Genomic DNA, 55,219 nt, shown 5'->3' on the forward strand with positions numbered 1-55,219 from the left:
AATGCCCTCGGCACCGCCGAGATCGTCCGCGTGGCCTGAACCGGAAGGGGCAAGGGGAAGTCATGCCTCAAGCCACCTTTATGCAACAACGCCGATTCAATGCATGGTTTGCAAATTCGATACCTGAAACGGAAGAGAGATTTCAGTCTTCTGTGTCCAATTTTCAACGCGCAGCCTTGCTCATACCTGAAGGTAAAATCGAGGAGGAAGCCGCTTTAGTTTTCGCGGTGACTTCACTGGAGATTCTGCGTGCGAGTATGAAGGAGTTGAGAGTTGCTTCATGGAGCTTAGGAGAAAATCTAGGAACGCTTTCTGAGGGAGGAGCAAGGTTTGTTTCAAACGGCAGAATACTTGGCGCATTGTTGAAAGACTTCAGTGACTTTCTTGATCGCGCGGATGCCTCAATTGATGAGGTGCTCAAGTCTGCCAAACGATAAAAAGCGTAGGGTGGGTGCCAACCCACCACACTACCACCTGACGCCCCCCCCGCCCCCCCCGCCTTTTCCGCTATCTTCCGCCCATGCCCGACCTCACCCGCTTCCTCACCGCCCAATCCACCACCTTCCCCATGGCGCTGGCCGAGCTTCGGGCGGGCCAGAAGCGCAGCCACTGGATGTGGTTCATCTTCCCGCAACTGGCCGCCCAGCACCCGTAGGGTGGGTGCCAACTCCACCACGCCCCACATTGCCCAACCCAAGCCGCGCCCTAGGATTCCGGGGAAACCGGAAAGGGGGACCCCATGTCGATCGTCACGCTGATCGTTCTCTATCTCGTCACCGCGCTGGTCTTTCTCGCCGCCGATGCGGTGATGCTGACCAAATTCATGCGCCCGCTGTTCGAACGCTATATCGGCGACTGGCTGCTCGACGACCCGCGCCTCGGGGCGGCGGCGGCCTTCTACCTCGCCTATGTCGCGGGGGTGGTCTACCTGGTCTCGCGCCCCGCGCTGATCGCGGGCGACGCCACCCAGGCGCTGGTGCAGGGGGCGATCCTCGGCGCGCTGGCCTATGGCACCTATGAATTCACCAACTGGGCCACGCTCAGGAACTGGTCGGTGGTGCAGGTGATGGTCGACACCACCTGGGGCGCGGTGCTGACCGGCGTCTCGGCCTGGGCCGGGGTCATGGTGGCGCGGGTGTTTGCCTGAAGATTGGGCGAAATGGCAGCGGGCGGCCCGTTAACCCGGGCCGCCGCGCGAAAAAAGTCCGATGGAAGTCCGATAAACGGCCTCAGATCAGCCGCAACTCGCCGGCCGACCGGCGCCCGTCGCGCCCCTCGATCATTTCATAGGCCACCTTCTGGTTGTCGGCCAGCCCGGTCAGCCCGGCGCGTTCCACCGCCGAGATGTGGACGAACACGTCCTTGCCGCCGTCATCGGGCGCGATGAACCCGAAGCCCTTGGTAGTATTGAACCATTTCACGGTGCCGGTGGGCATCGTCGCTCTCCCGTTCGGTCCGCGCCCGCGGAATTGCGGCGCCGGTGGTCACAGCCAGGTCTTCCAGTCTACCGGCTGCCCCACGCAGAGGAGCGGTCGTCCAGGTCGTCTGCCGTCACGGTTCCAGAGGATGGCGGACGAATCGGTTAAAGATCAAGCCAAGAGTGCTGCGGCGATTCGCACCGCCCCTACTCTGCACAAAACAAGGGCAAAACGATCGCCCGCGCGCCGCAAGGGCACGCGGTCCGGCTTGGCAAGCGCGCAAGGGGCGCCTAGATCGAAACGACGCGGACAAGGAGGTCGGACATGCGCAACGCCGCCCTGATGCTGGGGCTGATCGCGGGTCTGCTGGCCCTGGTCGTCGGTTTTTTCGGCTATGGCTATACCGTGTTCATCGAGACCTTCGGCGAGGTCGGCGATCTGGCACGGCAGGTCGAGAACCCCGACAAGACGCGCATCCTGTCGCTGGTCGCGCCGATCCTTGCGATCGCGGGCGGCGCGATGGCGCGGTCGCGGAACGTTCTGGGCGGGGCGCTGATGCTCTTGTCCTGCGCGGGGATGTACTGGGGATTCGGATTCAACGTGTTCACCATGTTCCCGATCGCGATGTGCGGGCTGGGTGGCATCCTCGCCCTGGCCGCGCGTCAGCCGGACGCTGCCTGAGCGCGGCGTTTCAGCCAGCCGTCGACCGACATGGGCCCGCCGCCAAGAACCGCGGGGATCGACAGCAGTGCGATCCAGATCAGCCGCTGGTCAAGGATCGGTGCATCCGGGCTCCGGTCGAACCAGGCGCCGAGCGCGGCAGGGTCGGCCAGCGCGCCATGCCCGACAAGGTCGGTGGCGGTCTGCACGATCACGAAGCCGATCATGCCCAGCGCCGCAAGCCGCGTGACAAGGCCGACCACGACAAGCGCGGGCAACAGCAGCTCGGTCCACGTGCCGGCCATGACGATCCCGTGCTGCCATGGGGCAAGCTGGCTGGCATCGAACCCGGCGGCCGCCATTGCGCGGGGGAAGATCTGGGCATAGGCGCCCAGCGCCGGGCTGAACAGGCCCAATGGCCCGTCGCCGATCTTGGTCATTGCCGAGCCCCAAAAATAAACAAGCAGCGTTGCAGCAAAAGTGAAACGCGCAAGGGTGGTCAGAACGGTACGTCCGAACGCTGCCTCAAGCCGGTCTGCCGCCCGGTCACCAAGTCGCAACAGATAATTCATGATAATTCCTCGGTGCTGATGCCGCAGATCGCCCGGGTTTCGAGCAGGATCTGTAAAAGGATCGAAATATTCGATTCGTGAAAGTTCGGTGGCGCACCGGCAAGCACGTCGCCCAGGCGACCGCCGCTTGATAGGGCCAGGAGAACGGCGTGACTCCCGGCCGGAAGACGGCGCAGGACCGGGTCGAAGCCCGGCCGCGCGACCAGCACCTCCTCAGGCTCCGGTTGCGGGTTGGGGCCGCCGTTATGGGCCATCCAGATGCCGTGAACCGGCCAGTCCGAGCGGATCAGGCGTACCGCGGGCGCAAGGCGCAGCCGTGCCCGGGCCAGCGCCTCGGGCGGCAGTGCAGCCAGAGCCTCGGGCGCGATGGGGGCGGCATCGGCGGCGTGATAGCTCTCGCGCAGGGCCAGTTCCAGCCGGGCGATGTCGGGCAGGTAGGGCAACCCGTCAACCGGCGGAAATCCTTTCAGGAAGCCCGGCAATTCGGCGCCGTAGAGCATGAGCAGCGGCGTGAGCGGCGGATGGCGGCGGACGAATTCCCCGGCCATGGCCTTGAAAAACGGCGCCCCCACCAGCGCCCGGACCACTGGGAATCCGGTCTCCAGCGCTTCGATCAGGCTGGCCACGACATTGTTGCGGTAGACGTCAAAGCGCCGCGCGGCCGGCGGGCCGCCCTTGCCCAAAAGGCCCGGGGGATACGCGCGATCCGGGTCCAGCAGGGCAGCGGCGAACTCATCCTGCCGGGTCATCATGCGGCCGCGCCTGTCATCACTGCCCCAGCGCGCGCGGCCTCGGCGGCAAGCAATGGCCAGTCGGGCACGTCGGTGTCCCATTCGATCAGCGTCGGCACCGGCCCGGCCAGCGACAGCGCGTGCCGAAACAGCGCCCAGACCGGGTCGGCGACCTCGGCACCGTGGCTGTCGATCAGCAGGGGAGTCCCGTGATCGTCGGCCTGCGTGTCGTGGCCCGCCAGATGGATCTCGGCCACTGCCGCCATTGGAAAGGCGTCGAGATACGCGGCCGCGTCTGCGCCGCGATTGGTGCAGGCCACGTGAACGTTGTTGACGTCGAGCAGCAGCAAGCAGCCCGTCAGGCGCACCAGTTCGGCCAGGAACTCGGTCTCGGGCATCTCGGTTTCGGCGAAGTCCAGGTATGTTGCCGGATTCTCCAGGAGCATGCGCCGGCCAAGCGTGTCCTGCACCTGGTCGATATGTGCCGCGACACGGGAAAGGGTCCGCGCCGTATAGGGCAGGGGCAACAGGTCGTTCAGATAGGCCCCTTCATGCGTCGACCAGGCCAGATGCTCCGAAAAACTGGCCGGGTCCAGCCAGCCCAAAAGGTGTTTCAGACGCGCAAGATGATCGGCATCCAGCGGCCCCTCGCCGCCGATCGACAGCCCCACGCCGTGCACCGATATGGGAAAACGCTCGGCCAGCGCGCACACTTGGGCAAGCGGCCGCCCGCCTGCGCCCATGTAGTTCTCGGCGTGGATTTCCAGCCAGGCCACGGGGCCGGGATCGGCCATGATCGCCGCAAAATGCTGCGTCTTGAAGCCGACGCCGGGACGGGGCGGCAGAGCGAAGCGCGTGGTATCCAGCATCGGTGTCCTCCCAGGAAGTTCCCGGCTCGGGCGCGGGTGGCCCGGGCCGGGAGGCCATGGCTCAGGCCGGCAGGTCGCGGTCGAGCGGTTCCAGCGAGCCCATGCGATCACCGGGCAATTCCATGCTCTCGCAGGTGCCTGCGGGCACCAGTTTCCAGGCGCTGCCCTGGTAGTCGACCTTCGACGTCCCGGCGCAGGTCGTCCCGGGGCCCGCGGCGCAATCGTTCTCGCCCGCCAGCGAGACACCGTAGCATTTCTCGTTTTCCTGGGCCTGGGCCGGGGTGGCGGTGTGCGCCGCCAACGCGGCGGCCATGGCTCCAGCCAGCACGAAGGCCGTTTTGGTGTCGGACATGAATGAACTCTCCCTTGAATGGTTCCCTGTGTCGCATATCGCGACACGTCCAGATGAGCCCGGCCGATCATTCAAGATCCATTCACAGGACGGTGCAGCACGCGCCCGTGAGCAAGCGTCAGATCATTGAAATATTTATGAAAAATGCAGGAAAGCGAAAAGGCGCCGGTTTTCGGCGCCTTTTCAATGGGCTGGGCCCTGGGTTCAGCGCAGGTCGGGCGGGCGCGCCGCGTCCGTCAACTCCGACACGATCTGATCCAATGTTACAGTCTCGGTCCGCGTCTCGCCCAGCCGCCGCACCGTGACCGTGCGCTGCTCTACCTCGCGCGCGCCGATGGCAAGGATCACCGGCACCTTGCCGACCGAGTGCTCGCGCACCTTGTAATTGATCTTCTCGTTGCGGATGTCGGCCTCGGCTCGCACGCCCGCCGCCGTCAGCGCCGCCACGACCTCGCGCACGAAATCGTCGGCATCCGACACGATCGACGCCACCACCACCTGACGCGGCGCCAGCCAGAACGGCAGTTTCCCGGCGAAGTTCTCGATCAGGATGCCGATGAACCGCTCGAAGCTGCCGAGAATCGCGCGGTGCAGCATCACGGGGCGGTGCTTGGCGCCATCCTCGCCGATGTAGTTCGCGTCCAGCCGCTCGGGCAGCACGAAATCCACCTGCAAGGTGCCGCATTGCCAGTCGCGTCCGATCGCGTCGGTCAGCACGAATTCCAGCTTGGGCCCGTAGAACGCACCCTCGCCGGGGTTCAGTTCATAGGCATAGCCCGCCGCCTCGGTCGCGGATTTCAGCGCCGCCTCGGCCTTGTCCCAGACCGCGTCGCTGCCCGCGCGCATCTCGGGGCGGTCCGAGAATTTCACGCGGAACTTCTCGAACCCGAGATCGGCATAGATCGCGCTCAGCATCGCGATGAAGCGGCGCGTCTCCTCCTCGATCTGGGCCTCGCGGCAGAAGATATGCGCGTCGTCCTGGGTGAACCCGCGCACCCGCATGATGCCGTGCAGCGCGCCCGAGGGTTCATAGCGGTTGCACGACCCGAATTCCGCCATCCTGAGCGGCAGATCGCGGTATGACTTGAGCCCCTGGTTGAAGATCTGCACATGGCCGGGGCAGTTCATCGGTTTCAGCGCATTGATCGTCTTTTCGCGGGCGTGTTCCTCGTCCACCTCGACGATGAACATGTGTTCCTGGTACTTTTCCCAGTGGCCAGAGGCTTCCCACAGGCGGCGGTCGACCACCTGCGGCGTGTTCACCTCGACATAGCCAGCGGCGGTCTGGCGGCGGCGCATGTAGTCCTGCAGGGTCGTGTAGATGCGCCAGCCGTTGGGGTGCCAGAACACCTGTCCCGGCGCCTCTTCCTGCATGTGAAACAGCGCCATCTCGCGGCCCAGCCGCCGGTGGTCACGCTTTTCCGCCTCTTCGAGGAACTGCAGATAGTCCTTGAGCGCCTCGCGGTTGCGAAAGGCCACGCCGTAAATGCGTTGCAGCATCGGCCGGGTGCTGTCGCCCCGCCAGTAGGCGCCCGCAACCTTCATCAGCTTGAAGGCATCGGCGGGCACTTGCCCCGTGTGTTGCAGGTGCGGGCCGCGGCAGAGGTCCTGCCAGTGGCCGTGCCAGTACATCCGGATCGGCTGGCCCTCGGGGATCATGCCCACGAGTTCCACCTTGTAGGGCTCGTTGTTGGCCTCGTAATACTTCACCGCCCGGTCGCGGTCCCAGATTTCCGTGGTGACGGGATCGCGGCGGTTGATGATCTCCTTCATCTTGGCCTCGATCTGGCCGAGATCCTCGGGCGTGAAGGGGGCGGCGCGGTCGAAGTCGTAGTACCAGCCGTTCTCGATCACCGGGCCGATCGTCACCTTTACGTCGGGCCAGATCTCCTGCACCGCGCGGGCCATGATGTGGGCCAGGTCGTGGCGGATCAGTTCCAGCGCGGGGGCGTCGTCCTGCATCGTGTTGATGGCGATGGAGGCGTCCTCAAGGATAGGCCATTGCAGGTCGAAATGGCGGCCGTTCACCTGGGCCGAGATCGCCTTTTTCGCCAGGGAGTTGGAGATCGAAGCCGCGACCTCGGCGGGTGTCGTCCCGGCGGGGACGGCGCGCTGGTTGCCATCGGGGAAGGTAAGCGTGATCTGGCCCATTGCGGCCTCCTCGTCGGTTTGGCGCCCACGGAACGCCCGGTTGCGGGTTATGTCGGCCGAGTCTCTGGACCCAACGGAGGGCGGAGTCAAGGTTCGCGGCGCCGCGCCGGGGCAGGCGCACGGTGGCGAGGGACGATTCAGGAGCTGTCTTTCTCGGACATGAGATATGCGGAAAAGGGGCCTGAGGCGGGCATTCCCGCATCAGGATTTCCCTTTTCCGATAATCCCGGCCTCAGCCCAGTTCGCCCAGCCTGGCCAGTGCGGCGCGCAGCTTGGCGGCTTCGTCGCGCTTGGCTTCGGCAAGGTCGCGGGTTTCCTCGACCACCTCTTCGGGGGCGCTGTCGATGAATTTCGGGTTGTTCAGCCGCCCCATCAGCCCGGCCATTTCCTTGTCGAGCTTGGCAAGGCCTTTCTCCAGGCGGGACTTTTCGGCGGCGACGTCGACGATGCCGGCGAGCGGCAGGGCGAGGTGGGCGCCCTCGATGGCGATGGTCACGCAGCCCTTGGGCAAGTCCTTGACTTCACTCAGGCTTTCGACGCGGGCGAGCTTGCGGATCAGCGCCTCGTTACGGTCCCACGCGGTGCGGGCGGCGGGGTCCATCTGGGTGGCGAGCATCGGGACCTGGGCGCCGGCGGGCACGCCCATCTGGGCGCGGGCGGAGCGGATTTCCTCGATCAGATCAATGACCCAGTTCATCTCGCGGTCGGCGTCGGGGTCGATCATCTCGGCCCCGTAGGTGGGCCAGTCGGCGTGGACCAGCATTTTTTCTCGGGTGCCGGTCATGCCCCAGAGGTCTTCGGTGATGAAGGGCATGATCGGGTGCAGAAGGATCAGGCACTGGTCCAGGACCCAGGCCATCGTGGCGCGGGTTTCCCTTTGGTCTTCGGCACTTCCGTCCAGCAGGAGGGGTTTGGAGAACTCCACGTACCAGTCGCAGACCTTGCCCCAGACAAAGGCGTAAAGGGCGTTGGCGGCGTCGTTGAAGCGGTAGTTTTCCAGTGCCTCGTCAACGGCTTGGCGCACTTTTGCGGTCTCGCCGATGATCCAGCGGTTCACCGTCTGAACTGCATCGGAATTCGATCGGATTTCCATCGGACTTTCGTCGGAAAAGACGCCGTTCATCTCGGCGAAGCGGGCGGCGTTCCAGAGCTTGGTGCCGAAGTTGCGGTAGCCCGCGATGCGGCTGGTCGACAGCTTCAGATCGCGCCCCATCGCGGCCATCGCGGTGAGGGTGAAGCGCACCGCGTCGGCGCCGAATTCGTCGATCAGTTCCAGCGGGTCGAGGACGTTGCCCAGCGACTTCGACATCTTCTTGCCCTTCTCGTCGCGGACGAGGGCGTGGACATAGACGGTGTGGAACGGGATCCGGTCGACCACGGCCAGCTGCATCATCATCATCCGGGCGACCCAGAAGAAGATGATGTCGAAGCCGGTGATCAGGACATCGGTGGGGAAATACTTGCGCAGTTCCGGCGTGTCCTCGGGCCAGCCCAGCGTGCCGATGGGCCAGAGCCCGGACGAGAACCAGGTGTCGAGGACGTCGGGGTCGCGAGAAAGAGTGACGTGATTCAATTCGGGCTGACTGTCGCCCCAAGCAGTAGAGCCCGCGATTGGCATAGGCTCGTGGCGAAAGCCTTCGAGGGTATCCTCGATGTGATGAACACCAACCTCGACCGTTCGACCTGTCTTTTCTCGGTAATACTCTGCTGCAAGCTGAACCGCTTCGCTCTCGGAAGCAGCGCAGAATTGCTTGCCGAGTAGATCGGTGACTTGGCCATGTTCATCTAGTTCCGGTCCGAACCACACCGGAATCTGGTGCCCCCACCAGAGCTGGCGGCTGATGCACCAGGGCTCGATGTTTTCCAGCCAGTGGAAATAGACCTTTTCGTGCTGCTCGGGCAGGATCTTCGTCCGCCCGTCGCGGACGGCCTCCAGCGCGGGGCCGACGATCTTGGCGGTGTCCACGAACCATTGATCGGTCAGGTAGGGCTCGATGGCGACCTTCGACCGGTCGCCGTGGGGGACCATGTGGCGGTCGGGGTCGATGCCGTCGAGCCAGCCTTCTTCTTGGGCCGTTTCAATGATCCAATCGCGGGCGTCTTGCCTCGGCATACGTCCTTCGTCATCAGGGTCGATTGCCGCGATCAATCGCGCGACACCGTCCGGGTCACAATCCTCCGCGAAATCGTGGTTATCACGAAGCCAGATGCGGGCGCGTGTATCCATGACGTTGATTGGCTTCTTGCCCGTCTTACCCCCTTCGATCCATTCCTCGTGAGTCTGCGCAATCCCATTGCGACGGCCTACCTCCCAGTCGTTGAAATCGTGGGCGGGCGTGATCTTGACCGCGCCGGTGCCCTTGGCCGGGTCGGCATAGTCGTCGGCCACGATGGGGATGGACCGGCCGCACAGCGGCAGGCGGACGGTCTTGCCGATCAGGTGCCTGTAGCGGGGATCGTCGGGATGCACGGCCACGCCGGTGTCGCCCAGCATCGTCTCGGGGCGGGTCGTGGCGACGACGAGGTAATCGCGGGTCTCGTAGGCGGTGGGGGTGCCGTCCTCGTCGAACTCGACGGGGTGCTGGTAGGTTTCACCGTTTTCCAGCGGGTAGCGCAGGCGCCACATCGCGCCATCGACCTCGACCTGCTCGACCTCGAGATCGGAAATCGCGGTTTCGAAATGCGGGTCCCAGTTCACCAGCCGTTTGCCGCGGTAGATGTAGCCCTTGTTGTACATGTCCACGAAGACCTTGATGACGGCATCGTGGAAATTGCCTTCCTCGCCCGCGGGCGCGCCGGGGGCGCCCGACATGGTGAAGGCGTTGCGCGACCAGTCGCAGGAGGCCCCCAGCCGCTTGAGCTGGTTGATGATGGTGCCGCCCGACTGCTGCTTCCATTCCCAGACCTTGGCGACGAAATCTTCGCGCCGCTCGAAGTCACGGCGGGTGATGCCCTGTTTCGCCAGTTCCCGTTCCACGACCATCTGGGTCGCGATGCCCGCATGGTCCTGCCCCGGCTGCCAGAGCGTGTCGAAGCCCCGCATCCGGTGCCAGCGGACAAGGATATCCTGCAACGTGTTGTTGAAGGCGTGGCCCATGTGCAGGCTGCCGGTGACGTTGGGCGGCGGGATCATGATGCAGAAGGTCTCGGGCCGGGACGCGTTGGCGCCCGCCGCGAAGCAGCCGGCCTTTTCCCAGGCGGCGTAGAGCCGGGCCTCGGCCTCGGCGGCGTTGAAGGTCTTTTCCATCGGCATCGGGCGTCCTCGGCATCCTGGGCTTCGGGCCCGTGATTAGCGAATGGCGGGGACAAGGCCAAGCCCCGGCGGGGGTGGACAGGGGGCGCGCGGCCGCTATCGTCGGGCCGGACAGGACAGGGAGACGCGCGATGGACACCAAATTCGGGGCGAGCCAGACGGTGCGCCGCATCGAGGATGTACGGTTCCTGACCGGGCAGGGGCGCTATGTCGACGATATCGCGCCCAGGGGCGCGCTGGTCGCCCATGTGCTGCGCAGCCCGGTGGCGCATGCGCGGATCACGGCGCTGGACGTGGGCGCGGCGCGGGCCGCGGCGGGGGTGCACCTGGTGCTGACCGCCGAGGATCTGCTGGTGGCAGGGGTGACGCTGGACATGCGCGCCACCGTGGTGACCAACCGCGACGGGTCGAAGGGCGCGGAGCCGGGGCGGCCGCTGCTGGCGCGCGGCAAGGTGCGCTTCGTGGGCGAGGCGGTGGCGATGGTGGTGGCCGAAACGCTGGACCAGGCGCGCGACGCGGCCGAACGGATCGTGTTCGAGTTCGAGGAACTGGAGCCACACCTGGCGTTGGCGACGGGCGGGCCGGCCGTCCATGACGAGGTGGCCGGGAACCTGGCCTATGACTGGGCGATGGGGGATGCCGCGGCGGTCGAGGCGGCCTTTGCTGCGGCGGCGCATGTCGTGTCGGTCGAGGTGCCGGACAACCGGGTGATCGTCAACTCGATGGAGCCGCGCGGCGCCTGGGCGGAATGGGCGGACGGGCGGCTGCATCTCTGCGTCAACGGGCAGGGGGTCTGGGGGCAGAAGGACAAGCTGGCCGAGATGCTGCACCTGGCGCCCGGCGACGTGCGGGTGACGAACCCGGACGTGGGCGGCGGCTTCGGGATGAAGGGGATGACCTATCCCGAATACTACGTCATTGCCCATGCCGCACGCGAGCTGGGCCGGCCCGTGCGCTGGATGTCGGAACGGACCGAGGCGATGCTGAGCGACAATGCGGGCCGCGATCTGGTCTCGACGGTGGAACTGGCGTTTGACGCGGATCACCGGATCACCGGCTACCGGGTGACGAGTGTGTCGAACCTCGGGGCCTACAATTCCGAATTCGCCCAGCCGATCCAGTCGCTGCTGTTCGCCAAGGTGCTGACCGGGGCCTATGACATCCCGGCGGCGCTGTTGCAGGTGAAGGGGGTCTATACCAACACCACGCAGGTCGATGCCTATCGCGGCGCCGGGCGGCCCGAGGCGATCTATGCGCTGGAGCGCGCGATGGACCATGCGGCGCGGGTGCTGGGGGTGGACCCGTGGGAGCTGCGGCGTCGGAACTTCATCGCGCGCGATGCCTTCCCCTACCGGACGCCCACGGGCGAATTGTATGACGTGGGCGATTTCGGCCGGGTGCTGGCGCGGGTCCACGGGGCGGCCGACGTGGCGGGCTTTGCTGCGCGCAAGGCCGAGAGCGAGGCCGCGGGGCGGCTGCGGGGGCTGGGCCTGTGCTATTACATCGAGTCGATCCTGGGCGACCCGACCGAGGGGGCCGAGGTCGAGTTCTGCGCCGATGGCAGCGTGAACCTTTACGTGGGCACCCAGTCGAACGGGCAGGGGCACGAGACGGTCTATGCCCAGTTCCTGGCCGACCGGACGGGGATTGCGGTCGAGCGGATCCGCGTCGTCCAGGGCGACAGCGACCGCATCGCCAAGGGTGGCGGCACGGGGGGCTCGCGCTCGGTCACGACCCAGTGCAACGCGACCGTCGCCACCGTCGAGAAGATGGTCGGGGCCTTCGCGCCCTTCCTGGCCGAGCAGATGGGGGTTGAGGCGGCGCGGGTTGCCTTCGATGGCCACAGCTTCCGCGCGGCAGGGTCGAACCTGACGCCCACGCTGGTCGAAGCGGCCGAGATGGCGCGCGCTGCCGGCCGCACGGACCTGTTGAAGCACCGGGCGGAGTATACCCTGCCGGGCCGGTCCTATCCGAACGGCGCCCATGTGGCCGAGGTCGAGATCGACCCCGAGACCGGCAAGACCAAGGTGGTCAAATACACCGTCACCGACGATTTCGGCAACCTGATGAACCCCCGGCTGGCCGAAGGTCAGGTCCATGGCGGCGTGGCGCAGGGGCTGGGCCAGGCGATCTGCGAACATGTGGGCTATGACGAGTACGGCCAGTTGCTGAGCGCGAGTTTCATGGACTACGCGATGCCGCGGGCTGACGACATGCCGTTCATTACCTTCACGACCGCGCCCGTGCCCTCGACCGCGAACCCGCTGGGCATGAAGGGTTGCGGCGAGGCGGGGACGGTCGGCGCGATGGCCGCTGTGGCGAACGCGGTGCAGGGCGCGCTGTGGGATCGCGGCGTGCGCCGCGCCGACATGCCGTTCACGCCGCTTCGTGTCTGGGAGATGCTGCGCGGGGCCGGCTGAGCGCCGCGCCCCCCTTGGCATGGCGCGCGCCCCCGTGTATGGCGGCGCCAACCCAAGGAGACGCCCATGCAAGGCAGCGCCAATCTCAACATCATGATCAAGGCCGCGCGCAAGGCCGGGCGCAGTCTGGTCAAGGATTTCCGCGAGGTCGAGAACCTGCAGGTCTCGATGAAGGGGGCAGGCGATTTCGTCAGCCGCGCGGATACCGCCGCCGAGAAGATCCTCAAGGACGAGTTGCGCGGCGCGCGGCCGACCTATGGCTGGATCGGCGAGGAGACCGGCGAGGAAGCGGGCGAGGATCCGACCCGGCGCTGGATCGTCGATCCGCTGGACGGGACCACGAACTTCCTGCACGGGCTGCCGCACTGGGCGGTGTCCATCGCGCTGGAGCACAAGGGCGAGATCGTCGCGGGCGTGATCTTCGACGCGGCCAAGGACGAGATGTTCGTCGCCGAGAAGGGGGCGGGCGCCTGGATGAACGAACGCCGGCTGCGTGTATCGGGGCGCGCGCGCATGATCGAGGCGATCTTTGCCACCGGCGTGCCCTTTGCCGCGAAGAAGACGCTGCCTGCCACGTTGCAGGATCTGGCCCGGCTGATGCCGCATTGCGCGGGGGTACGCCGCTGGGGCTCGGCCGCGCTGGACCTGGCCTATGTGGCCACGGGCCGGTACGACGGCTATTGGGAGCGCGAGTTGAACGTCTGGGATATCGCCGCCGGGCTGCTGCTGGTGCGCGAGGCCGGCGGGCTGGTCGGCGCCGTCCGCCCGGGGCATGATCCGCTGGTGCATGGCGATGTTCTGGTGGCCAACGAGGCCCTGTTCGATCCCTTCGCGAAACTCATCAGGAACACCTGACGGCCCGCAAGGCGCCCTTGTTCCGCCTACTTCTTTAACCAAAACGGACCAAGGCCCGTGAGAAGAGGGGAACGAAGCATGTGTTCGATGACAATGATGGCGGCCGATTCCGGCCTCGCGGCGCGGGTGCGCGCCTTTCTGTCCTGTGAGGATGGCGTCGTGACGGTCGACTGGGTGGTCCTGACGGCGGCCGCCGTGGGCCTGTGCATGGGGATGTTCGCCTCGGTCAACACCGGCGTCTACGCCGTGGGCGACGGGGTCGGTCAGCGCCTGTCGGAAGCCGAGATCGTGGACCTGGGCGTGGTCAACGACTGATCCGGGGCGCGCGCGGCGCCCCTGCCTCAGCGCCTGCGGCCGGCGCGCGGGATCGGGGTGCGGCGATAGGGCGCCTCGGGATGCGGCGGGTGGCCATGGGTGCGCGCCCAGAAGGCCGGGCCGCCCCGCCCCAGCCAGAGCGGCAGGATCAGCGCCAGCCCCGCGACGAAGCCGCCCGCATGCGCCCAGTAGGCGACCCCGCCCTGATCCGTGGGCGTCGCGGCACCGGCGAAAAGCTGCAGCCCGAACCACAGCCCCAGCATCAGCCAGGCAGGCACCGGCAGGATCCGGATGATGACCACCAGGAAGATCAGGATATCCACCCGCGCCCTGGGAAACAGCAGCAGGTAGCCGCCCATCACCGCCGCGATCGCGCCAGACGCGCCCACCATCGGCACCAGCGAGAGCGGATCCATCGCGTATTGCGCCAGTCCCGCCGCCAGCCCGCCCGCGAGGTAGAAGCCGAGAAAGCCGAGATGGCCCAGTTCCTCTTCGAGGTTGTCGCCGAAGATCCACAGGAACAGCATGTTGCCGCCCAGGTGCATCAGCCCGCCATGCAGGAACATCGAGGTGGCCAGCCCGTGCAGGTGAACCCCTTCGTGGATCGCCGCGGGGATCAGCGCCCAGCGCAGGAAGAAGTGATTCAGCGCCGCAGGGTCCTGGAAAAGCGGCCAGTAGGACAGGAACACGATCACGTTGGCCGCGATCAGCGCGTAGACGACATAGGGCGTCCGGGTCGACGGGTTGTGATCGCGCAGCGGGAACATCGCCCGCAGGCTAGCCGGTCGCGCCCGCCGGTCAAGCGGAACCGACCTCGGCCAGAAGCGCCGCGTTCCCGCCCGAGGCGGTGGTGTCGATGCACAGGTGCCGTTCATGGCGGGCATGGGCGGTATCGGGCAGGCCGGTGACCAGCGGCACCAGCGGACCGCCGCGCCGCGCCAGCGCCTGCGCGATGGCCCGTCCGGTGGCGCTGTCGCCCCACCAGAGCACGCCTGCGAACCCGTCCAGCGTTTCCAGCATGTCCGGTGCCACCGTCCCGGTCACCGCCACCGCTGCGCCGCCCAGCGCGCGCACCGCGTCGGTCTGCGCCTGGGCGGCGGCGCGCCCGGGCCCGAGGCACAGCAGCGGCGGGCGGGGATGGGTGGACAGCCGGTTCGACTCGCCGGTGGGGCCGGGCAGGGCGCGGCTGTCCGGGCCGTGCCCCGGCGCCGCCTCGCGCAGTGCGCGGGCCAGGGTTTCGGCGGTGACCGTCCCCTCTGGCACACCGGCGATCTTGGGCGCGGGCCGGGCGGTGAAGCGGGGCAGGTAGTTCGCTCCGCCCGCCTTGGGGCCGGTGCCCGAAAGCCCCTCGCCGCCGAAGGGTTGGCAGCCCACCACCGCGCCGATCTGGTTGCGGTTGACGTAAGCGTTGCCGACCGCCAGCCGCTCGGCGATGTGCTGCACGCGGTCGTCGATGCGCGAATGAAGCCCGAAGGTCAGGCCATAGCCGCGCGCGTTGATCGCGTCGATCACCCGGTCCAGGTGTTCGGCCCGGAAGGTCGCGACATGCAGGACGGGGCCGAAGATCTCGCGCTCCAGCGCCGCGATGCCGTCGACGCGGATCAGCGCGGGGGACAGGAAATGGCCGGTTGCCGGGGCAGGCGCCTGCCATAACAGGCGGCCGTCGGTGCGGGCCTGCGCGACATGGGCGGTGAAGTCCCGCAGCGCGGCGGCCTCGATCAGCGGGCCGATATCGGTGGACAGATCCCAGGGATCGCCAAGGCGCAACTCGGCCATGGCGCCGGTCAGCATCTTCAGGAAGCCCTCGGCGATATCCTCCTGCACATAGAGGCAGCGCAGCGCCGAGCAACGTTGCCCGGCGGACTGGAACGCCGAGGTGACCACGTCACGCACCGCCTGTTCGGGCAGGGCGGTCGAGTCCACCACCATCGCGTTCAGCCCGCCGGTTTCCGCGATCAGCGGCGTACCGGGGGCCATGTGGTCGGCCATGGCGCGCGCGATGATCCGGGCGGTTTCGGTCGCGCCGGTGAAGGCCACGCCGTTGACGCGGGGATCGGCGGTCAGCCGCGCGCCCACCGTCGCGCCGTCGCCGGGCAGCAGTTGCAGCGCGTCGCGCGGCACGCCCGCCTCATGCAGCAGGCGTGTGGCATAGTGGGCGATCAGCGGGGTCTGTTCGGCGGGTTTGGCCAGCACGGCATTGCCCGCGGCCAGCGCGGCCGTGACCTGGCCGGTGAAGATCGCCAGAGGGAAGTTCCACGGCGAGATGCAGGCGAAGACGCCGCGCGGGGGGGTGTCGAGGGTTTCGGCCTGCGCCGCGTAATAGCGCAGGAAATCGACCGCCTCGCGCAATTCGCCCACCGCATCGGGCAGGGTCTTGCCCGCCTCGCGCGCGACGATGGCGAAGATCGCGCCGAAATGGTCCTCATACAGATCGGCGGCGCGGCGCAGGATGGCCGCGCGCGCGGCGGCGGGGGCGTCCCAGGGGCGGGCGGCGGCGAGCGCGGTGTCCACATCGCCTGTAGAGGCCGGGCGGACATGGCCCACGATATCCGCCGGATCGGCCGGGTTCAGGACGGCCTGCGCCGTTTCGGGCGCGGCTGTCCCGGCGATCAGGGGGGCTGCCTCGAACCGGGCGGCGCGGTGGGGCGCGCGGGCGGCCTCGATCGCGGCCAGATCGGGGGCGTGGGCCAGATCCCAGCCGCGCGAATTGCGCCGTTCGGGGGCGAACAGCGCAGGCGCGCGCCGGATCGCGGGGTGTTCGGGGGCGTCGAGATACGCCTCGATCTCGGCCAGCGGGTCGGCGGCGACGGTTTCGGGGGGCACGTCCTCGTCCACGATCCGGTTCACGAAGGAACTGTTCGCGCCGTTTTCCAGCAGCCGCCGCACCAGATAGGCCAGCAGGTCGCGATGCGCGCCCACCGGCGCATAGATGCGGCAGCGCGCGCCGTCATGCCGGGCCATCACCAGATCGTGCAGCGTCTCGCCCATGCCATGCAGGCGCTGGAATTCAAAGGCGGTCCGGTCCGCCCCCATGTCGAGGATCGCGGCGACGGTGTGGGCATTGTGCGTGGCGAATTGCGGATAGATCCGATCCGTCATGCCCAGCATCTTGCGGGCGTTGGCGATATAGCTGACATCGGTCGCGGCCTTGCGGGTGAAGACCGGGAAGCCGTCCACGCCGATCACCTGCGCGCGCTTGATCTCGGTATCCCAATAGGCTCCCTTGACCAGCCGCACCATCAGGCGGCGGTCATGCCGGTCTGCCAGCGCATGAAGCCAGTCCAGCACCAGCCCCGCGCGCGGGCCATAGGCCTGCACCACCACGCCGAACCCGTGCCATCCGGCAAGGCGCGGGTCGGCCAGCACCGCCTCGATGACGTCAAGCGACAGCGCCAGCCGGTCGGCCTCTTCGGCGTCGATGTTCAGGCCCATCCCGGCCTCGCGCGCCATCAGCGCCAGATGCAGCAGGCGCGGTGCCAGTTCCGCCATCGCCCGGTCGCGCTGGGCGACCTCGTAGCGGGGGTGCAGCGCCGAGAGCTTGATCGAGATGCCGGGATTGTCGCGGATATCGTCCGCGGTGGCGGCGCCGGCGATCCGGGCGATGGCCTGTGCATAGGCGTCCAGATAGCGGCTTGCGTCGTCTTCGGTGCGCGCAGCCTCGCCCAGCATGTCGTAGGAATAGGTGTAGCCCTTCGCCTCCATCCCGGCGGCGCGGTCCATGGCGGCCCCGATGGTTTCGCCAAGGACGAACTGGCGGCCCATCTCGCGCATGGCGCGGGCGACGGCGGTGCGGATCACCGGCTCGCCCAGTCGCCGGAGGGCGCCTTTCAGCGTGGCGGCAAGGCCGGGCTGGGGGTCGTCGAGTACCCGGCCGGTGAGCATCAAGGCCCAGGTGGAGGCATTGACCAGCGGCGAGGCGGATTTTCCAAGGTGGCGGCCCCAGTCGGAGGGGGCGATCTTGTCCTCGATCAGCGCGTCCATCGTCTCGGCATCGGGCACGCGCAACAGCGCCTCGGCCAGGCACATCAGCGCGACGCCCTCTTCGGTCGAGAGGCCGTATTCGGCCAGGAACACCTCCATCAATCCGGGGCGATCATGGGCGCGGATGTCGCGGACCAGCGCGGCGGCTGCGGCGGAAATGCGGGTGCGGGCGGCGGCATCCAGCCCGGTTCCGGCCAGCAGGCGTTTCAGCACCGGGCCTTCGGGCGCATAGGTTGCGGCCTCGATCCCGGTGCGGAGGGTGGTGGTCCTGTCGGTCATGGCGTTTCCCCTGAACTGGGGCCAGTATACCGTCGAATGATGCGCCTGTTCGGCCAGTTTCAGGCTTATAGACAGGTGAAGCGACTGAATTGATGGGGCCAGATATGCCGGACGACCTTTCCGCCCTCGACCGCCAGGACCGCGCGATTCTGCGCGTGCTGTCCGCCGAGGGGCGCCTGCCCGTGGCCGAGCTTGCCCGCCGGATTGGGCTGTCTAAGACGCCGACCCAGGCGCGGATGCGGCGGCTGGAGGAGGCGGGCATCATCACCGGCTATCGCGCCATGCTGAACCCGATCCGGCTGGGGCTGGCCCATGTCGCCTTTGTCGAGGTGCGGCTGTCCGACACCCGCGAGGCGGCGCTGCGCCAGTTCAACGCCGCCGTGCGCGCGATCCCCGAGATCGAGGAATGTCACATGATCGCGGGCGGCTTCGACTACCTGCTGAAGGTGCGCACCGCCGACATGGTGCAGTACCGCGAGGTGATGGCGGAACGGCTGTCGGGCCTGCCGCATGTGGCCAATACATCGACCTATGTCGCGATGGAGGCGGTGAAGGATGCGGGGTTTGCCCAGCCCGGCTAAGGGTTTCGCCCGATCCCCCGCCGCGTGCTAGACTCCGTCGCGAGACAACCTCCGGGGGGAGAGATATGCGATTCGTCCTGAGCCTGCTGGCCTGCGTCGCGCTGCCTGTGGCGGCGTTGGCCCAGGAAATGCGCGCCATCACCGGCAGCCTGATCTACCGCGAGCGGATCGCGCTGTCGCCCGAAGCAGAGATGCTGCTGGAACTGCGCGACGCGGGCGGCGCGGTGGTCGTCAGCGAGGCACTCCCGACCGAGGGCGCGCAGGTGCCGCTGCCCTTTGCGGTGCAGGCGCCCGCGGGTCCCGCGTTCAGCTTGCGCGCGGCGCTGCGGCTGGATGGCCAGATCCGCTGGCTGAGCGATACGGTCGCTATCGAGGCGGGCGAGGGGCCGGTGCAGGCGGGAGAGGTGATGCTGAAGGGGTTCCGGCCGATGGGGTTCGCCACCACGCTGAGTTGCGGCGAACTGACGGCGGAACTGGGTTTTGTCGGGCAGGGCGCGCGGCTGCGCATCGGCGGGCAGTATGTCAAGCTGGTGCCGGAAGTGACGGCCTCGGGGGCGAAATTCGTGGCCGAGGGTGACCCGGAGACCTGGGTCTGGACCAAGGGTGATGCCGCCACGCTGCGCCTGCATGGGGCGGAGTTTCCGGAATGTCGCGCGGCGCTGCCGGGGGGCAGCTACCGCGCCCGCGGCAACGAACCCGGCTGGACGCTGGAGATCGCGGGCGGGCAGATGCGCTATGCGGGCGATTACGGCGCGACCGGGATCGCGGCCCCCCTGCCCGAGCCCGGGATCGTGGACGACGCGCGCCGCTACGCGCCCGAGGGGGCGGACCTGGTGCTGACGCTTGCCCCGGCCCTGTGCCGCGACACGATGACCGGGATGCCCTATCCCGATACGGCCAGCGTCGAAACCGGCGGGCAACGCCTGACCGGCTGTGGCGGCGATCCGCTGGACCTGCTGGCCGCCCATCCCTGGCGGATCGAGGATATCGGGGGCGGCGGAATCATCGATTCCTCGAATGTCACTATCGCCTTTGGCCGCGACGGGCGGGTGTCGGGGAGCGGCGGCTGCAACCGCTTCATGGGCGGCGCCGAACTGACCGGCGAGGGGCTGCGCATCGGCCCGGTCGGGGCGACGCTGATGGCCTGTCCCGAGGCGTTGATGATGCAGGAACGCCGGGTCTTCGAGGTGCTTGACCGGGTGGACCGGTTCGATGTCTCCGAGGACGGCGCGCTGCTGCTGATCGGCGGGGACGCGGTGCTGGCCACCGCGCGGCGCTGAGGCTTTTCCTTGGCGCGGCGGGCGGCTATGGTCCGGCCGGGTCACGTGCGGACGTGGCGAAATCGGTAGACGCAGCAGACTTTGATTGGAGTGCCCGCGGGGAAACGCGCGGTGCAGAACCGCTCAAATTCGGGGAACGCTAACGGGCGCGCGCGCCCTAAGCCAATCCCGAGCCAAGCCCCCTTGGGGGAAGGTGTAGAGACTGGACGGGCGGCGCCTACAGCCCTTGCGGGCCACGGCGAAGGGACAGTCCAGACCACGAACGCCGCCCGAAGAGGATGGGCGGCGGCGGTGAAAGCCGAAGTGGTACGAAAATCTGCTTCTCGCACGAGAGTACGGGTTCGAGTCCCGTCGTCCGCACCACCCCCCCTGCGGGGGGCGTGCTCAGGCGCGTTCGGCCATCGCCGCGGCGAAGCGTTCGAACAGGTAATAGCTGTCCTGCGGCCCCGGACTTGCCTCGGGGTGATACTGCACGCTGAAGGCGGGACGGTCGGCCATGCGGATCCCGCAGTTCGACCCGTCGAACAGCGAGACATGGGTTTCCACCACGCCCTTGGGCAGGGTCTGGCTGTCCACGGTGAAGCCGTGGTTCATGGACGTGATCTCGACCTTGCCGGTTTCCAGGTCCTTGACCGGGTGGTTCGCGCCGTGATGGCCGTGGTTCATCTTGATCGTCCTGGCGCCCAAGGCGAGGGCCAGCATCTGGTGGCCGAGGCAGATGCCGAACAGCGGCACGCCCTTGTCCAGCACCTTCTGGATCATCGGCACCGCATATTCGCCGGTCGCCGCCGGATCGCCGGGCCCGTTCGACAGGAACACGCCATCTGGGTTCAGCGCCAGCACGTCCTCGGCGGTGGCGGTGGCGGGCAGCACGGTGACATCGCAGCCCGCCGAGGCGAGGCAGCGCAGGATGTTGCGTTTCGCGCCATAGTCGATCGCGACCACCCGGTGGCCCGGCCCCTCGCGCCGTGCATAGCCTTCGGGCCAGGCCCAGCGCATCTCGTCCCAGCGGTAGGACTGGGCGCAGGTCACGTCCTTTGCCAGGTCAAGGCCCACAAGTCCCGACCAGCCGCGCGCCCTTGCCACCAGTTTTTCGATGTCGAACCGGCCTTCGGGATCATGGGCCAGCGCCACATGCGGGGCGCCCTGCTGGCGGATTGCGCGGGTCAGGCGGCGGGTGTCGACGCCGCCCATCCCGATCCGGCCACGCCGGGCCAGCCACCCGGTCAGCCGTTCCGTCGCGCGCCAGTTCGAGGGCTCGGTCGGGTCCCATTTCACCACCATGCCCGCGGCGACCGGCGCGGCGGTCTCGTCATCCTCGGCGTTGACGCCGACATTGCCAACATGGGGGAAGGTGAAGGTGACCACCTGCCCGGCATAGGAGGGGTCGGTCATGATCTCCTGATAGCCGGTCATCGCGGTGTTGAAGCACAGTTCCGCCACCGTCTCGCCGGTCGCGCCAAAGCCCTGACCGTAGAACACGGTGCCGTCTGCAAGCGTCAGGCAGGCGGTCGGGCGGGGGGTGGCGGCGGGCATCGCGGTCTCCTCGGGTGCGGAATCTGGCGGACACTAGGCTTGGGGGGGCAAAGAATCAAGGGTTGCGGCAAAATGTGAATTCACTTGATTTCAATGGGTTATCACGCGGCGGCGCGGCTTGCCTCGCCCCATGGGCGGCCCTATCTTGGCCAACTTGACGCAAATGCGACAAAAGGTGACCCGAATGGACCTCAGAACCCGCATTTCCTCGGGCCTCAAGACCGCGATGAAGAACCAGGAAGCCCAGCGGCTGTCCACGCTGCGCCTGATCAACGCCGCGATCAAGGACAAGGACATCGCGCTGCGCGGCGAGGGCGTCGAAGAGGGGGTCGGTGATGCCGAGGTGCTGGCGATTCTCGGCCGGATGACCAGGCAGCGCCAGGAAAGCGCGCGGGCCTACGAAGAGGGCGGGCGGCTGGACCTTGCCGAGGCCGAGCGCGCCGAGATCGCCGTGATCGAGGAATTCCTGCCACGCCCGCTGACCGAGGCCGAGGTGGCCAGGGCGGTCGACGAGGCGATCCAGACCACCGGGGCCGAGACGATCCGCGACATGGGCCGGGTGATGGGCGTGCTCAAGGCCGATTACGCAGGCCGCATGGATTTCGGCGCGGTGGGCCCGATGGTGAAGGAGCGGCTGGCCTGACCTGCGCAAGCCGGACGGGACGCCTGCGGCATCCTGTCCTGCGTCCGGACGTGGGCTTTGCGGGCGGGCGGCCTTGCCCCCGGGGTGCGGGGCCCCATCTAGGGGTAATCGAATGGTAAGGGACAGCGCGTAATGGGGTCCGATGAAGGCGGCGGCTTTCATTGGGGCGGACGGGGCGCTATTCCCGGTGGCGGGACCGAGACAGGAACGTGACGATGCTGATGAAATACCTCAAGAGCGTGAAACCCCAGGACTGGCCCGCGGTCATCCTGCGCGGCGCGGCATTGATCCTGATCGTGAGCTACCTGATCGCGTTCTTCTTCATCTACTCGCACTACATCTTCCTGCTTACGGCGCTGGTGATGGGTCTGCTGCTGGCGCGCGAGATGTATGAGGATCTGGCCCAGCGGTTCTTCAAGCTGAAGGCCGAGGAATATGAAAAGGACCTGATGGGCCTGCACGAGCATCCCCACCCGGAAGAGAACCGCTCGCTGCTGATCGAGGGGCGCGCCTCGATGAAGGACATCACCGACCGCAACACGCGGCACTGACGGGCGGTCCCGCCGCCGGCCTCAGCCGAAGATCCGGCCGAAGCTGCGCTTCAGCGCGACGTCCACATCCGCCATCGTCACCGGCAGGCCCAGATCCACCAGGCTGGTGACCCCGTGCTCGCGGATGCCGCAGGGCACGATGCCGTCGTAATGCGAAAGGTCCGGCTCGACATTGATCGACAGCCCGTGAAAGCTGACCCAGCGCCGCAGCCGGACGCCAATCGCCGCGATCTTGTCCTCGCGCGGCGCGCCCGATGGGCCGGGCGGCAGGTCGGGGCGCATCACCCAGACGCCGACGCGGCCCGCGCGGCGTTCGCCATGCACGTTGAACTCGGCCAGCGTCGCAATCACCCAATCCTCGAGCAGGGTCACGAAGCGGCGCACGTCGCGGCCCCGCGCGCCGACATCAAGCATGACATAGACCACCCGCTGGCCCGGCCCGTGATAGGTGTATTGCCCGCCCCGCAGCGTCGGAAACACCGGAAACCGGCCGGGATCGGTCAGGTCCTCGACCCGCGCCGAGGTGCCTGCGGTGTACAGCGGGGGATGCTCGACCAGCCAGATCGCCTCGGCCGCGCGGCCCGCCGCGATCGCCTCGGCCCGCGCCTCCATAGCGGCGCAGGTCTCGGGATAGGGCGCAAAATCCTCGAAAATGCGCCATTCCGGCCCCATGGTCGTCCTTTCCTGCCTTGACAGGTTTCGCGGGTGACCGCGACACTGTGGTGATCCGGGTGCGTCCGGGCGCGCGTGTGTGGATTGGCGCCGCAGAACTTTTCGGGAGACATGTCATCATGAAGAAGAATTTTGCAATGGCCTGCCTGGCCGCGAGCGTCGCGATCACCCCGGCCACCCGCGCGGCGGCCGATGGCGACGCCGTCGTCGGCGGCATCATCGGCGGGCTGATCGGCGGCGCGATCATGAACGAGGCGGCCAAGAACCGCCAGCGGCAGCAGGTGCGCCGGACCTATTCCGGCCCCTCGGCCGCCACGCGCGCGCAGAACCGCGAGGTACAGACCTCGCTGAACTATTTCGGTTTCCCGGCCGGCACGCCGGATGGCGTCCTGGGCCGCAATTCGCGCAACGCGATCTCGCAATACCAGGCATTCATGGGCTATGCGCCCAGCGGCAACCTCAGCCCGTACGAGCGCGACTTTCTGGTGACGTCCTATCACCGCGCGATCTCGGGCGGGGCGGTGACGTCGCAGATGGTGGCAGCGAACCCGATGGGGACGCGGGGCCTGCTCAAGACCTATCAGCAACAGCTTGCCGGCGGCGGCATGGCCGCGCCGGTCGCGCCGATGCAACCCGGGACAACCGTGGTAATCAACCCGCAGCCGGCGATGCCGCAGGCGCCGGCGACGACCACCGTGGTCGCGCCCAGCGCGGCCGGGGTCGCGGCCACCGCGATGGCCGGGGCAGCCGGGGGCGCCGCCGCGGCCGGGGCCAAGCCCGCGCTGCCGAACTTCCTTGGCCAGGGCGGCGGGCAGTCGCTGGCATCCCATTGCAACAAGGTCAGCCTGCTGACCAACACCAATGGCGGTTTTACCACGGCGGCCACGATGACCGATGCGGGCTTTGCCCTGGAAGAGCAGTTCTGCCTGGCGCGGACCTATGCGATCGCCGAGGGCGAGGAACTGGCCGCGCGGATCACCGGCGTCACCTCTGACGTGATCGCCGAGCAATGCGCGGGCTTTGGTCCGGCGCTGAAGGATCAGATCGCGTCGCTGTCGTTCAAGCCGAAGGACCAGGTTCTCGACGATGTGCGCGATTTCGTGATGAGTTCGGGGATGCCGCCCGCCCAGCTTGCGGGCACCGCCCGGGTCTGCCTGTCGGTCGGTTACCGGACCGACAACATGGACGTGGCGATCGCCTCGGGGCTGCTGCTGGTCGCGATGGGCGAGGATGTCTATGCCGAGCTGATGGGCCATCACCTCTCGCAGGGCTTCGGTACCGCCAGGCGCGCCGATCTTGCGCTGGACTGGTACGAAGCCTCGCTTGATGCGGCCGAACGGGGCGCCACCTCGGTCTTTGCCCCGGGCCAGCCCGAGCGGTCGGAACTGATCCGCAAGGCCGCCTATCGCGTCGGCGGCAAGGCGGACGGCGCCGCGCTGCCTGCGGACCCCGCACGGCCGCAACCCGCGGCTCTGCCGACCTTTTCGATCGCGAACTGATCCCTGGACGCGGGGGGCGGCGCCGGCCGCCGCCCCCCGCGTCGCTGCCCGTGAAAATGGCGCGAAAATCCCCCTTCACATTGGCGGGCCGACTCGCTATGAACCCGCGCACTACCAGACACGTGCGGTCGTGGCGGAATTGGTAGACGCGCAGCGTTGAGGTCGCTGTGGGGTAACTCCCGTGGAAGTTCGAGTCTTCTCGACCGCACCATCTCTCTCTTCGAACAGATGAGCGACGCCGCCCGGCAGGCCCTGCCGGACGCCTGTCGTTGCCGCGCCCAGCTGTTCGCCAGGTGCCGCGCGCGCGGGCACAGCGCCGTGCAACTGCCCGAAACCCGTGCGTCCCGGCGTGCTGGCCGTCCGGTCGGGCGGTCGCCTCTGGCCAATCCCGCCGTCGCGGTGCACCTGTCCGCCATGGCCCCGGCCGCGCGCAGAACGGTCGCAACCGGGTGGGGAAGGGTCGCAAGGATACGGGCCGGAGCCGGGGAATTCCGGCAACCGTGTCGGGATTGAAAAGGAAAAACAGGGGCTTTTGACCGTTTCCAAGTTCGCCGTTGCACTCCGGCGACCACGTGATACCGTTCCGGAAAACGGACAGACGTTCCGTCAGAACCAGCGCGCGGCAACAGCGTGCGGCACAACAGGGGGTTACGGTTGACCGCTGCAACGGACAACGCGTTCGTGGTCTTTGACCGCGTCCAGAAAAGCTATGATGGCGAAACGCTCGTCGTCAAAGATCTCAATCTCGACATCGGCAGGGGCGAGTTCCTGACGATGCTCGGCCCCTCGGGATCGGGCAAGACCACCTGCCTGATGATGCTGGCGGGCTTCGAGACCGCGACCCATGGCGACATCCTGCTGGGCGGCAAGCCGATCAACAACATCCCGCCGCACAAGCGCGGGATCGGCATGGTGTTCCAGAACTACGCGTTGTTCCCGCACATGACCGTTGCCGAGAACCTGGCCTTCCCGCTGGAGGTGCGCAAGATCGGCAAGTCCGAGCGCGAGGAAAAGGTGCAGCGCGCATTGGACATGGTTCAGATGGGCGCGTTTGGCGGGCGCCGCCCGGCGCAGCTTTCGGGCGGCCAGCAGCAGCGCATCGCCCTGGCCCGCGCACTGGTGTTCGAGCCGGAACTGGTGCTGATGGACGAACCGCTTGGTGCGCTTGACAAGCAGCTGCGCGAGCACATGCAGTTCGAGATCACCCGGCTGGCGCACAATCTCGGGATCACGACGGTCTATGTCACCCATGACCAGACCGAGGCGCTGACCATGTCCGACCGGGTCGCGGTGTTCAACGACGGCCGCATCCAGCAATTGGCCGCGCCCGACGAGTTGTACGAACAGCCGCAGAACAGTTTCGTCGCGCAGTTCATCGGCGAGAACAACACGCTGATGGGCACCGTCAAGGAGATCAAGGACGGCGTCGCGCTGGTGGTGCTGGACGATGGCGAGGTGATCGACGCCAAGCCGGTGAACGTCTCGAACCCGGGCGACCGCACGCTTGTCTCGATCCGGCCGGAACGGGTCGAGATCAACAAGGACCGGCTGTCGCCGGATGCCCATCTGGTGCATGCCGAGGTTCTGGAATTCATCTATATGGGCGACATCTACCGCACCCGGCTGCGCGTGGCGGGCAACGAGGATTTCGTCATCAAGACCCGCAACGCCCCCGACCAGCGCCGGCTGAAGCCCGGCGAGCATATCGAGATCGGCTGGCTGCCGCAGGATTGCCGGGCGCTGGACGCGCCCTGACGCCACCGGGCCTCGCCGCGCCCGGGGCGTCGGGGCCTTTGTCCAAGAACCCGGGTCCAATCAACTGGGAGTGACTGACGATGACGATGAAACAGCTTCTTTCCGCCACCGCGCTTGCCGCGCTGCCGGCTGGCGCCCTGTTCGCGCAGGATCTGCCGCCCTGCGAGAACTGCGCCGACAGCATCACGGCCGTGTCCTGGGGCGGCGCCTACCAGACCAGCCAGATCAAGGCCTATGCCGAACCCTATACCGCGCTGACCGGCACCACCTTCACCTGGGACGAAAGCTCGAACGAGGCGGTCGCCAAACTGCGCGCCCAGAGCGAGGCGGGCAACATCACCTGGGATCTGGTCGACGTCGAAGGCCCCGACAGCCAGCGGCTTTGCGACGAGGGCCTGGCGATGGAGGTCGACCATGACGAGATCCTGGCCGCGGGTGACGACGGCTCCGCGCCCACCGACGATTTCTCCGATTCGGTCATCAACGACTGCTTCATCCCGCAGATCGTGTTCTCGACCACCTTCGGCTACCGCACCGACGTGTCGGCGTGGAACGGCAACGAGCCCGACAACCTCTGCGCGCTGTTCGACCTCGAGACCTTCCCCGGCAAGCGCAGCCTGGAAAAGCGGCCGAAGAAGAACATCGAATGGGCGCTGCTGTGCGACGGCGTGGCCAAGGACGAGCTTTACGACGTGCTCAGCACGCCCGAAGGGCTGGAACGCGCGCTGGCCAAGCTGGACACCATCAAGAGCGAGACGATCTGGTGGTCGGCCGGCGCCGAGACGCCGCAGCGCCTGGCCGATGGCGAGGTGGTCATGGGCTCGACCTATAACGGCCGCCTGTTCAGCCTGATCGTGGAACAGAACCAGCCGGTCAAGATGCTGTGGGACTGGCAGGTGTTCGATTTCGACGGCTGGGTGATCCCCGCCGACCTGCCCGAGGACCGGCTGAACCGCGTGCTGCATTTCCTGCATTTCGCCACCGACACCCAGCGCCTGGCCGACCAGGCCAAGTATATCAGCTATGGCCCGGCCCGCGCCTCGTCGCAGCCGCTGGTCTCGACCCATGCCGATCTGGGCATCGAGATGGCTCCGCACATGCCGACCAACCCCGAGAACCAGAAGAACTATCTGGTGAACAACATCGAGTGGTGGGCGGACAACCAGGACGACGTCGAGGCCCGCTTCCAGGCGTGGCTGGCGCAATAGGCGCCTGATCCGGCGAAACGACCGGACGGGGGGCCGGGCCGCGGCCCCCCGTCGCCACCTACCACCGACGGGGAGACGGAATGAGCGACGCAACCTCGACCGGTCCGATGCTGGCCGCCGACGGCACGCCGCTGAAGCGCAGCCTGAACCGCGCGCTTCGCGCCCAGAAACTGCGCGCGCTGATGCTGATCGCGCCGCTGCTGGTCTTCATCCTCGTCACCTTCATCGCGCCGATCACGGACATGCTGTTCCGTTCGGTCGAGAACCAGATCGTGTCCGATACGCTGCCACGCACCACGCGCGCGCTGGAAGGCTGGGACCACAATTCGGGCGAGTTGCCGTCCGAAGACGTTTTCGCCGCCCTCACCTACGACCTCGTGGCCGCCGCCGAGCGCAAGGACCATACCCGGCTTGGCACCCGCCTGAACTACGAGACGACGGGCATGTCGTCGATCTTCCGCAAGACCGGCCGCCGGATCGACGATTTCGGCGAGACCTACATGGACCAGTTCGCCGAGGCGACCCCGGATCTTGCGGCGCCCGAAACCTGGGTGACGGTGATGGCCGACCCGGGCTGGCGGGCCGATTACGCGGCGTGGGAGGCGGCGCGTGCCGCCGCCCGCGAGACGGGGCGCGATTTCGACCGTCCGCCGCCCCTGTTCCGGCTCAAGAACGGGGTGGCCGACATCCTGCCCGAGGCCGCCGATGTCTATGCCGAGTTCGCCCGCATCGCGCAGGTCGAGAACGGCGACAACCCCGCCGAGGAAGAGCCCTGGGCACCGGTCTACCTGGCGCTGTACCGTGACCTGATGCATGTGGGCCCGGGCGCCATCGAACGGCTGGACGACGCCAGCCGCGCGACCCTTGCCCCGGCCCATGACGCCGTCGCCGGGTTCCAGTCCGAGCGGCTGGCCGATCTGTATCTCGATGCCGACAAGGGCTGGGGCGAACCCGCCATCTGGTCGACGATCCAGGCGTTCTCGTCCAACTACACGCCGGGCTATTTCCTGGCCTCGGTGGACCTGCGCCAGACCGCGGACGGCGTCGCGATGCAGGACGAGGACCGGCGCATCTACATCATGCTGTTCGAGCGCACGCTGTTCATGAGCCTGGCCATCATGGGCGCATGCATCCTGCTGGGCTATCCGATCGCCTTCCTGCTGGCGAACCTGCCGCTGCGCACCTCGAACGTGCTGCTGATCCTGGTGCTGCTGCCATTCTGGACCTCGCTTCTGGTGCGGACCTCGTCGTGGAAGGTGCTGTTGCAGCAGCAGGGCGTCATCAACGACGTGCTTGTCTGGATCGGGCTTGTCGACAACGCGAACCGGCTGGTGATGATCAACAACCAGTTCGGCACCATCGTGGCGATGACGCATATCCTGCTGCCCTTCATGATCCTGCCGCTCTACTCGGTGATGAAGACGATCCCGCCGACCTATGTGCGCGCGGCGAAATCGCTGGGCGCCAGCAACTGGACGGCGTTCTGGCGGGTCTATTTCCCGCAATCGGTGCCCGGCATCGGCGCGGGCTGCATCCTCGTATTCATCCTGGCGATCGGCTATTACATCACGCCCGAACTGGTGGGCGGCACGACCGGCACCTTCATCTCGAACCGGATCGCCTATCACATCTCCAGCTCGCTCAACTGGGGCCTCGCGGCCGCGCTGGGCTCGATCCTGCTGGCGGTGGTGCTGCTGCTCTACTGGATCTATGACCGGATCGTGGGCATCGACAACGTGAGCCTGGGGTAAAGAACATGTCTCAGATGGACCTTCCGCCCTATGCCACGCCGGGCCAGCGGATCTGGCACTACACGTTCCTGGTGATCTGCGGGCTGATCTTCTTCTTCCTGATCGCGCCGATTCTGGTGATCATCCCGCTCAGCTTCAACGCCGAGGATTTCTTCACCTTCACGCCGAAGATGCTGGCGCTCGACCCCGAGGGCTATTCGCTCAAGCATTACAGGGACTTCTTCACCAACCCGTCCTGGCAGCAGGCGCTGTGGAACTCGGTCAAGATCGCGCCGGCGGCCACCGTCATCGCGGTTACGCTGGGCACACTGGCGGCGATCGGCCTCAGCCAGGACCACGTGCCGTTCCGCCGGGCGATCATGGCGATCCTGATCTCGCCGATGATCGTGCCGCTGATCATCTCGGCGGCGGGGATGTATTTCTTCTATTCGCGCATCGGCCTGCAGGGCACCTATCTGGGCGTCGTTCTGGCCCATGCCGCGTTGGGCATCCCCTTCGTCATCATCACGGTGACCGCGACTCTGGTGGGGTTCGACCGGTCGCTGACGCGGGCGGCGGCGAGCCTTGGCGCGAACCCGGTGACGACCTTCTTCAAGGTGCAGATGCCGCTGATCCTGCCGGGCGTGATCTCGGGCGGGCTGTTCGCCTTCATCACCTCGTTCGACGAGGTGGTGGTGGTGCTGTTCGTGGGCTCGGCCAACCAGCAGACACTGCCCTGGCAGATGTTCACCGGGCTCCGGGAACAGATCAGCCCGACGATCCTTGCGGTGGCCACGATCCTGGTGGTGATCTCGATCGCGCTGCTGACCACGGTCGAGCTTTTGCGGCGGCGCTCCGAGCGGTTGAGGGGCCTGTCGCCCGGCTGAAGGGGGCGCGGCGGGTCTTGCGCGACATCAATGCGCCCCTGCGCCCGCGCGGCTAGGCTTGGCCGGTGTTCCGAGGAGGGGAGGACACCATGAAACCCGTTCGAACGCTTGTCCTGATCGCCAACGAAAAGGAAGCGCGTCTTCTGATGAACGATGGCGCCGGCAAGGGGCTTGCCGAGTTGTCGCATTTCGACAAGGCGACCGAGACGCGCTATGCCGACACGCCCGGCCGCAGCCAGGCCGCGCCCGGTGCGGCGCGCCACGGCTACGAGCGGCCCACCAGCGAACGCGAACAGAACCGCGAGGCCTTTGCCCGGGACGTGCTCAAGATCACCGGGGACGCATGGGCCGCGGGCGGGTATGACCGCTTCGTGCTCAGCGCGCCGCCGGCGATGCTGGGCGCGCTGCGCGATGCCATGCCGGCGGACCTTGGCCATGCGCTTGCGTTCGATCTCAACAAGGACCTGCTGGGGGTTGCAGTGGCCGACCTGCCGCGCCATTTCGAGGACGTGATCGTTTTCTGAGCCGGGGCCCGGCGCTCTGGCGCAACCTGCGGAGGCAGACATGACCGATACACCCGACCAGCCCCCCGAGTCCCTGGAAAGACCCGCCGCCGGGACCGTCCCGCCGAGAGACCCCACCGCAGCGGAGGCGGCCGAAAGCCGCGCCGTCTGGGCGCGCGGCGGCTGGATGCTGGTACTGCTGATCCTGTTCTCGATAGCCCAGTCGCTGCTGGTCGCCACGGCGATCCTGCAATTCGGCTGGATGCTGTTCACCAAGGCGAAGAATCCGCACATCTCGGATTTCGGCGCCCGGCTGGGGAACTGGATGGCGATCAACGCCCGCTACCAGGCGGTCGCCAGCGACGAGAAACCCTTCCCCTGGAGCGAGTGGAAATAGCCACGGCCGCCGCGAACGCCCCAAGCCCGAAGGGAGACCGGCCGCCCCCCGCCTTCTTCTTGGCTGAAATACTCCCGCCGGAGGCTGCCGTGCGCCCGCCCTCGATGGCCGGGCGCACGGACCCTCAGTCTTCCATCGCCTCAAGCTCGTCGATCATGCCTTCGATCATCGACAGCCCCTTGTCCCAGAAGGCCGGGTCGCTGGCGTCCAGGCCAAAGGGCGCCAGCAATTCCTTGTGGTGTTTCGACCCGCCCGCCCTGAGCATGTCGAAATACTTCTCCTGGAAGTCCGCGCCGCTCTCCTCGTAGACCGCGTAGAGCGCGTTCACGAGGCCGTCGCCAAAGGCATAGGCATAGACGTAGAAGGGCGAGTGGACGAAATGCGGGATATAGGCCCAGAAGGTTTCGTAGCCCGGCATGAACTCGAACACGGGGCCCAGGCTCTCGCCCTGCACGCTCATCCAGATCTCGTTGATGTCCTCGGGCGTCAACTCGCCGCCGCGCCGCGCCGCGTGCAGCTTGCACTCGAAATCGTAGAACGCGATCTGGCGCACGACCGTGTTGATCATGTCCTCGACCTTGCCGGCGAGCAGCGTCTTCTTCTGGGCCGGGGTGTCAGCGGCGGCCAAGAGCTTGCGGAAGGTCAGCATCTCGCCGAACACGCTCGCGGTTTCCGCCAGCGTCAGGGGTGTCGAGGACAGCAACTCGCCCTGGTCGGCCGCCAGCACCTGGTGCACCCCATGGCCCAGCTCATGCGCCAGCGTCATCACGTCCCGCGGCTTGCCGAGGTAGTTCAGCATCACGTAGGGGTGCACATCCGTCACCGTCGGGTGGGCAAAGGCGCCCGGCGCCTTGCCCGGCTTCACGCCCGCGTCGATCCAGCCCCGCTCGAAGAAGGGTTCCGCGATCTCCGCCATCTTCGGCGAGAAATCGGCATAGGCCTCCATCACCGTCGCCTTGGCGGTGTCCCAGTCCACCGTCTTCGGCTCCTCGGTCGGCAGCGGCGCGTTGCGGTCCCAGACCTGCAACTTGTCCAGCCCCAGCCAGCGCGCCTTCAGCGCGTAATAGCGGTGCGACAGCTTGGGGTAGGCCGCCACGACCGCGTTGCGCAGCGCCTCGACCACCTCGGGTTCCACGTCGTTGGCCAGGTGCCGCCCGGTCTGCGGCGTGGGCATCTTGCGCCAGCGGTCCTCGACCTCCTTCTCCTTGGCCAGCGTGTTGTGGACGCGGGCGAAGAGCTTGACGTTCGCCCCGAACACTTCGGCCAGCGCGTGCGCCGCGGCCTCGCGCTTGTCCCGGTCGGGGTCGGTCAGGAAGTTCAGCGTGCCCTCGATGCCGAAGGTCTCGCCGTCCACCTCGAATTCCAGCGCGGCGATGGTCTCGTCGAACAGCTTGTTCCACGCGCTGGCGCCGACCACCGACTGGTCGTGCAGGAACTTCTCCAGCTCGTCCGACAACTGGTGCGGCCGCATCGCGCGCAGCCGGTCGAAGACGGGCTTGTAGCGGGCCAGCCCGGCATTGGCCGCGAACAGCGCGTCCAGCTTTCCGTCCTCGATCCGGTTGATCTCCAGCGTGAAGAACACCAGCGGCGTGGAAAAGGTGGTGATCCGGTCTTGGCAGTCGGACAGGAACTTGGCGCGCTCGGCATCCATCGTGTTCTGGTAATAGCGCAGTCCCGCAAAGGACATGATCCGCCCGGACACGCGGTTGATCGCCTCGTAGCGGTGGACGCAGTCCAGCCAGCCGTCTGCGTCCAGTGCCGCCAGCTTGCCCTCGAACTCGGCGGCGAAGCGCGCACATTCTGTTTCGAGCCAGCCCATATCGCGCGCGATCTCGGGTGTGTCCGGCGCGGCGTAAAGGTCGGTCAGGTCCCATTCGGGCAGATCGCCCAGGCCCCCGCCGGAACCGGCGTTGGCGTCGAAGACGGGGCGGGGCGGGGTCAGGCGCATGAGGGATCCTCTGTCTGTCGCGTTGGCTCCAGACATAGGGCGCCGGGGGCGGCGGGATCAAGCACGCAGGTCCGAATGGCACGGAATGGTCCGGCCGCAGGCGGGCGCCGCCCTCCGCCCGGCCCCCCTTAATCCACCGCCACGACCGTCTGGCGTTGCCCGCCCAGCCCCGCGACGCGCAACTCCATAACGTCGCCGGGCCGCAGGAACCGCTGCGGTTTCATTCCCATCCCCACACCCGAGGGCGTGCCGGTGGCGATGATGTCGCCGGGCATCAGCCGCATGAACCGGCTCATATAGCTGACGATTTCGCGCACCGAAAAGATCATGTCCGAGGTGTCGCTGTCCTGCACCCGTTCCCCGTTCAGGTCGAGCGACAGCGCCAGCGCCTGCGGGTCGGGTACCTCGTCGGCGGTCACCAGCCAGGGGCCGACCGGGCCGAAGGTGGGGGCTGACTTGCCCTTGATCCATTGCCCGCTGCGCTCGATCTGGAAGGCGCGTTCCGACACGTCGTTGATCACGCAATAGCCCGCCACGTGATCCAACGCCTCGGCCTCGGAGACATAAAGCGTCTCGCGCCCGATCACCACGCCCAGCTCCACCTCCCAGTCGGCCTTTTCCGACCCGCGCGGGATCACCACCGGGTCGAACGGCCCCGACAGCGCCGAACTGGCCTTGGAGAACAGGATCGGCTCGGCGGGCGGCTTCGATCCGGTCTCGGCGGCGTGTTTGGCGTAGTTCAGCCCGATGCAGTAGAAGTTCGGGACCCAGGCAAGGCAGGGGCCGACCCGCAGCCCATTCTCGAGCACCGGCAGCGCCGCGATATCCAGTGCGCGGATCGCGTCAAGCGCCGCGAACGAGACGCCCGCCCCGGCGAAATCGGCCACCTTGGCCGACAGGTCGCGCACCCGACCCTCGGCGTCCAGGATCGCCGGCTTCTCCTGCCCCGCGGGGCCCACCCTCAACAGTTTCATCGGATTCCCTCTCCCTGCTTGCCGGCCGTCGCGGTCAGGTCTGCGCGGCCTCTTCCTGTTCCAGAACATTCACGATGTCATCCGCCAGATGCCCCAGGTGGGCGTCAAGCGCCAACCGCACCGCGGCCGGATCGCGCGCGTCAAGCGCCGCCATGATCGCGCCATGCTGGCCCACCACGCGTTCGCGGTTGCGCCGCTGGCGGGCCGACAGGAAGCGTGCGCGCCAGAGCCGGGCCAGAAAGGCGCGGTGGGTCTCGGCCAGGGCGGCGTTGTGTGACACCTCGGCGATCATCATGTGAAAGCCCATGTCCATCTCGAACAGGTCAAGCGCGTCGACATGGTCATAGGCCGCCTCGATATCGGCATGGCGCCGCGCCAGCCGGGCGAGATCGGCTTCGGTCGCCGTGGTGCAGGCCAGTTCCGCCGACAGCCGTTCCAGCGCCAGCAAAACCGCCACCTGGTCGCGCACCTCGGTCACCGATGGCCGTGCGACGACGGGGCTGCGGGCCGGGCGCAGCACCACCAGCCCCTCTTTAGCGAGGATTCGAATCGCCTCGCGCATCGGCGTGCGGCTGACCCCGATCCCGGCGGCATTATCGCGTTCCTTGACCGCCGCGCCCGGCGGCAGCTTGCCGCGCAGGATGTCCCGGCGCAGCTGGTTGGCGATCTTTTCCGGCAGGGTCGGGTCAGACATACGGGGAACTGACTGGTTTTCGAGCGTTTTCCGGGATTGCCGCGGCGGCGGGCGGATCGCCGGGGCAGAACTTTGGTATACCAGAAAGAGTTGATTGTCGAGCCGGGCATGGGGTAGCCTCGGCTCAGATGGTATACCATCCTGCGCGGGGAGGCGCAGCAGAACCGGGGGCGAACGCCCCCACCAGGGAGGAAAGACATGAAGACGAGATCCTTGATGACCTCGGCCGCGCTGGCCGCGGCCATGGCGATGCCCGCCGCCGCGCAAGAGGTGACGCTGCGCATCCAGACCCATTACGCCCCCGAAACCGTGTCGGGAAAACTGGCCGCGCAGTTCGTCGACGACGTGCAGACCATGTCGGGCGGCGCGATCGCCATCGAGATGTTCTATTCCTCGTCGGTGGTGGCGACCGTCGAGGCCTTCGACGCCGCCGCGACCGGCATCCTTGACTGCGACATGACCGGCGGCGCCTACCAGACCGGCAAGAACCCCGCCTTCCAGTTCGTCGGCGACATCATGGGTGGCTATGACACGCCCTATCAGCAGTTGTCTTGGCTCTATCACGGCGGCGGCTATGACGCGGCGCAGGCGCTTTACAACAGCTTCGACATGCAGCTGATCGGCTGGTGGATCTATGGTCAGGAATCGCTGGCCTCGTCCAAGCCTCTGAACGGGCCTGACGACCTGAAGGACTGGAAATTCCGCTCGCCCCCGGGGATGGAGACGGAAATCTTCGCCAGCCTCGGCTCGTCGCCCATCGTGATGGATTTCACCGAGATCTTCACCGCGCTGGAAACCGGCATCATCGACGGCACGGATGCCTCGGGCCTTGCGAACAATGTCGGGCTCGGCATCCACGATATCGTCAAGCACGCGACCTTCCCCGGCTTCCACTCGATGCCGTCCGACCACCTGGCCTGCAACAAGGCGGTGTGGGACGGGCTGTCCGACCAGCACAAGCGGATCATCGACACCGCGATGCAGAAGCTGTCGCTGCAGACCGCGCTGACCTTCGAGAAGGCCAATGCCGAGGCCGCGGCCGGGCTGCGCGAGGCGGGCGTCACGCTCTACGACTGGTCGCCCGAGGATCGCGCGGTGTTCCGCAAGGCCGCGCAGGCGGCCTGGGACGATTGGGCGACCCGTTCGCCCGAGGCAGCCGCGCTGGTGGAAAGCCACAAGGAATACCTCACCCAGCTTGGCCTGATCTCCGAGTGAGGGCGGCCTTGTCCTGAAAGATGCGGGCGGGTCCGGGGATCCCCGGGCCCGCCCGTCCGCCGGGGCGGCCCGCCCCGGCCATGCACCCAACAGGGAGAAGCGCCATGCGGGGCGAAAGCGTCTGGCTGGGCCCGTTGCGCGGGTCGGTGCGGGTTCTGATGATCAGCTCGATCGCCGCGGCGCTTGCCACCTGGGCCTGGCTCGCCTTCGGGCATTTCTTCACCGACGGCCGCATTTCCATGTACGAGATGCTGCGCCCCGCGGGGCGGCCCATGGTGCAGGTGATGCTGGCCACGCTGACCGCCGCGCTGCTGTTCGCGTCGATCTACCTCTCCGACCGGGTCGGCGCCATCGAAGAGCGTCCGACCGGGCCGTTCGACATCCTCTCGCTGGTCGCCTCGCGGCTGGCGATGATCGCCATCGCCTTCATCGTGATCGTGATGGTCTACGAGGTCGTCTCGCGTTACGTCTTTGAAAAGCCGACGCTCTGGGCCAACGAGCTGTCGCTGTGGATCGCGGGCTTCGTGTTCCTGTTCGCCGGGCTCTACGCCAAGCAGCAGCGCAGCCACATCCGCATCTACATCATCTACGACCTGATGCCGCGCTGGATGCAGAAGCTCTCGGACTGCCTCTCGGTCGCGCTGATCTGGGCCTTTTTCCTGTGCCTGCTCTGGGGCGGCTACACCGAGGCGGTGGTCAAGTTCCAGCGGATGGAGACCTTCGGCACCGCCTGGGATCCGCCGCTGCCCGCGACGATCAAGCCCGCGATCCTGATCGTGATCGGGCTGGTTGCCGTGCAGGCGCTGTCGAACCTGATCGCCGACTGGCACAAGGCGCCCGAACACCATTCCCCGCTGGACGAGATCGACCAGACCGAGATCGAGCAGATCCGCCGCGCGGTGGAGGACTGAGATGGAATTCCTCACCGATTTCGGCTGGCTCAAGGTCTCGGACATCGGCACGTTGAGCCTGATCCTGCTGCTGGGCATGTTCGCGCTCTTGGCGATCGGGATGCCGCTGGGGTTTGCCTCGGCCTTCCTGGCGGTGGCGACGCTGGTGATGAAGTTCGGCCCCGACATCCTGTTCCGCGATTTCGGGCGCGGGCCCTTTGCCGTGCTGGGGCAGGCGATCTACCGGCAGATGACGAATTACGTCCTGATCTCGGTGCCCTTGTTCATCTTCATGGCCGCCCTGCTGGAACGGTCGGGCATCGCGCGGGACATGTATTCCTCGCTGAACGTCTGGCTGTCGCGCACGCGGGGCGGCATCGCCATCGTGACCTCGGTCATGGCGGTGATCATGGCGGCGATGTCGGGGATCATCGGCGGCGAGGTGGTGCTTCTGGGCCTGATCGCGCTGCCGCAGATGCTGCGGCTGGGCTACAACCAGAACCTCGCCATCGGGACGATCTGCGCGAGCGGATCCCTGGGCACGATGATCCCGCCCTCGATCGTGCTGATCTTCTACGGGCTGGTCACGGAAACCTCGATCAAGGCGCTGTTCACCGCCTCCTTCCTGCCGGGCTTCATGCTGGCCTCGTTCTTCATCCTCTACATCATCCTGCGCACGCAGCTCGACCCCGACCAGGCGCCGCTGCCCCCCGACGATCCGGACGATCCGGCGGGCCGCGAGAAGGCGCTGATGTTCCTCGGCTTTCTCGCGCGGCTGACGCTGTGGGTGACGGGCGCGTTGCTGGCCCGGGTGGCGTTCCTGACCGCCACGGGGGCGAACGACGTGACCGCGGGGGTCGAGCCGGTCTTCCTCGGCATGGTGTCGGACATCCTCTGGATCGCGGGAGCCTTCGTGCTGGCGCTGGGGCTGATCGGGGGCGTGATCGGGCGCGAGCGCAGCGCCCGGGGCTGGCAGATGGGCAAGGGGCTGGTGGCACCCATCGTGGTGATCGGGGTGGTGCTGGGCTCGATCTATGGCGGCGTCACGGGCATCACCGAGGCCGCGGGCATGGGCGTGGTCGCGGTCTTCGCCATCGGCCTTCTGCGGCGCGAGATGACCTTCGACATCGTCTGGGACAGCCTGATGCGCACGCTGAAATCCACCGGCACGATCATCTGGGTGACCATCGGCGCGGCCGCGCTGGCGGCGGCCTACACGCTGGCGGGGGGGCCGAATTACGTCGCCAACCTGATCGTGGGGGCCGACATGCCGACGATGGGGATCATCCTGGTGATGATGCTGATCTTCCTGATCATGGGCATGTTCATGGACTGGGTCGGCATCGTGCTCTTGATCATGCCGGTCTTCCTGCCCATCGTGCTGAAGCTGCCACCGGCCGAGATCGGGATCTTCGGCGAGCTCGACCCGAAACACGTGGCGATCTGGTTCGGCGTGGTGTTCTGCATGAACATGCAGGTCAGTTTCCTGTCGCCGCCCTTCGGGCCGGCCGCGTTCTACCTGAAATCGGTGGCGCCACCCCATATCTCGCTGACCGACATCTTCCGCGGCTTCCTGCCGTTCATCGGCATCCAGATCCTCGCGCTGTCGGTGCTGCTGATCTGGCCGCCCATCGTGACCCTGTTCCTCGACTGACCCCGCGTGCCCGAGGCCCCATGAGAACCCTGCGACTGTCCCAAGCCGATAACGTCGTGACCGCCCTCGCCGCGCTGGCCCCCGGAGAGGAGGGCGCGCGCGAGCCCATCCCCCGCGGCCACAAGATGGCCACGCAGGCGATCCCCAAGGGGGCGCCGGTGCGGAAATACGCGCAGGTGATCGGTTATGCCGCGTCGGACATCGCGGCGGGGGCGCATGTCCACACACACAACCTGGCGTTTCGCGCCGTCGAGACAGCCTACGAATTTGCGACCAACCTGCGCCCGGTGGACCCTGTCGCGGTGCCCGACACGTTCCTCGGCTATCGCCGGGCCTCGGGGCGGGTGGGCACGCGCAATTTCATCGCCGTGCTGACCAGCGTGAACTGCTCGGCCACCGCGGCGCGGATGATCGCGGGCCACTTCACCCCCGAGCGGCTGGCCGCCTATCCCAACGTCGACGGCGTGGTGGCCTTCGTCCATGGCACGGGCTGCGGGATGGCCGGGTCGGGCGACGGGTTCGAGGCCTTGCAGCGGGTGATGTGGGGCTATGCCCGGCACCCGAACGTGGGCGGCGTGCTGATGGCGGGTCTGGGCTGCGAGATGAACCAGATCGACTGGCTGGTCGAGGCCTATGGCCTGACGCCGGGGCCCCTGTTCCAGACCATGACCATCCAGGACGTGGGCGGGCTCAGAAAGACCGTGGACCTCGGCATCCGGAAGATCGAGGCGATGCTGCCCATCGTGAACGACGTGCGACGCGAACCCTGCCCCGCGTCCGACCTGATGGTGGCGCTGCAATGCGGCGGCTCCGACGCCTGGTCGGGGATCACCGCGAACCCGGCGCTGGGGCATGCCTGCGACCTGCTGGTGGCGCAGGGGGGCACCGGCGTTCTGGCCGAGACGCCCGAGATCTATGGCGCCGAACACCTGCTGACGGCGCGAGCCATCGACCGCGACACCGGCGAAAGGCTGCTCGCCCTGATCCGCTGGTGGGAGGACTACACCCTCCGCAACAAGGGGTCGATGGACAACAACCCCAGCCCCGGCAACAAGGCGGGCGGGCTGACCACGATCCTGGAGAAATCGCTGGGCGCGGCGGCCAAGGGCGGCACCACGCCGCTGATGGGGGTCTACAAATATGCCGAGCCGGTGACGGCGCGGGGCTTCACCTTCATGGACAGCCCCGGTTACGATCCGGCGTCCGTCACCGGACAGATCGCCTCGGGCTGCACGCTGGTGGCCTTCACCACCGGGCGCGGCTCGGCTTTCGGGTCGAAGCCTTCTCCTTGCATGAAGATCGCCACCAACACCCGGATGTTCGACCGGATGACCGAGGACATGGACATCGACGCGGGGCGCATCCTGACGGGGGGCGCGACCGTCGAGGAGGTGGGGCGCGAGATCTACGCGATGTGGCTGCGGATGGCGAGCGGGGAGCGCTCGAAATCCGAAGCGCAGGGCCTGGGGGATTTCGAATTCGTGCCCTGGCAGATCGGGGCCGTGATGTGACGCCCGTCCGCTCCGCCTTGTCGCCGGACGCCGATGCTGCGTCCCGACCCAATCACCAGAAGGGAGGAGACCCCATGACCCTGTCCCGGATCGGCTTCATCGGCCTCGGCCTCATGGGCCGCGCGATGGTCGGCTGCCTGCAGGACGCAGGCCATGCGCTGACGGTTCTGGGCCACCGTGACCGCACCGGCATCGAAACGGCGCTGGCCTGCGGCGCGACCGAGGCCAACAGCGCGCGGGCGCTGGCCCAGGCCGTGGACGTGGTGATGCTGTGCATGGCGACGTCCGACCAGGTCGAGGCACGCGCCTTCGGCCCCGGGGGATTCGTGGCGGGTGCCCGGCCCGGACAGGTGGTGATCGATTTCGGCACCTCGCTGCCCGCCTCGACGCTGAGGATCGGCGCGGCGCTGGCGGAAAAGGGGGCGGCCTATCTGGATGCGCCGCTGGGGCGCACCCCCGCCCATGCGGCCGAGGGAAAGCTGAACATCATGTGCGCGGGCGACCGGGAAGCCTTCGACAAGGTGCGGCGCGAACTCGACACACTTGGCGAGAACGTCTTTCACCTCGGGCCGCTGGGGGCGGGGCACACGATCAAGCTGATCAACAACGCCTTCGCCATGACCACCGCCTGCGCCATGTCCGAGGCCTTTGCCATGTCCGATGCCGCGGGCATCCCGCGCGAGACGCTTTACGGCGTGATGGCGGCGGGGCCGCTTCATTCGGGGATGATGGATTTCATCCGCGCCTATGCCTCGGCGGGCCGGATCGAGCTTGCCTTCTCGGTCGAGAACGCGATCAAGGACGTGGGCTATTACCGCCTTATGGCCGAGGAACTGGGCGCCGCCTCGCGCATGTCGGGCGCGGCGGACGGGGCGCTGCGGGCGGCCCGCGAGGCGGGCTACGGCTCGCGCATGGTGCCCGAGATGGTGGATTTCTTCGCCGAGCATCTGAAAGGGTAGGCAAATGAGATTGCAGGGAAAACGCGCCTTCGTCACCGCCGCGGGCCAGGGCATCGGGCGCGCCATCGCCGACCGCTTCGCCGCCGAGGGCGCCGAGGTGACCGCGACCGACCTGAGGGCCGATCTGCTGGCGGGGTTGACTGGCCGGACCTTCGCCCTCGACGTCACCGACAAGGCGGCGCTGCAGGCCGCAATCATCGAGGCCGCGCCGGACATCCTGGTCAACTGCGCGGGCTTCGTCCATTCCGGCACCATCGCCGAGGCCACCGATGCCGAGTTCGACTTCGCGCTGAACCTGAATGTCCGGTCCCAGTTCCACGCGATGCAGGCCGTCCTGCCCGGCATGGTCGAGCGCGGCGGCGGGTCGATCGTCAACATCGCCTCGGTCGTCTCGTCGATCATCGCCGCGCCGAACCGCTTCGTCTACGGGATGAGCAAGGCCGCGATCATCGGCATGACCAAGTCGGTCGCCATCGACTACGTGACGAAGGGCGTCCGGGTGAACTGCATCTGCCCGGGGACGGTCGACAGCCCGTCGCTGCACGACCGGCTGAGGGCCACGGGCGACTACGAGGCCGCGAAAGCCGCCTTCATCGCGCGCCAGCCGATGGGGCGGATCGGCACGCCCGGCGAGATCGCCGCACTCGCGGTCTATCTGGGCTCGGACGAAAGCGGCTTTACCACGGGCCAGGCGCATGTGATCGACGGCGGCTGGGCCGTGGGTTAGGCCCATGGCGGGCGCCCGCCCGCGCGAGGACAGGACGGCGGCGGGGCTGGCGCTGATGGCGCTGGCAGTCGTGTTCTTCACCTGCATCGACAGCTCGGCCAAGTGGCTGATCGGCGCGGGACTGCCCGCGCTGCAGGTGGTCTTTGCCCGCTATGCGGGGCATTTCCTGGTCTCGCTCGCGCTCTACCTGCCGCAGGAGGGGCTGGGGGCCTTCCGCTCGGCCACCCCCCGGCGCCAGATCCTGCGCGCAAGCCTGCTTGCGGGCAGCACGCTGCTGAACTTCCTGGCGCTCTCCTACCTGCCGATCACGGTGACCACGACGATCATGTTCGCGGGGCCGATCGCGATCACCCTGCTGGCGATCCCGATCCTGGGCGAGAAGGTCGGCCCGCATCGCCTGGCGGCGGTCTGCGTGGGCTTTCTCGGCGTTCTGGTGGTGATGCAGCCCTGGGGCGCGCGCTTTCACCCGGCGATGTTTCTGACGCTTGGCGCACTCTGCTGCGCATCGGGTTATTTCATCCTGACGCGGATGCTGGCCGGCGTCGAGAGCAACGCCACCAGCCAGCTTTGGGGCGCGGGCCTGCCGACGGCCCTGCTGGCGCCGGTGGTGCTGCCCGACTGGGTGGGGCCGCAGGGGGCGGGGGTGACGATCGTGCTGGGCCTGATCGGGCTTTTCGGGGCGCTCGGCCATATCTCGACGACCACGGCGCACCGTCTGGCGGATGCCTCGATCCTGGCGCCGGTCGTCTATATCCAGATCCTGCTGGCGGCGGTGGCGGGGATCCTGGTGTTCGACACCTGGCCCACGGTCTGGACGCTGGGGGGCGGTGCGATCATCATCGGAGCCGGGCTCTACATCTGGCATCGCGAGCGGCGTGGCAGGGCGGCACGCTGAGGGGGCGCTGCCCCCGTCGCCCGGTCCGGGCGACTTCGCCGGAGTATTTTTCCCAAGAGGAAGGACCGGGCGCCCGCCCGAGGGACCGGCCGGCGGGCCGGGCCCGAGAGGAAAGGCGTGCGCCGCAGGCGCGCAATAGGATCAGCCGCGGCCGATATAGGGCATGGCGCTGGCCATCACGGTCATGAACTGCACGTTCGCCGACAGCGGCAGCGCGGCCATGTGCAGCACCGAGGACGCCACATGGGCCACATCCATCACCGGTTCCACCGCGATCTCGCCGTTCGCCTGTGGCACGCCCTCGGTCATCTTCTGCGCCATGTCGGTCAGCGCATTGCCGATGTCGATCTGGCCGCAGGCGATGTCGAACTTCCGCCCGTCGAGACTGAGCGACCGGGTCAGCCCGGTGATCGCGTGTTTCGACATCGTGTAGGGGGCCGAGCCGTAGCGTGGCACATGGGCCGAGATTGAGCCGTTGTTGATGATCCGCCCGCCCTGCGGCGTCTGGCGGCGCATCAGGCCGAAGGCCGCGCGGGCGCACAGGAACATGCCGTCGATATTGATCGCGGACAGCCGGCGCCAGTCCTCGACCGCGATCTCGTCGATCATCGCGGAGGGCAGGCCCACCCCGGCATTGTTGAACAGCACGTCCAGCCGGCCCCAGTCCGAGGCGACCCGGGCAAAGCCATCGGCCACCGCGTCGGCGTCGGTCACGTCGAAGGGCAGCACCAGCGCGTGCGCGTGGCCGTCGGCGGTTTCCTCCAGCGGGCCCGCGCGACGGCCCGCCAGCGCGACGCGCCAGCCCGCGTCGAGGAAGGCCCGCGCCGTGGCGCGGCCGATGCCGCTGCCCGCGCCGGTGATCAGGATCGTCTGCATGGGTCTTCCTTCAGTGGTTGTCGCGCGGCAGGTCCCGGGCCACCTTGTGATAGGCGGTGGCCAGTTCCAGGCAACCGCCCTCGGCCAACTGGCCGACATGTTTGCGGTAGATCTCCTGCCAGGGCGTCTGGTGGTGCAACTCGGGAGGGGTCCAGGCCGCCTTGCGCGCCGCCCACACGTCCGCGTCCACCAGCGCGTCCATCCGCGAGGTGTTCAGGTCCAGCCGCACCCGGTCGCCGGTTTGCAGGTAGGCAAGCCCGCCGCCCACCGCCGCCTCGGGCGAGGCGTTCAGGATCGAGGGGCTTTCGGAAGTGCCCGATTGCCGCCCGTCGCCCACGGTAGGCAGGTGGGTAAGGCCTGCGCGGACCAGCGCGTCGGGGGGTTGCATGTTGACCACCTCGGCCGAGCCCGGGTAGCCGACGCAGCCCGTGCCGCGGATGAAGAGGATCGTCTTCTCGTCGATGCCAAGGGCGGGGTCGTTGATCCGGTCGTGATAGTCCTCGGGGCCCTCGAACACCACGGCGCGGGCCTCGAAGATGCCCTCCTGTCCGGGTTCGGACAGGAAGCGGCGGCGGAAATCGTCCGAGATCACGCTGGTCTTCATCAGCGCGGAGTCGAACAGGTTGCCCGACAGCACCTTGAAGCCCGCGTTCGGGCGCAGCGGGGTGTCGTAAGGGCAGATCACGTCGTGGTCGGCGCTGTGCACGCCGTCGAGCGCCTCGGCGAGCGTCCGGCCGCTGGCCGTCATCGCGCCGAGATGCAGCCGCCCGGCCTTGGCCAGTTCCGCCATGACGGCGGGCACGCCGCCCGCGCGGAAGAAGCTCTCGCCCAGGTATTCACCCGCGGGCTGCATGTTGACCAGAAGCGGCACGTCGAAGCCGATGGTTTCCCAATCCGTCACGTCGAGCGGCACGCCCGCGTGCCGCGCGATGGCCTGCAGATGCGGCGGCGCGTTGGTCGACCCGCCGATGGCCGCGTTGACCACGATGGCGTTCTCGAAGGCCGCGCGGGTCAGGATGTCGGACGGTTTCAGATCATCCAGCACCATCTGCACGATGCGCCGCCCGGTCTGGTAGGCCATCGCCATACGTTCGCGGAAGGGGGCGGGGATCGCGGCGTTGCCGGTCAGGCTCATCCCCAGGGCCTCGGCCATGGCGTTCATCGTGGACGCCGTGCCCATCGTGTTGCAATGGCCCAGCGACGGCGCCGAGGCGCAGACGCGGCTGATGAACTCGTCATAGTCGATCTTGCCCTCGGCCAAGAGGCGGCGCGATTCCCAGACGATGGTGCCCGAGCCCGCGCGCTGCCCCTTCCACCAGCCGTCGAGCATCGGGCCGCCGTTCAGCGCGATGGCGGGGAGATCGACGGTCGCCGCCCCCATCAGCATCGCGGGCGTGGTCTTGTCGCAGCCGGTGGTCAGCACCACCCCGTCGATCGGGTAGCCGTGCAGCACCTCGACAAGGCCCAGATAGGCCAGGTTGCGGTCAAGCGCGGCGGTGGGCCGCTTGCCCGTCTCCTGGATCGGGTGGACGGGAAACTCCATCGGTATCCCGCCCGCGTCGCGGATGCCGGCCTTGATCCGGTCCATCAGGAAGACGTGGATCTTGTTGCAGGGGGCAAGGTCCGAGCCGGTATTGGCGATGCCTATCACGGGCCGTTCGCCCTGCAATTCCTCGCGGGTGTATTCCTGGTTCTGGTAGCGTTCCAGGTAAAGTGCGGTCATGCCCGGGTTGTTGGGGTTGTCGAACCACTCCTGCGAGCGGAACCGCCGGTGCGCGCGGGTATCTGACAAAAGGGGCCTCCTCGCTGGCGGGCACCATCGGGGGTGCCGCGCCTTCTTGTGGCAGCTTTCCAACTTGGTATACCAAATGCAAGGGTAATCCTTGGTGGAGGAAGCGATGGCACGGCATGGACCGGCAGGGGGAAGGGACATGGGCCGCGCGGCGTTCTGGCAGGGCTATCGCGACTGTGCGCCCTTCCTCGTGGTGGTCGTGCCCTTCGCGATGCTGTTCGGGGCGGTGGCGCGCGATGCCGGGCTGGACCTGTTGCAGGTCATGGCGATGTCGGTCCTCGTGATCGCGGGGGCCTCGCAGTTCACCGCGCTGACGCTGTTGCAGGACCAGGCGCCGGTGTTCGTGGCGCTCATGGCGGCGCTGGCGGTGAACCTCAGGATGGCGCTTTATTCCGCGGCGCTGGTGCCCCATGTCGGCCATGCGGGTCTGGGGGCGCGGGCCCTGATGTCCTACCTGATGGTGGACCAGGCGTTCGCGGTGGCGGTCAAGACCTACGAGGAACGCCCGCAGATGACGCCCGGCGAAAAGGTCGCCTATTACTTCGGGGTGATGATGCTGATCTGCCCGGTCTGGTATGGCTGCACGCTTCTGGGCGCGCTGGTCGGCCGGGCGATCCCGCCCGAGTTGTCGCTCGATTTCGCGGCTCCGATCTGCTTCATTGCGCTGACGGCGCCCTTGCTGCGCAGCCTGCCCCATGTCGTCGCGGCGCTGGCCGCGGTGCTGGCCGCGATCGGGTTCCACGGCTTTCCGGCGGGGCTGGGGCTGATCTCGGCGGCGCTGGTGGGCATCGTCGCAGGCGCGCAGGCGGAACTGTGGCTCGGGCGCCGGGCGCGGGGGCGGGCATGATTTCGGATGCCGCCTTCTGGACGCTGACGGTCCTGCTGGGGCTTGGCACCTTCCTGATCCGGTTCTCGTTTCTCGGCCTGCTTGGCGGGCGGCCGCTGCCCGGCTGGCTGCTGTTGCACCTGAAATATGTGGGCGTGGCCGTGCTGCCCGCGCTGGTGACACCCATGGTGCTGTGGCCCGCCGCGACGGGGGGCGAGACCGACCCGGCCCGCTTGGTCGCGGCGCTGGCCGCTCTGGTCGCCGGGCTGCGGCTGTCGGTCGTCGCCGCGCTGATTGGCGGCATGGGCGCGCTCTACCTGTGGCATTTCCTGTTTCCGACCCTCTGAGAAAGGACCGACCATGATCGAGGAACCGCCGATCCTGACCATCCGCCCGCCAAAGCGCCGCCCCAGCGCGGCGCAGATCGCGGCCTTTCAGGGCGTGCCCACCGGCTTCGTCTGCGACGCGATGGAGGGGCGGGGCGCGCTGTCGCCCGCGATCGCGCCGCTCGGCGGCGGGCGCGATATCGACTGCCGCGCCGCGGGGCCCGCGCTGACCGCGCTGAACCGGCCCTCGGATATCCTGGCGACGCTGGCCGCGCTGGACCACGTGCAGCCGGGCGATATCGTCGTTGCTGCGTTCGGCGGGTTCCAGGGCTGCGCTGCACTGGGCGATCTGGTGACCGGCATGATGAAGAACGCAGGCGCCGCGGGGGTCGTGACCGACGGGCCGATGCGCGATTACGCGGGGCTGGTGCAGGTCGGCCTGCCCGCCTGGTGCACCGGGCTCAACCCGAACTCGCCCTTCGCCACCGGGCCGGGCGAGGTTGGTGGCCCGGTCGAGATCGGCGGGCGGACGGTCGAGACCGGCGACATGATCGTGGCCGACCGTGACGGCGTGGTCGTGGTGCCGTTTGCGCGGATCGACGCGGTGATCGCCCGGCTGGCCGAGGTTGGGCGGCTGGAGGCCGAGACCGAGGCCAGGGTCGCAGCCGGCGCGCGGCAACTGGTCGACATCGGCGCGATGATCGCCGACGGGCGCGCTGTGGTGCTGGACTAGCCCGAACCCGGGGCTGTCCCGGGTGGGCCGGGAGTGTCCGGCGATTCCGTCGGCCGGGTGGATGAAGCTCGTCCGGCTGGCGGGATCGGGCCGTGTGAAACAGCCCCCGCAGGCCCATTGAAAAATCGCGCGGGTGTTTCCGCCCTTTACCAACCCGGCTGAAACACGTCACGCTGCCCCCCTTATCGTCGCCTTGGCCGGTCCGATGCCCGTTGCATCGCCTTGGGCAGAGTGTCATTCAGACCCCGTTCCTTCGCCCCCGATCGTCGATGCCCGCACCGCCTGTCTCCTTTCGCGACACTGTCCGCACCGCCCGCGTGGCGGGCCATTTCGGCGAGCTTCTGCAGGGCCGCCTTGGCCCCGGCGGGCCGGTGGTGCTGGTGACGCTGCCCTGCGCCGTGCTGTCGGTCCGCGCGGCCTGGCGACCCGGGGGGGGCTTCGGGCTCTGGCAGGGGGCGCGGCCGGTTCTGACGCACGGGCAGGCGGTGCGGCTGTGGCGGGCGGTGCGCGGCGATGGCCCCCATGGGCGGCTGCGCCTTGCGGCGGGGATGCCGCCCGGGGGCGGGGCCGGGGCCTCGACCGCGGCGCTTCTGGCGGCGCTGCGCTGCCTCGCCGATGGCGCGCTGGCCCCCGGCGATCAGGCCGCGCTGTGCCTCGACCTCGAAGGCGCCAGCGACCCGCTGATGCACCCGCGCCCCGAGCGGATCCTCTGGGCGCCGCGCGCGGGCCGGGCTCTGGGGCGGTTGCCGCCGCTGCCCGCCGTCGAGGTGGTGGGCGGTTTCGCCGGGCCCGGGCGGCGGACCGACCCGGCGGACACCCGCTTTGCCGACATCGCCGACCTGCTGGACGACTGGCAGCGCGCGCCGGGGCTGACCCGGCTCGGCGGGCTTGCCACGGAAAGCGCCCTTCGCAACCACGTGCTGCGCGGCGGGCCGGACCCGGCGCCGGTGCTGGCGGCGGGGCGGGCGCTGGGTGCGCTGGGCGTGGTCGCGGCCCATACTGGTACCGCGCTGGGCCTTGTCTTCGTGCCCGGCGAGGTGCCCGAGGGTGCCGCTGCCGCCCTGCGCGGGCTTGGCCTGACCGACGTCCTGCGCTTTCGCGCCGGAGGCCGGGCATGAGTGCGGCGGCGATGCTGGTGGCGCTGGCGCTCGAGGCGGCGTTCGGCTGGCCCGACCGGATCCATGCCCGGATCGGGCACCCGGTGATGTGGCTCGGCGCGCTGATCTCGGCGCTTGACCGGCGCTGGAACCGGCCGGGCGACGCCGATGGCCGGCGGCTTATTCTTGGCGGGGCGGCGGTGGCGGTGACCCTCGGGGCGGCGGTGCTGCCCGCGCTGGCGCTGGCCGCGCTGCTGCCCGGCGGGGTGTTGGGCGCGATCCTCACCGGGCTTCTGGCCGCACCGCTTGTCGCCGGGCGCAGCCTTCACGATCATGTTGCGCGGGTCGCCCGGCCACTGGCCGCGGGCGATCTGCGCGCCGCGCGGGGGGCGGTGGCGATGATCGTGGGGCGCGACCCGGCGCGGCTTGACGGGCGGGGCGTGGCGCGGGCGGCGCTGGAAAGCCTGGCCGAGAACGCCTCGGACGGGGTGGTGGCGCCGGTGTTCTGGGGGGTGGTCTTCGGGCTGCCGGGGATCGCGGGCTACAAGGCGGTCAACACGCTCGACAGCATGATCGGGCACCGCAACGACCGCTATATGCATTTCGGCCGGGTCGCGGCGCGGCTTGACGATCTGGCGAACCTTGTCCCGGCACGGATCACCGGGGTTCTATTCTGCGCTGTGTCGTGGCGGCCGCGGGCGGCGCTGCGTACGATGCTGCGCGACGCCCGCGCCCACCGCTCGCCCAATGCGGGCTGGCCCGAGGCGGCGATGGCGGGCGCGCTGGGGGTGCGGCTGTCGGGGCCGCGGGTCTATGGCGACCGGATCAGCGACGAGCCCTGGCTGAACGGCACCGCCCCCGATCCTGCGCCCGGCGATCTGGACCGTGGGCTTTGGCTCTATCTGCGGGCGATGGCCGCGCTGGGGCTGCTTCTGGCGGCCCTCGCGGCTGCGGTGTGAGGCGGGAGGCAGGGGCATGACCGGCGCACGGGACCATGGCGGGGATCTTGCCGCGGCGATTACCCGCTTTGGCGGACCTCCGGCGGACTGGATCGACCTCTCGACCGGGATCAACCGCGTGCCCTTCCCGGTTCCGCCCGTCTCGGCCGAGGCCTGGCGGGCGCTGCCCGGCCGCGCGGCGCTGGACCGGCTGACCGCCGCGGCGCGGGCGGCCTGTGGCACGGGCTGGCCGGTGCTGCCGCTGGCCGGTGCGCAGGCGGCGATCCAGCTTTTGCCGCTTTTGGCGCCGGTGGGGCCGGTGCGGATCGTGGCGCCGACCTACAACGAATATGCCGGGGTGCTGGCGGGCGCGGGGCGAGTGGTCGAACCAGCGGGCGATCTTGCGGGTCTGGCAGGGGCGGGGCTGGCGGTGGTGGTGAACCCCAACAACCCCGACGGGCGGCGATGGGCGCCCGGTGATCTGCGTGCGCTGGCGGGCCGGGTCGGGCTGCTGGTCGTGGACGAAAGCTTTGCCGACCCGCATCCCGAACTGTCGCTTCTGCCCGGGGCCTGTCCGGGAAACGTCATCGTGCTGCGCTCGTTCGGCAAGTTCTACGGTCTTGCCGGGCTAAGGCTGGGCTTTGCCCTTGGCGCCGGGGATCTGATTGCGCGGATGGCCGCGGCGGCGGGGCCATGGGCGGTGTCCGGTCCCGCCATCGAGATCGGGGCGGAGGCGCTGGCTGATTTTGACTGGCGGGCGGCCAGCATCGCGCGGCTGACGGCCGAGACCGCGCGGGCCGATGCCCTGGCCGCGGCGGCGGGCTGGACATGCCTTGGCGGCACGGCCCTGTTCCGGCTGTTCGACACGCCCGATGCCGGGGCGGCGCAGCACCGGCTGGCCCGGGCGCGCATCTGGTCGCGGATCTTTCCCTATTCGCGCCGCTGGCTGCGGCTTGGCCTGCCGGGCAACCCCGGCGAGTGGAGCCGGCTTGCCGACGCGCTGGGCGCATGACGGGATCCGTCAGGGCCGCCCATGCTGGCCGGTCAGGCGCAAGTCTTGCGAACCTCGCGGGCCCGCAGCCCGGTTTCGACCAGCATGCAGCGATCACGCGCGTCGTAATAATAGCCGCGCGCATAATAGCCCACCGCCGCCGCCTCGCTGCCGTCGGACAACAGCCACGCCCCGCGCAGGTATTTCACGGCCCAGGTGAGGTTGATCTCGGCATCCAGCAACTGGTGCGGTTCGCCGCGAAACCCCATGGTGCGCGCGGTCTCGGGAAGGATCTGCATCAGCCCGTAATAGGGTCCGTTGCGCGCGTCGGGGCGATAGCCGCTTTCCCTCTGGATCACCCGGTGGACCAGGCTGCGCGGCACGCCGTAGCGGTCGGCATAGCGGTCGGCAAGCGCCCTGATCTCTGCCGTGCCTCCCGGCACGAACGTGCCCCGCGTCGTCTCGGGCGCGCCCCCGCCACAGGCCGACAGCGCCAGCGCCGCCACAAGGGCGCGGGATATCCGCATCATCCTGACCGTCATCGCCCGCCTCCGCGATCATTGCTGCCCGATTGGGGCCCGGTTGCGCGCGCGGGGCAAGGGGGTGCTGCCCGGTTGCGCGGAAATCCGCGCGGCCACTGGCGCGCCCTGGTGCCCGCGTCTAACCTTCCGGGGAAAAGAAGGGCGAGGACAGGAAGATGGACAGGGCAAGCGCGGCCGAGGTGTTCGCCGCCTTCCTCAAGCTGGGCCTGACGTCCTTTGGCGGCCCGATCGCCCATCTGGGCTATTTCCGTGACGAGTTCGTGACCCGCAGGCGCTGGCTTGACGATGCCGCCTATGCCGATCTCGTCGCGCTATGCCAGTTCCTGCCGGGGCCCGCCTCGTCGCAGGTGGGCTTTGCGCTGGGGCTGATGCGGGCCGGCTGGCGCGGGGCGCTGGCGGCCTTTGCCGGGTTCACGCTGCCCTCGGCGCTGATCCTGCTGGTGTTCGCGATGACGGCGGCCTCGATCCGGGGGCCGATCGGTATGGGCGCGCTCGACGGGCTCAAGATCGTTGCCGTCGCCATCGTCGCTCAGGCGGTCTGGGGTATGGCGCGCAGCCTCTGCCCCGACCGTGCGCGGGCCGGGATCGCCGCCGGTGCCGTTGCGGTGCTGGCCGTCGCACCCGGCGCCATCGGCATGGTGGGCGCGATCCTGGCCGGGGCCCTTGCCGGGCTGATCCTCTGCCGGGGCCCCGGCGGGGCAACGGGCGGCGCATCGCGCGGGCCTTTCGCCATGGCGGTCCCGCGGGGTGCCGCCTGGATCGCGCTGGGCCTGTTCGCGGGGCTTCTGGGGCTGCTGCCGGCGGTTGCGGTGCTGGGCCAGGCCCCGGCGGTCCTGGATGCCTTTTACCGGGCGGGGGCGCTGGTGTTCGGCGGCGGGCATGTCGTGCTGCCGCTGTTGCAGGCCGAGGTGGTCGCCCCCGGCTGGGTCACCGAGGACGCCTTTCTCGCCGGGTATGGCGCGGCACAGGCGGTGCCCGGCCCCCTGTTCACCTTCGCCGCCTATCTGGGCGCGGTGCTGGTCCCGGCGCCGAACGGCATCGCTGGCGCGGTCCTTGCGCTTGTCGGGGTGTTCCTGCCGGGGTTCCTAATCCTCGTCGGCGTGCTGCCCTTCTGGGACCGGTTCCGCGCGCTGGCCCCGGTGCAGGCGCTGATGCGGGGCGCGAACGCGGCGGTGGTGGGCATCCTGGGCGCCGCGCTCTATTCCCCGGTCTTCACCGGCGCCGTGGGCGACATGCGCGACTTCGCCCTGGCGCTGGCCTGCTTTGTCGCGCTGATGGCATGGAAGGCGCCGCCCTGGGCGGTGGTCCTGATGGCGGCGGCGGGCGGCGCGGGGCTTGCGCTGACTGCCTGAGCCGCCGCCGCTTGTTCAGTCCCGCGGCGGCTGCACCAGCCCGCGCTGCACCGCCCCGCGCGCGAGGAACCGGTCTAGATAGACGGGCAGGTTGCGAAACCCCTCCCAGCCCACGATCGGGCCCGCGTCATAGCCCACCAGAACCGTCCGCAGCCAGGGCGCGATCGCGATGTCGGCAATGGAATAGTCGCCGCAGATCCAGTCGCGCCCCTCCAGCCGGTCGTCCAGCACCTTCATCAGCCGCACCGACTCGTCCACATAGCGCGTGCGGGGGCGCGGATCCTCGATCTCGGCGCCCTTGAACCTCACGAAGTACCCCATCTGCCCGAACATCGGCCCGATGCCCCCCATCTGGAACATCAGCCATTGCAGGACCTCGTAGCGCGCGGGTGGATCGGCGGGCAGGAACTGTCCCGTCTTCTCGGCCAGATAGATCAGGATCGCGCCGCTTTCGAATAGCGCGAGCGGCGTGCCCCCGGGTCCGTCGGGGTCGATGATCGCGGGGATCTTGTTGTTCGGGTTGAGCGACAGGAACGCCTCGGAGACCTGGTCCCCCGCATTGATGTCGACCCTGTGGGCATCATAGGGCAGCCCCGTCTCCTCGAGCATGATCGACACCTTCACCCCGTTCGGCGTCGGAAAGGAATACAGCTGGATCGCGCCCGGCCTGCGCGGCGGCCAGCGCTTTGTAATCGGATGAGCAATCGTCGTGGCCATGGTACCTCTTTCTGACGGAAACCGGCGCTGTTCTGGGCGCTGGCAGGAAAAAACGCAACACGCCCGGCTGGCGCCGTCCTATCCTTGCGGCACCGTCGCATTGGTGACGCAACCTGAAACACCGATTTCCAGTGGAGTGGACATGCTGAAGGAATTTCGCGATTTCATCGCCCGGGGCAACGTGATGGACATGGCCGTGGGCATTATCATCGGGGCCGCGTTCACGGCCATCGTCACCTCGCTGGTCGAGGATCTGATCAACCCGATCATCGGCCTGTTCATGGGCGGTGTCGACTTCTCGGGGATGGGCATCCGGATCGGCGAGGGCGACAACGCCGGTGTCTTTGCCTATGGCAATTTCATCACCGCGCTGATCAATTTCCTGATCATCGCCTGGGTCGTCTTCCTGCTGGTCAAGATGGTCAACAAGGTCAAGGACATGGCGATGAAGGCCGAGCAGGCGTCGGCTGAAACGCCCGCCGGCCCCACTCAGGAAGACCTGCTGATGGAAATCCGGGACGCCCTGAAGGCGCGCGGCTGAACCAGCGGGCGGGCGCCGCCGGGCGCCCGTCCGCTCAGGCCTTCAGCGCCAGGTGCGGTGACAGCACGTCGATGCCCTGCGCCTTGCCCACCGCGTAATAGGTCAGGTGCCCGGCATGGGTGTTCAGCCCGGCCAGCAGGTGCGGGTCATCCTCGCAGGCCCGGCGCCAGCCCTTGTCGGCCAGCGCCAGCATGTGGGGCATGGTCGCATTGCCCAGCGCGATGGTCGAGGTCCGCGGTACCGCGCCCGGCATGTTGGCCACGCAGTAATGCACGATCCCGTCGACCTCGTAGATCGGGTCGTCATGGGTGGTGGGCTTCGACGTCTCGAAACAGCCCCCCTGGTCGATGGCGACATCCACCAGCACCGCGCCGTGTTTCATCCGGGCCAGGTCGCCGCGGCTGACCAGCTTGGGCGCCTCGGCGCCGGGGATCAGCACCGCGCCCACCACGAGATCGGCCCGTTCCAGCAGTTCGGCCAGCGCGCCGCCCGAGGAATAGCGCGTGCGGAACATGGGTCCGAACACGTCGTCGAGATAGCGCAGCCGCGGCAGCGACCGGTCCAGTACCGTGACCTCGGCGCCCATCCCGGCCGCGATCCGCGCCGCATGGGTGCCGACCACGCCGCCGCCGATCACCACCACCTCGGCGGGCCCGACGCCCGGCACGCCGCCCATCAGCGTGCCGCGCCCGCCATTGGCCTTCTGCAGCGCCCAGGCGCCCATCTGCGCGGCCAGCCGGCCGGCCACCTCGGACATCGGCGCCAGCAGCGGCAGCCCGCCCGCCGCATCGGTCACCGTTTCGTAGGCGATGGCGGTCACGCCGCTGTCCAGCAGGTCGCGTGTCTGGTCGGGGTCCGGGGCGAGGTGCAGATAGGTGAACAGCACCTGTCCCTCGCGCAGGCGCTTGCGTTCCCCGGCCTGGGGCTCCTTGACCTTCACGATCATTTCGGAAAGCGCGAACACCTCTTCGGCGCTGTCCGCGATCGCTGCCCCCGCCGCAGTGTAGTCCGCGTCCGCGAATCCCGCGCCCAGCCCCGCGCCGGGTTCGACCAGCACCTCGTGGCCATGGGCCACCGCCTCGCGAACGGCATGGGGCGTCAGCCCCACCCGGTATTCCTGCGGCTTGATTTCCTTCGGGCAACCGATGCGCATTGTGTGTCTCCCTTCCTCCTTGGGGCATGATGCCGCAGTCTGCGGGGGAGTGCATTGAAAACCGGGCGCCTTCCTTCGTGCGATCGCGCGGAAATCGTGCAAGTTTGGGGCCGATCCTCGAAGGAATCCGCGAATCGATGGAGCTGGACGACACCGACAGGCGCCTGCTGAGGGTGCTTCAGAAACAGGGCCGCATCTCGAACGCTGATCTGAGCGAGCGGGTGAACCTCTCGCCGTCGGCCTGTCACCGCCGGGTCGCCCGGCTGGAATCGCAGGGATACATCCGCGACTACGTCGCGCTTCTCGATCCGCGCAAGCTGGGGCGCCCGACGACCGTCTTCGTCGAGATCACGCTGTCCGGCCAAGCCGACGAGGTGCTGGAGGCCTTCGAAAAGGCGGTCGCGCGGGTGCCGGACATTCTGGAATGTCACCTCATGGCGGGCAGCGCCGATTACCTGCTGAAGGTCGTGGCCGAGGATTCCGAGGATTTCGCCCGCATCCACCGGCAATATCTCACGCGGTTGCCGGGGGTCGCGCGCATGCAATCCTCGTTCGCGCTTCGGACCGTGTTCAAGACCACCGCCCTGCCGGTCTAGCGGGGCACGGGCGCCGGCCCCGGTTGGGCGCGCCGGGCTCTGTCTTCGCACCCGGGCATGGCCCCCCTTGACCCCTCAAAACAACAAACCCCCGGGCAGAGCCGCGGGGGTCGTCGCACGGGGCCGAAGCCCCTGTTCGCCATGTCGACGGGCCTAGAGAAGCCCTTCGCGCTG

The 55,219-nt window shown here is 68.2% G+C and carries 53 protein-coding genes, 1 tRNA gene and 1 pseudogene (1 of these 55 cut by a window edge); 35 read left to right on the forward strand and 20 right to left on the reverse strand.

Annotation, left to right across the window (positions count from 1 at the left end):
* The 3 genes from EV655_RS07070 to EV655_RS07080 all read left to right on the forward strand — a co-directional run.
* Positions 1–437, forward strand: a 437-nt coding sequence (locus tag EV655_RS07070; protein WP_207901938.1) for a hypothetical protein, incomplete at its 5' end; no start/stop codon positions are given.
* A gap of 83 nt (positions 438–520) precedes the next feature.
* A complete protein-coding gene (locus EV655_RS07075) occupies positions 521–655 on the forward strand; it encodes a DUF1810 family protein (RefSeq protein WP_132543276.1) in 135 nt (44 codons plus the stop codon).
* Positions 656–739: 84 nt separating this feature from the next.
* A complete protein-coding gene (locus EV655_RS07080; RefSeq protein ID WP_132543278.1) occupies positions 740–1,147 on the forward strand; it encodes a DUF2177 family protein in 408 nt (135 codons plus the stop codon).
* Between the two features lie 82 nt (positions 1,148–1,229).
* Here the strand turns inward: EV655_RS07080 and EV655_RS07085 are convergent, their stop codons facing one another.
* Positions 1,230–1,436, reverse strand: a complete 207-nt coding sequence (locus EV655_RS07085) for a cold-shock protein (RefSeq protein WP_132543280.1) — start codon at positions 1,434–1,436, stop codon at positions 1,230–1,232.
* Positions 1,437–1,742: 306 nt separating this feature from the next.
* On the opposite strand from EV655_RS07085, the gene EV655_RS07090 reads away from it, so the two are divergent.
* Complete coding sequence (locus EV655_RS07090) at positions 1,743–2,099, forward strand: hypothetical protein (RefSeq protein ID WP_132543282.1); 357 nt, start codon at positions 1,743–1,745, stop codon at positions 2,097–2,099.
* On the opposite strand, the gene EV655_RS07095 is transcribed toward EV655_RS07090, so the two are convergent.
* The 6 genes from EV655_RS07095 to EV655_RS07120 all read right to left on the reverse strand — a co-directional run bounded on the left by EV655_RS07095 (position 2,081) and on the right by EV655_RS07120 (position 10,006).
* Positions 2,081–2,518, reverse strand: a complete 438-nt coding sequence (locus tag EV655_RS07095) for a DoxX family protein (protein WP_341540297.1) — start codon at positions 2,516–2,518, stop codon at positions 2,081–2,083. The genes EV655_RS07090 and EV655_RS07095 overlap by 19 nt on opposite strands.
* 128 nt (positions 2,519–2,646) lie before the next feature.
* Positions 2,647–3,402, reverse strand: coding sequence for an HvfC/BufC N-terminal domain-containing protein (locus EV655_RS07100; RefSeq protein WP_243645017.1), 756 nt, complete (start codon positions 3,400–3,402; stop codon positions 2,647–2,649).
* The gene (gene bufB, locus EV655_RS07105; RefSeq protein ID WP_132543286.1) at positions 3,399–4,250 is read right to left on the reverse strand and encodes an MNIO family bufferin maturase; all 852 of its coding nucleotides are present in this window, start codon (positions 4,248–4,250) and stop codon (positions 3,399–3,401) included. The genes EV655_RS07100 and bufB overlap by 4 nt, the downstream gene beginning before the upstream one ends.
* A 61-nt stretch (positions 4,251–4,311) precedes the next feature.
* Entirely contained in the window at positions 4,312–4,602 is a 291-nt protein-coding gene (locus tag EV655_RS07110) for a BufA1 family periplasmic bufferin-type metallophore (RefSeq protein WP_132543288.1), read from the reverse strand.
* Positions 4,603–4,806: 204 nt separating this feature from the next.
* Positions 4,807–6,753 carry a threonine--tRNA ligase gene (gene thrS / locus EV655_RS07115; protein WP_132543290.1) on the reverse strand — a complete coding sequence of 649 codons (1,947 nt, stop codon included), beginning with the start codon at positions 6,751–6,753 and terminating at the stop codon, positions 4,807–4,809.
* A 232-nt stretch (positions 6,754–6,985) separates the two neighbouring features.
* Positions 6,986–10,006, reverse strand: coding sequence for a valine--tRNA ligase (locus EV655_RS07120; protein ID WP_132543292.1), 3,021 nt, complete (start codon positions 10,004–10,006; stop codon positions 6,986–6,988).
* A gap of 131 nt (positions 10,007–10,137) precedes the next feature.
* Between EV655_RS07120 and EV655_RS07125 the strand changes: the two genes are divergently transcribed.
* The 3 genes from EV655_RS07125 (at position 10,138) to EV655_RS07135 (ending at position 13,596) form a co-directional block, all read left to right on the forward strand.
* Positions 10,138–12,426 carry a xanthine dehydrogenase family protein molybdopterin-binding subunit gene (locus tag EV655_RS07125; protein ID WP_132543294.1) on the forward strand — a complete coding sequence of 763 codons (2,289 nt, stop codon included), beginning with the start codon at positions 10,138–10,140 and terminating at the stop codon, positions 12,424–12,426.
* Between the two features lie 66 nt (positions 12,427–12,492).
* Positions 12,493–13,281, forward strand: a complete 789-nt coding sequence (locus tag EV655_RS07130; RefSeq protein ID WP_132543296.1) for an inositol monophosphatase family protein — start codon at positions 12,493–12,495, stop codon at positions 13,279–13,281.
* 78 nt (positions 13,282–13,359) lie between these two features.
* Complete coding sequence (locus EV655_RS07135; protein ID WP_243645018.1) at positions 13,360–13,596, forward strand: hypothetical protein; 237 nt, start codon at positions 13,360–13,362, stop codon at positions 13,594–13,596.
* Between the two features lie 26 nt (positions 13,597–13,622).
* On the opposite strand, the gene EV655_RS07140 is transcribed toward EV655_RS07135, so the two are convergent.
* Entirely contained in the window at positions 13,623–14,363 is a 741-nt protein-coding gene (locus EV655_RS07140; protein WP_132543297.1) for a rhomboid family intramembrane serine protease, read from the reverse strand.
* Positions 14,364–14,394: 31 nt separating this feature from the next.
* Complete coding sequence (putA, locus tag EV655_RS07145; protein WP_132543299.1) at positions 14,395–17,856, reverse strand: bifunctional proline dehydrogenase/L-glutamate gamma-semialdehyde dehydrogenase PutA; 3,462 nt, start codon at positions 17,854–17,856, stop codon at positions 14,395–14,397.
* 104 nt (positions 17,857–17,960) lie between these two features.
* On the opposite strand from putA, the gene EV655_RS07150 reads away from it, so the two are divergent.
* On the forward strand, positions 17,961–18,437 hold the full coding sequence (locus tag EV655_RS07150) for an Lrp/AsnC family transcriptional regulator (RefSeq protein ID WP_132543301.1): 477 nt from the start codon (positions 17,961–17,963) through the stop codon (positions 18,435–18,437).
* 65 nt (positions 18,438–18,502) lie between these two features.
* Entirely contained in the window at positions 18,503–19,717 is a 1,215-nt protein-coding gene (locus EV655_RS07155; RefSeq protein WP_132543303.1) for an META domain-containing protein, read from the forward strand.
* 384 nt (positions 19,718–20,101) lie between these two features.
* Here the strand turns inward: EV655_RS07155 and carA are convergent, their stop codons facing one another.
* Entirely contained in the window at positions 20,102–21,253 is a 1,152-nt protein-coding gene (gene carA, locus EV655_RS07160) for a glutamine-hydrolyzing carbamoyl-phosphate synthase small subunit (protein ID WP_132543305.1), read from the reverse strand.
* A 184-nt stretch (positions 21,254–21,437) separates the two neighbouring features.
* Here carA and EV655_RS07165 point away from each other — a divergent pair, with 184 nt between their 5' ends.
* Together EV655_RS07165 and EV655_RS07170 are read left to right on the forward strand one after the other, a co-directional pair.
* Complete coding sequence (locus EV655_RS07165) at positions 21,438–21,896, forward strand: GatB/YqeY domain-containing protein (protein ID WP_132543307.1); 459 nt, start codon at positions 21,438–21,440, stop codon at positions 21,894–21,896.
* Positions 21,897–22,111: 215 nt separating this feature from the next.
* Positions 22,112–22,447 (forward strand): hypothetical protein, encoded by a 336-nt coding sequence (locus EV655_RS07170; RefSeq protein ID WP_132543308.1) that lies wholly within the window; start codon positions 22,112–22,114, stop codon positions 22,445–22,447.
* Between the two features lie 21 nt (positions 22,448–22,468).
* On the opposite strand, the gene lipB is transcribed toward EV655_RS07170, so the two are convergent.
* Positions 22,469–23,119 (reverse strand): lipoyl(octanoyl) transferase LipB, encoded by a 651-nt coding sequence (gene lipB / locus EV655_RS07175; protein WP_132543309.1) that lies wholly within the window; start codon positions 23,117–23,119, stop codon positions 22,469–22,471.
* Positions 23,120–23,238: 119 nt separating this feature from the next.
* Between lipB and EV655_RS07180 the strand changes: the two genes are divergently transcribed.
* The 8 genes and pseudogenes from EV655_RS07180 (at position 23,239) to EV655_RS07215 (ending at position 31,098) form a co-directional block, all read left to right on the forward strand.
* Entirely contained in the window at positions 23,239–24,618 is a 1,380-nt protein-coding gene (locus EV655_RS07180) for a peptidoglycan-binding domain-containing protein (protein ID WP_243645019.1), read from the forward strand.
* Positions 24,619–24,742: 124 nt separating this feature from the next.
* Positions 24,743–24,829: transfer RNA gene (locus EV655_RS07185), tRNA-Leu, on the forward strand.
* Between the two features lie 443 nt (positions 24,830–25,272).
* Entirely contained in the window at positions 25,273–26,373 is a 1,101-nt protein-coding gene (locus EV655_RS07190; RefSeq protein WP_132543310.1) for an ABC transporter ATP-binding protein, read from the forward strand.
* Positions 26,374–26,453: 80 nt separating this feature from the next.
* A complete protein-coding gene (locus EV655_RS07195; protein WP_207901939.1) occupies positions 26,454–27,581 on the forward strand; it encodes an extracellular solute-binding protein in 1,128 nt (375 codons plus the stop codon).
* 80 nt (positions 27,582–27,661) lie between these two features.
* Positions 27,662–29,332 carry an ABC transporter permease gene (locus tag EV655_RS07200; protein WP_132543312.1) on the forward strand — a complete coding sequence of 557 codons (1,671 nt, stop codon included), beginning with the start codon at positions 27,662–27,664 and terminating at the stop codon, positions 29,330–29,332.
* An 11-nt stretch (positions 29,333–29,343) separates the two neighbouring features.
* A pseudogene (locus EV655_RS07205) lies at positions 29,344–30,198 on the forward strand (ABC transporter permease); the annotation flags it as partial.
* 89 nt (positions 30,199–30,287) lie between these two features.
* Positions 30,288–30,722, forward strand: a complete 435-nt coding sequence (locus EV655_RS07210) for a baeRF12 domain-containing protein (protein WP_132543315.1) — start codon at positions 30,288–30,290, stop codon at positions 30,720–30,722.
* 40 nt (positions 30,723–30,762) lie between these two features.
* A complete protein-coding gene (locus EV655_RS07215) occupies positions 30,763–31,098 on the forward strand; it encodes a DUF4389 domain-containing protein (protein ID WP_132543316.1) in 336 nt (111 codons plus the stop codon).
* A 124-nt stretch (positions 31,099–31,222) separates the two neighbouring features.
* On the opposite strand, the gene EV655_RS07220 is transcribed toward EV655_RS07215, so the two are convergent.
* The 3 genes from EV655_RS07220 to EV655_RS07230 all read right to left on the reverse strand — a co-directional run bounded on the left by EV655_RS07220 (position 31,223) and on the right by EV655_RS07230 (position 34,714).
* Entirely contained in the window at positions 31,223–33,046 is a 1,824-nt protein-coding gene (locus tag EV655_RS07220) for a M3 family oligoendopeptidase (RefSeq protein ID WP_132543318.1), read from the reverse strand.
* 128 nt (positions 33,047–33,174) lie between these two features.
* Complete coding sequence (locus tag EV655_RS07225; protein ID WP_132543320.1) at positions 33,175–34,020, reverse strand: fumarylacetoacetate hydrolase family protein; 846 nt, start codon at positions 34,018–34,020, stop codon at positions 33,175–33,177.
* A gap of 34 nt (positions 34,021–34,054) precedes the next feature.
* Positions 34,055–34,714, reverse strand: coding sequence for a GntR family transcriptional regulator (locus tag EV655_RS07230; RefSeq protein WP_132543322.1), 660 nt, complete (start codon positions 34,712–34,714; stop codon positions 34,055–34,057).
* 198 nt (positions 34,715–34,912) lie between these two features.
* Between EV655_RS07230 and EV655_RS07235 the strand changes: the two genes are divergently transcribed.
* The 7 genes from EV655_RS07235 to EV655_RS07265 all read left to right on the forward strand — a co-directional run bounded on the left by EV655_RS07235 (position 34,913) and on the right by EV655_RS07265 (position 42,565).
* Entirely contained in the window at positions 34,913–35,929 is a 1,017-nt protein-coding gene (locus EV655_RS07235; protein ID WP_132543324.1) for a TRAP transporter substrate-binding protein, read from the forward strand.
* A 104-nt stretch (positions 35,930–36,033) separates the two neighbouring features.
* Positions 36,034–36,840: a TRAP transporter small permease subunit gene (locus EV655_RS07240; protein ID WP_132543326.1), complete on the forward strand. Its 807-nt coding sequence runs from the start codon at positions 36,034–36,036 to the stop codon at positions 36,838–36,840.
* Position 36,841: 1 nt separating this feature from the next.
* Positions 36,842–38,473: a TRAP transporter large permease gene (locus tag EV655_RS07245; protein WP_132543328.1), complete on the forward strand. Its 1,632-nt coding sequence runs from the start codon at positions 36,842–36,844 to the stop codon at positions 38,471–38,473.
* Positions 38,474–38,493: 20 nt separating this feature from the next.
* Entirely contained in the window at positions 38,494–39,984 is a 1,491-nt protein-coding gene (locus EV655_RS07250; protein ID WP_132543330.1) for a UxaA family hydrolase, read from the forward strand.
* Between the two features lie 74 nt (positions 39,985–40,058).
* A complete protein-coding gene (locus EV655_RS07255) occupies positions 40,059–40,943 on the forward strand; it encodes an NAD(P)-dependent oxidoreductase (RefSeq protein WP_132543332.1) in 885 nt (294 codons plus the stop codon).
* Positions 40,944–40,947: 4 nt separating this feature from the next.
* Entirely contained in the window at positions 40,948–41,670 is a 723-nt protein-coding gene (locus tag EV655_RS07260) for an SDR family oxidoreductase (protein ID WP_132543334.1), read from the forward strand.
* Between the two features lie 4 nt (positions 41,671–41,674).
* Entirely contained in the window at positions 41,675–42,565 is an 891-nt protein-coding gene (locus EV655_RS07265) for a DMT family transporter (protein WP_132543336.1), read from the forward strand.
* A 141-nt stretch (positions 42,566–42,706) separates the two neighbouring features.
* Here EV655_RS07265 and EV655_RS07270 read toward each other — a convergent pair whose 3' ends face one another.
* Entirely contained in the window at positions 42,707–43,441 is a 735-nt protein-coding gene (locus EV655_RS07270) for an SDR family oxidoreductase (RefSeq protein WP_132543338.1), read from the reverse strand.
* Between the two features lie 10 nt (positions 43,442–43,451).
* A complete protein-coding gene (locus tag EV655_RS07275) occupies positions 43,452–45,233 on the reverse strand; it encodes an IlvD/Edd family dehydratase (protein ID WP_132543340.1) in 1,782 nt (593 codons plus the stop codon).
* 139 nt (positions 45,234–45,372) lie between these two features.
* On the opposite strand from EV655_RS07275, the gene EV655_RS07280 reads away from it, so the two are divergent.
* The 6 genes from EV655_RS07280 to cobD all read left to right on the forward strand — a co-directional run bounded on the left by EV655_RS07280 (position 45,373) and on the right by cobD (position 50,165).
* Positions 45,373–46,080, forward strand: a complete 708-nt coding sequence (locus EV655_RS07280; RefSeq protein ID WP_132543342.1) for an AzlC family ABC transporter permease — start codon at positions 45,373–45,375, stop codon at positions 46,078–46,080.
* Complete coding sequence (locus tag EV655_RS07285; protein WP_132543344.1) at positions 46,077–46,406, forward strand: AzlD domain-containing protein; 330 nt, start codon at positions 46,077–46,079, stop codon at positions 46,404–46,406. The genes EV655_RS07280 and EV655_RS07285 overlap by 4 nt, the downstream gene beginning before the upstream one ends.
* Positions 46,407–46,419: 13 nt before the next feature.
* The gene (locus EV655_RS07290) at positions 46,420–47,118 is read left to right on the forward strand and encodes an RraA family protein (protein ID WP_132543346.1); all 699 of its coding nucleotides are present in this window, start codon (positions 46,420–46,422) and stop codon (positions 47,116–47,118) included.
* A 269-nt stretch (positions 47,119–47,387) separates the two neighbouring features.
* On the forward strand, positions 47,388–48,236 hold the full coding sequence (locus tag EV655_RS07295) for a propanediol utilization protein (protein ID WP_132543348.1): 849 nt from the start codon (positions 47,388–47,390) through the stop codon (positions 48,234–48,236).
* The gene (cbiB, locus tag EV655_RS07300; RefSeq protein WP_132543350.1) at positions 48,233–49,174 is read left to right on the forward strand and encodes an adenosylcobinamide-phosphate synthase CbiB; all 942 of its coding nucleotides are present in this window, start codon (positions 48,233–48,235) and stop codon (positions 49,172–49,174) included. Before EV655_RS07295 ends, cbiB begins: the two co-directional genes overlap by 4 nt.
* A 16-nt stretch (positions 49,175–49,190) precedes the next feature.
* Positions 49,191–50,165: a threonine-phosphate decarboxylase CobD gene (gene cobD, locus EV655_RS07305; protein WP_132543352.1), complete on the forward strand. Its 975-nt coding sequence runs from the start codon at positions 49,191–49,193 to the stop codon at positions 50,163–50,165.
* Between the two features lie 32 nt (positions 50,166–50,197).
* Here cobD and EV655_RS07310 read toward each other — a convergent pair whose 3' ends face one another.
* Complete coding sequence (locus tag EV655_RS07310; RefSeq protein ID WP_243645020.1) at positions 50,198–50,686, reverse strand: lytic transglycosylase domain-containing protein; 489 nt, start codon at positions 50,684–50,686, stop codon at positions 50,198–50,200.
* 155 nt (positions 50,687–50,841) lie between these two features.
* Here EV655_RS07310 and chrA point away from each other — a divergent pair, with 155 nt between their 5' ends.
* Positions 50,842–52,038 (forward strand): chromate efflux transporter, encoded by a 1,197-nt coding sequence (chrA, locus tag EV655_RS07315; protein WP_132543354.1) that lies wholly within the window; start codon positions 50,842–50,844, stop codon positions 52,036–52,038.
* A gap of 15 nt (positions 52,039–52,053) precedes the next feature.
* On the opposite strand, the gene EV655_RS07320 is transcribed toward chrA, so the two are convergent.
* Positions 52,054–52,647, reverse strand: coding sequence for a glutathione S-transferase family protein (locus EV655_RS07320; protein ID WP_243645021.1), 594 nt, complete (start codon positions 52,645–52,647; stop codon positions 52,054–52,056).
* Positions 52,648–52,891: 244 nt separating this feature from the next.
* Here EV655_RS07320 and mscL point away from each other — a divergent pair, with 244 nt between their 5' ends.
* On the forward strand, positions 52,892–53,296 hold the full coding sequence (mscL, locus tag EV655_RS07325; RefSeq protein ID WP_207901940.1) for a large conductance mechanosensitive channel protein MscL: 405 nt from the start codon (positions 52,892–52,894) through the stop codon (positions 53,294–53,296).
* A gap of 34 nt (positions 53,297–53,330) precedes the next feature.
* Here the strand turns inward: mscL and ald are convergent, their stop codons facing one another.
* On the reverse strand, positions 53,331–54,449 hold the full coding sequence (ald, locus tag EV655_RS07330; RefSeq protein WP_132543360.1) for an alanine dehydrogenase: 1,119 nt from the start codon (positions 54,447–54,449) through the stop codon (positions 53,331–53,333).
* A gap of 137 nt (positions 54,450–54,586) precedes the next feature.
* Here ald and EV655_RS07335 point away from each other — a divergent pair, with 137 nt between their 5' ends.
* Positions 54,587–55,045 (forward strand): Lrp/AsnC family transcriptional regulator, encoded by a 459-nt coding sequence (locus EV655_RS07335; protein WP_132543362.1) that lies wholly within the window; start codon positions 54,587–54,589, stop codon positions 55,043–55,045.
* 153 nt (positions 55,046–55,198) lie between these two features.
* On the opposite strand, the gene rpsU is transcribed toward EV655_RS07335, so the two are convergent.
* Positions 55,199–55,219: the 3' portion of a 30S ribosomal protein S21 gene (gene rpsU / locus EV655_RS07340; RefSeq protein WP_005614280.1), read on the reverse strand. It continues 186 nt past the right edge of the window; the window shows 21 of its 207 coding nt (coding positions 187–207); the start codon falls outside the window, past its right edge — the gene reads right to left on this strand; its stop codon occupies positions 55,199–55,201.

The sequence above is a fragment of the Rhodovulum euryhalinum genome (assembly GCF_004342445.1).
In the GTDB taxonomy this organism is placed as follows: Bacteria; Pseudomonadota; Alphaproteobacteria; order Rhodobacterales; family Rhodobacteraceae; genus Rhodovulum; species Rhodovulum euryhalinum.

What these genes read in the sequence shown, in the direction of transcription:
- EV655_RS07080 (WP_132543278.1), top strand. Translation starts at nt 740, where the DNA reads ATGTCGATCGTCACGCTGATCGTTCTCTATCTCGTCACCGCGCTGGTC.
- EV655_RS07090 (WP_132543282.1), top strand. Translation starts at nt 1,743, where the DNA reads ATGCGCAACGCCGCCCTGATGCTGGGGCTGATCGCGGGTCTGCTGGCC.
- EV655_RS07280 (WP_132543342.1), top strand. Translation starts at nt 45,373, where the DNA reads ATGGGCCGCGCGGCGTTCTGGCAGGGCTATCGCGACTGTGCGCCCTTC.
- EV655_RS07170 (WP_132543308.1), top strand. Translation starts at nt 22,112, where the DNA reads ATGCTGATGAAATACCTCAAGAGCGTGAAACCCCAGGACTGGCCCGCG.
- EV655_RS07155 (WP_132543303.1), top strand. Translation starts at nt 18,503, where the DNA reads ATGCGATTCGTCCTGAGCCTGCTGGCCTGCGTCGCGCTGCCTGTGGCG.
- EV655_RS07075 (WP_132543276.1), top strand. Translation starts at nt 521, where the DNA reads ATGCCCGACCTCACCCGCTTCCTCACCGCCCAATCCACCACCTTCCCC.
- EV655_RS07135 (WP_243645018.1), top strand. Translation starts at nt 13,360, where the DNA reads ATGTGTTCGATGACAATGATGGCGGCCGATTCCGGCCTCGCGGCGCGG.
- EV655_RS07250 (WP_132543330.1), top strand. Translation starts at nt 38,494, where the DNA reads ATGAGAACCCTGCGACTGTCCCAAGCCGATAACGTCGTGACCGCCCTC.
- EV655_RS07230 (WP_132543322.1), bottom strand. Translation starts at nt 34,714, where the DNA reads ATGTCTGACCCGACCCTGCCGGAAAAGATCGCCAACCAGCTGCGCCGG.
- EV655_RS07225 (WP_132543320.1), bottom strand. Translation starts at nt 34,020, where the DNA reads ATGAAACTGTTGAGGGTGGGCCCCGCGGGGCAGGAGAAGCCGGCGATC.
- bufB (WP_132543286.1), bottom strand. Translation starts at nt 4,250, where the DNA reads ATGCTGGATACCACGCGCTTCGCTCTGCCGCCCCGTCCCGGCGTCGGC.
- thrS (WP_132543290.1), bottom strand. Translation starts at nt 6,753, where the DNA reads ATGGGCCAGATCACGCTTACCTTCCCCGATGGCAACCAGCGCGCCGTC.
- EV655_RS07285 (WP_132543344.1), top strand. Translation starts at nt 46,077, where the DNA reads ATGATTTCGGATGCCGCCTTCTGGACGCTGACGGTCCTGCTGGGGCTT.
- EV655_RS07200 (WP_132543312.1), top strand. Translation starts at nt 27,662, where the DNA reads ATGAGCGACGCAACCTCGACCGGTCCGATGCTGGCCGCCGACGGCACG.
- EV655_RS07120 (WP_132543292.1), bottom strand. Translation starts at nt 10,006, where the DNA reads ATGCCGATGGAAAAGACCTTCAACGCCGCCGAGGCCGAGGCCCGGCTC.
- EV655_RS07100 (WP_243645017.1), bottom strand. Translation starts at nt 3,402, where the DNA reads ATGATGACCCGGCAGGATGAGTTCGCCGCTGCCCTGCTGGACCCGGAT.
- EV655_RS07240 (WP_132543326.1), top strand. Translation starts at nt 36,034, where the DNA reads ATGCGGGGCGAAAGCGTCTGGCTGGGCCCGTTGCGCGGGTCGGTGCGG.
- EV655_RS07255 (WP_132543332.1), top strand. Translation starts at nt 40,059, where the DNA reads ATGACCCTGTCCCGGATCGGCTTCATCGGCCTCGGCCTCATGGGCCGC.
- EV655_RS07110 (WP_132543288.1), bottom strand. Translation starts at nt 4,602, where the DNA reads ATGTCCGACACCAAAACGGCCTTCGTGCTGGCTGGAGCCATGGCCGCC.
- EV655_RS07270 (WP_132543338.1), bottom strand. Translation starts at nt 43,441, where the DNA reads ATGCAGACGATCCTGATCACCGGCGCGGGCAGCGGCATCGGCCGCGCC.
- carA (WP_132543305.1), bottom strand. Translation starts at nt 21,253, where the DNA reads ATGCCCGCCGCCACCCCCCGCCCGACCGCCTGCCTGACGCTTGCAGAC.
- EV655_RS07245 (WP_132543328.1), top strand. Translation starts at nt 36,842, where the DNA reads ATGGAATTCCTCACCGATTTCGGCTGGCTCAAGGTCTCGGACATCGGC.
- EV655_RS07095 (WP_341540297.1), bottom strand. Translation starts at nt 2,518, where the DNA reads ATGACCAAGATCGGCGACGGGCCATTGGGCCTGTTCAGCCCGGCGCTG.
- EV655_RS07295 (WP_132543348.1), top strand. Translation starts at nt 47,388, where the DNA reads ATGCCCGCACCGCCTGTCTCCTTTCGCGACACTGTCCGCACCGCCCGC.
- EV655_RS07260 (WP_132543334.1), top strand. Translation starts at nt 40,948, where the DNA reads ATGAGATTGCAGGGAAAACGCGCCTTCGTCACCGCCGCGGGCCAGGGC.
- EV655_RS07235 (WP_132543324.1), top strand. Translation starts at nt 34,913, where the DNA reads ATGAAGACGAGATCCTTGATGACCTCGGCCGCGCTGGCCGCGGCCATG.
- EV655_RS07335 (WP_132543362.1), top strand. Translation starts at nt 54,587, where the DNA reads ATGGAGCTGGACGACACCGACAGGCGCCTGCTGAGGGTGCTTCAGAAA.
- EV655_RS07320 (WP_243645021.1), bottom strand. Translation starts at nt 52,647, where the DNA reads ATGCTCGAGGAGACGGGGCTGCCCTATGATGCCCACAGGGTCGACATC.
- EV655_RS07130 (WP_132543296.1), top strand. Translation starts at nt 12,493, where the DNA reads ATGCAAGGCAGCGCCAATCTCAACATCATGATCAAGGCCGCGCGCAAG.
- EV655_RS07140 (WP_132543297.1), bottom strand. Translation starts at nt 14,363, where the DNA reads ATGTTCCCGCTGCGCGATCACAACCCGTCGACCCGGACGCCCTATGTC.
- EV655_RS07265 (WP_132543336.1), top strand. Translation starts at nt 41,675, where the DNA reads ATGGCGGGCGCCCGCCCGCGCGAGGACAGGACGGCGGCGGGGCTGGCG.
- chrA (WP_132543354.1), top strand. Translation starts at nt 50,842, where the DNA reads ATGGACAGGGCAAGCGCGGCCGAGGTGTTCGCCGCCTTCCTCAAGCTG.
- EV655_RS07165 (WP_132543307.1), top strand. Translation starts at nt 21,438, where the DNA reads ATGGACCTCAGAACCCGCATTTCCTCGGGCCTCAAGACCGCGATGAAG.
- EV655_RS07220 (WP_132543318.1), bottom strand. Translation starts at nt 33,046, where the DNA reads ATGCGCCTGACCCCGCCCCGCCCCGTCTTCGACGCCAACGCCGGTTCC.
- EV655_RS07210 (WP_132543315.1), top strand. Translation starts at nt 30,288, where the DNA reads ATGAAACCCGTTCGAACGCTTGTCCTGATCGCCAACGAAAAGGAAGCG.
- lipB (WP_132543309.1), bottom strand. Translation starts at nt 23,119, where the DNA reads ATGGGGCCGGAATGGCGCATTTTCGAGGATTTTGCGCCCTATCCCGAG.
- EV655_RS07150 (WP_132543301.1), top strand. Translation starts at nt 17,961, where the DNA reads ATGCCGGACGACCTTTCCGCCCTCGACCGCCAGGACCGCGCGATTCTG.
- EV655_RS07195 (WP_207901939.1), top strand. Translation starts at nt 26,454, where the DNA reads ATGACGATGAAACAGCTTCTTTCCGCCACCGCGCTTGCCGCGCTGCCG.
- EV655_RS07180 (WP_243645019.1), top strand. Translation starts at nt 23,239, where the DNA reads ATGAAGAAGAATTTTGCAATGGCCTGCCTGGCCGCGAGCGTCGCGATC.
- ald (WP_132543360.1), bottom strand. Translation starts at nt 54,449, where the DNA reads ATGCGCATCGGTTGCCCGAAGGAAATCAAGCCGCAGGAATACCGGGTG.
- putA (WP_132543299.1), bottom strand. Translation starts at nt 17,856, where the DNA reads ATGACCGACAGGACCACCACCCTCCGCACCGGGATCGAGGCCGCAACC.
- cbiB (WP_132543350.1), top strand. Translation starts at nt 48,233, where the DNA reads ATGAGTGCGGCGGCGATGCTGGTGGCGCTGGCGCTCGAGGCGGCGTTC.
- EV655_RS07290 (WP_132543346.1), top strand. Translation starts at nt 46,420, where the DNA reads ATGATCGAGGAACCGCCGATCCTGACCATCCGCCCGCCAAAGCGCCGC.
- EV655_RS07085 (WP_132543280.1), bottom strand. Translation starts at nt 1,436, where the DNA reads ATGCCCACCGGCACCGTGAAATGGTTCAATACTACCAAGGGCTTCGGG.
- EV655_RS07125 (WP_132543294.1), top strand. Translation starts at nt 10,138, where the DNA reads ATGGACACCAAATTCGGGGCGAGCCAGACGGTGCGCCGCATCGAGGAT.
- EV655_RS07215 (WP_132543316.1), top strand. Translation starts at nt 30,763, where the DNA reads ATGACCGATACACCCGACCAGCCCCCCGAGTCCCTGGAAAGACCCGCC.
- EV655_RS07310 (WP_243645020.1), bottom strand. Translation starts at nt 50,686, where the DNA reads ATGACGGTCAGGATGATGCGGATATCCCGCGCCCTTGTGGCGGCGCTG.
- cobD (WP_132543352.1), top strand. Translation starts at nt 49,191, where the DNA reads ATGACCGGCGCACGGGACCATGGCGGGGATCTTGCCGCGGCGATTACC.